The following is a 44,685-nucleotide window of genomic DNA, read 5'->3' on the forward strand; positions in this document are numbered from 1 at the left end:
TAGCTGACTTTCTCAGACAACGAGGCGATGTCCTTCAACAGCGACTCGAGCTCTCGCGAAGGTTCGCCCTCATCCAGCGAAGCGATGAGCTGGATCGGCAGCTGGAGTTTTTCCAGGTAGGCGGACAGCTGGGGCTTGAGGTCGGCGTCGAGCATGGCGTGGGGCTCCACGAGGGAAGGAAGAGTAGAAAGAGGGTCCGGAGGACTGGACAGATGCGCGCCGCCGCCCCCTGGGATGGCCGGGCCGTGTACGGGAGCCGGAGGCTAAGGGCCTTGGCTGGCGCGTGCAGGCGATGGAGACGTCGCCGCGGCGAGCCGGGATGCTTGCAGGAGCGGCCGGGGCCGGGGAGGAAGCCGGGAGGGGTGTGGCCGGCGAGCCCAGGCCGCTGATGCAAGCAGCCGCAGGGATGACCCGGGCGGCGGACCGCCCGGGCTTCCGCAACCGCGGTGGCCTTAGATCTTGCCGACCAGGTCAAGCGACGGCTTGAGGGTCTTCTCGCCATCCTTCCACTTGGCCGGGCAGACCTCGCCGGGGTGGTTGGCGACGTAGCGCGCGGCCTTGAGCTTGCGCAGTGCTTCCTTCATGTCGCGTGCGATCGCGTTGTCGTGCACCTCGTAGGCCTTGATCATGCCCTCGGGGTTGACGATGAAGGTGCCGCGCAGGGCCAGGCCCTCCTCATCGATATGGACGCCGAACGCCTTGGTCAGCGCGTGGGTCGGGTCACCGACCAGCGGGAACTTCGCCTTGCCGACCGCCGGTGAGGTCTCGTGCCACACCTTGTGCGAGAAGTGGGTGTCGGTGGTGACGATGTAGACCTCGGCGCCGGCCTTCTGGAACTCGTCGTAGTTGTCGGCCGCGTCCTCGACTTCGGTCGGGCAGTTGAAGGTGAAGGCGGCCGGCATGAACACGATGACCGACCACTCGCCCTTCAGGGTCTCGTTGGTGACCTCGACGAACTTGCCGTTGTGGAACGCCTGGGCCTTGAACGGCGGTACCTGGGTGTTGATCAAAGACATTCGCAATGACTCCTTGCATATGTGGGGGCAGGTGAAAGCTGCGGAGATGATAGGCGGGGACAATCAATCATTCAAATCGATTGATTGTATTGATTCGATAGACTGAATCTATCAAAGGCGCCCTTCCGCACTCCTTAGCTGGCGCCACGGCCGTCCGGATACAAGGTCGAGCTGAGGACGGACGGGGCGCCCAGGCGGGCTCACTGCGCCGGCGGCGGCGGTGTCCGGGCCACGAATCCGACGATTGCATCGAGCACCTGCGGCAGGCGCCCAGGGTCGTACAACGCCAGCAGGGGCGCGCTGTGGCCGGCGTCGGCCAGCATGAGCAACTCCGAGCGCACGCCCGCGCCGGTCAGCTTGTCGTCCATCTGCCGGCTGTCGCGCGCTTCCACCACGCGGTCGCCGGTGCCGTGGATCAGCAGGAACGGAGGCGAACGGCCGTCGACGAAATTGATCGCCTGGGCCTGCGGCCACTGCGCGATGGGGCCGAACACCTGGCGGTACTGGCCGGTGATCTCGAAGTCGTAGGGCCCCGCCAGCCCGATGACGCCGGCAAGGTCGCCTGGCTTCATGCCTTGGCGCTCCAGGTAACGCGCGTCCGTCCCCACCAGCGCAGCGATCTGCGCACCCGCCGAATGCCCGGCGACGAACAGCCGGCCCGGATCGCCGCCATGCTCGTGGGCATTGTCACGGGTCCAGGCGACGGCGCGCGCGGCATCGTCCACGAATGCGGGGAAGCCTGCGGTCGGGAACGTCCGGTAGTCGGCGACGATCGCAAGGATGCCGTTCTGCGCAAGACGCCGTCCGATGAACCGGTACTGCGCGCGCTCGCCGCGTTGCCAGCCACCCCCGTAGAAGAACACCACGGTGGGTGCGGGTGCGTTGCCCGGCTGCGGGCCCTGGGGCCGGTAGACATCCAGGGCGAGGCCGAGGTCGGGCGCATACGTGACCGAGACTTCCGGCGGTGCGACGTTGCGGTTGGCGAACGCGAACAGCGCGCTTTCGCAGCCGGTCGTGAGCAGGGCGGTGAGCGCCAGTGCCGAGTGGGTCAGGACATTGCGAACGGAAGACATGCGGGAGGGGTACCAGGGAGGGATGGGACGCCTGCGTGCCGCGTACGATGCGCGCTGGCAAGGCGAGGCGTTGGAAGTGGCTGAAAGGGGATACGGCACGATGGCCCGTATAGATGCGACGTTGCGTGATGCGCGCCAGCGTATCGACAGTGCCGATGCCGAAGTGCTGCTCGCGCATGCGCTGGGCCGGTCCCGCGCCTGGCTGTACGCGCATGCCGACGACGAGCTGGACGACGACGCACTGCAGCGGTTCCGGGGCTGGCTTGCGCGGCGCCAGGCCGGCGAACCGGTGGCCTACCTCATCGGTCACCGCGGGTTCTGGCGCTTCGACCTGAAGGTGTCGCCCGCCACGTTGATTCCGCGGGCGGACACCGAATGCCTTGTCGAGCTCGCGTTGGCGCGGCTCTCCACCGACACCCCAACGCGCGTGCTGGACCTGGGCACCGGCAGTGGTGCCATTGCCCTGTCCATCGCGACTGAACGGCCGGCCGCCCGCGTCTTGGCGACCGATGCCAGCGGCGACGCGCTGTCGGTTGCGCGTGCCAATGCGAAGGCGCTGGGCGTGGCCAACGTGGCCTTCCGCCAGGGCGACTGGCTCTGCGCGGTGGCCGGCGGGCGGTTCGACCTGATCGCAAGCAACCCGCCCTACATCGCCGACGGTGACGCACACCTGGTCCAGGGCGACCTGCGCCACGAGCCGCGCAGCGCACTGGCTTCGGGCGTGGACGGACTGGATGCGATCCGCACGATCAGCCGGGACGCCCCGGCGTTCCTCGAGCCGGGTGGCTGGCTGTTGATCGAGCACGGCTGGGAGCAGGGCGAGGCGGTGCGCAGCCTTCTGACGGGTGCCGGACTGGTCGATGTCCATACCGCGCAGGACCTGGAGCAGCGTGATCGCGTGACCCTGGGTCGCCGTCCGGGCTGAGGCTGCCGGCGCACGAAGGCGTCGTTACACTGGCGCGCCAGCTTTCCCCGCGAGATCCCCATGCGCAGCCTCTATCCCGAGATCCAGCCTTACGACATCGGCACGCTGGAGGTCGACGACCGCCACACCCTGTACTACGAGCAGTGCGGCAACCCCGAGGGCAAGCCGGTGGTGCTGCTGCACGGCGGGCCGGGCGGCGGCTGCAGCGACAAGATGCGTCGCTTCCACGACCCGGCCAAGTACCGGATCGTGCTGTTCGACCAGCGCGGCAGCGGGCGCTCGGTCCCCCACGCCGACCTGGTCGACAACACCACCTGGGACCTGGTCGAGGACATCGAGCGGCTGCGCCGCCACCTTGAAGTCGGGCGCTGGCAGGTATTCGGCGGGTCATGGGGCTCGACGCTTGCGCTGGCCTATGCCCAGGCGCACCCGGACAAGGTGAGCGAACTGGTGCTGCGCGGTATCTTCATGCTGCGCCGCTGGGAACTGGAATGGTTCTACCAGGAAGGGGCTTCACGCCTGTTCCCCGATGCCTGGGAGCATTACCTGGCGCCGATCCCCGAGGTGGAGCGCAAGGACCTGATCGGGGCCTACCATCGCCGACTCACCTCCGCGGAGGAGTCCGTGCGGCTCGAGGCTGCGAAGGCCTGGAGCGTGTGGGAAGGCGCAACCAGTTTCCTGCACATCGATGCTGACTTCGCCAGCAGCCACGAGGACCCGCACTTCGCATTGGCATTCGCGCGCATCGAAAACCACTACTTCGTCAATGGCGGCTTCTTCGAGTGCGACGACCAGTTGCTTCGCGACGCCGGCCGGATCGCCGAAATCCCGGGCGTGATCGTGCATGGGCGCTATGACGTGGTGTGCCCGGTCGCCAATGCCTGGGACCTGCACAAGGCGTGGCCCAGGGCGGAACTCGTGATCACGCCCGCGTCCGGGCATTCGGCATTCGAGGCGGAGAACGTCGACGCGCTGGTGCGGGCGACGGATCGATTCGCGTAGGCGCGTGCCGTGCCGTCCCGCACTGCAGGTGCGGCTTCAGCCGCGATTGCCGCAGGGCGCCTGCAGGAGCGAGGTAACGTGGCGGATGCCCAGCAGGGAGGCCATGTAGCTGCGGCGCCCTGGAGCCCGGAACCCGGGAACCGCGCAATCGCGACTCGCGTCGCTCCTGCAGGACCGGTGGCGAAGCCGGGCAAGCGGGAAGGCGGGCCGCAACGGCACCCGGCCGGGGCCTACGCTGGCCCTGCCCGTGACCCGTCCGGGTTGTGTTCGATCATCCACAAGCCCGCCCACAGTTTCAGGTCCAGCTCGAACCCTTCGGCCTGCTTGCCCATGAGCCACGCCGGGGCCTGCGCCCGCGGCACTTCGTGAACGGTGATGTCCTCGCTGCCCACTCCGCCACCTTCGCCGACGCGGGTCAGGCCACGGGCACGGACGAAGGCGATGCGCTCGTTGCTCATGCCCGAGGACGTGGGTCCCACCAGCAGCACGTCCACGTGCGCGGGATGCCAGCCGGTCTCCTCGACCAGTTCGCGGCGGGCGGCATCGGCCAGTGTGTCGTGGGCATGGTCATCGCCGACCAGGCCTGCGGGCATCTCGATGGTGCGTGCCCCCAGCGGTATGCGGTACTGCTCGACGAACAGCACGGTGTCGGCCGGGGTCACCGCGATCACGATCACCGCCATGCCGTTGCCATGGGTGCGCTCGGCGTATTCCCACTGGCCCCGCCGCAGCATGCGCAGCCAGGCGCCTTCGTAGAGAAGCTCGGGGTTGGAGTCGGATGGGTCGTGGGTCATGCGTCGATGCTAGCGGCTTGCGGGCGGGTTCGTCGTCATGCGTCCAACACCGCCGCACCCGGTGGGGTGAACGCCAGGCCCGCGGTCTGGTAAAGCCGGCGCCGGGTCATCGGCCCGAACCGGAGGTGCTCGCATAGCCTTCCCAGCGCGTCGGCATCGGCATGGCGGCGGCCAAACGTCGGGTCGCCTTCCGGCACCGGGGCATCCAACGCGATGGTCGCCAACTGCCGGCACAGCAGGGCCTGGTCGCGGTGCAGGCGCAGGCGTTCGGCGCACGCCTTGGCGCCGCGCAGGCGCAGGTAGGGGACTTCGTCCACACGCAGCAACAGGGCATCCAGCGTGCCGAAATGGGCAAGCAGGGCCGCGGCGGTCTTGGCGCCGATGCCGGGGACGCCCGGGATGTTGTCGATCGCATCACCGGTAAGGGCGAGGTAGTCGGCGATCTGGTGTGCGTGTACCCCATGGCGCGCATGCACGCCGTCCGCGGACCAGCGCTGGTTGCGGGCGAAGTCCCATTGCTCGTCACCCTCGCCCAGCAGTTGCGAGAGGTCCTTGTCGGCCGACACGATCACTGACCGCATACCGCGACGCCGTGCGCCGTGCACAGCCGTACCGATCAGGTCGTCGGCCTCGTATTCGGGATGGGAGAGCACGGCCAGCCCCAGCGACGCCACCAGTGCCTGGCAGTGGGCGAACTGGCGCTTCAAGGCCTCGGGCGCGGGTTCGCGGTTGGCCTTGTAGGCGGGGTAGAGCGCATTGCGGAAGCACGAGTCGAGCGCTTCGTCGAACGCCACCGCCACATGCTGCGGCCTGGCCCGGTCCAGCAGTTCCATCAGGAACCGGGCGAAGCCCTGGACCGCGTTGCAGGGCCAGCCGTCGGCGTCGCTGAACTCGTCCGGCATCGAGTGCCAGGCGCGAAAGACGTAGAGGCTCGCGTCAACCAGGTAGAGCGCCGGCGCGCCGCTCATGTGCCGGTCCACGGCGTGAGCAGCGTCCGTGGATCCGGGCGGTCGCGCTCCGGCGCATCCAGGCGGGGGGTCCCGATATGGATGAAGCCGGCGACGTGCTCGTCCGCCTCCAGCCCCAGCAAGGCCAGCACGTCCCGATCGTAGGCGGGCCAACCGGTCAGCCAGGTGGCTCCGAAGCCCAGCCCCTGGGCCGCCTGGAGCAGAGCGAAGCAGACGCAGCCGGCGGTCAGCAGGCGCTCCTGTTCGGGGATCTTCGCGTCCGGTCCCAGCCGCGCGACCACCACCAGCACCACGGGGGCATGGCAGAAACGCGCGCGTTCCTTCTCCAGCGCCGAGGCGGCTGCGTCCGGGTCCCGGGCCAGGGCAAGCCCCGCCAGCCGTTCACCCAGCGCGTGGCGCGCCTCGCCCTGGATGGACAGGAACCGGAACGGCACACGCTTGCCATGGTCGGGAACGCGCACGGCCGAGCGCAGCATCCGCAACACCGTGGCGGAGTCCGGGCCGGGACTCGACAGCTGTTTGGCCGGTACGGACCGGCGGGCGTCCAGGGCGAGGAGCAAGGGGCCCTCGAAGGCGCCACCGGCGCGGGTCTCGGCGTCGGTATCAGGGAGTTTTGGGGACATCAGTCACATAATCGTCAAGCGGCCTGCTGGCTGACCCATCTTGCCACTATGCTGCAGCGTGTGTCGTAGGCGACGCCCAGCGTCACCCAGTCCGCGTCGCCTCAGCTTCACCGGGGGATCCATCGTGTCCAATAGCCCGCTTGGCGTGGTCAATGCATCTCCAATGGAGCCTCTGCGCGTCCTGGAGGAGGTCAAACGCCTGGCGCTGGAGCAGCTTGGCGGCCTTCCGGCGATGGTCTTCCGCGGTGTCGAACAGTCGCTCAACAACGCGGTGCCCAACGGGATGGCCGGCCCCGGCCACTTCGAGGACCTGGGATCGCTGCGGTTGCTGCGGCAGCAGAATGCCACGCTCGCCATGCGCTTCCGGCAGCAGTTGGGCCAGGGCTTCGACGACTTCCGCGGCCTGCGCGTGCGCAACCGCGGTGAACTGCCGCTTGGCCTGATCGACGACGAGCAGCTTGAGTTCCAGTTGCAGGGCCAGCGCCTGTCCGAGGCACTACAGGGCCGCTACCAGCGACCGTTGGAGATGTTGCGGGGTCGCCTGACGACGCTGAGTGCCGCGTTGGGCACCACCTGCGAGATGAATCCGATCGGCCCCGACCGCCTGGCCGCGGCGTTCGTGGAGACCTTCCGCGAAGCCGAGCCGTCGGCGTCGGTGCGTTCGCTGATGTTCCGCCAGTACGAGCAGGACCTGGCGATGTTGCTGGGTGATTTCTACGGGCGCATCAACACCCTGCTGGCCTCGGCCGGATACGGTGTCGCTAGTCCCGAACCCCACCACGCCACGCGTCCGTCGCAACCGTTCGTTGCCGACACCGTGGAGCCGCGCCAGCCGCAGGCGCAGCCACAGACGCAATCCCGGCCGCAACCCCAGCCGCAAGCGCATGCGGACCCGGGCGCGTTCTCCGTGCCCGGTCTGGAAAGCGTTCCCGGCCGTGAGCAGCCCCAGGCCCCGTCGCCGGCCGCGCCTGCCTCCCCGGGGGAGCTGCGCGAACATGTCGCCCAGGAGCTGGCCGACCTGCGTGCACTCCTGCAGACCTGGCGGGAGGGACTCAGGCAGCAGGGGGTCGGCTCGACCACGCCGGGCCACGCCTCGGCACCGGCCGCGGCGGCGGCAGCGGCCGCCAAGCGCGAAATGCGCGTCGAGGAGATGCTGAGCGTCGCCTCGATGATGCAGCACGAGCCGCCGGATGCCTTTGCCCGGGCGCTTGCGGGGTCCGGCCGCCTGGCCGACACCATCCGCGACCACCTCTCCGATGGCGCGCGCCGGATCGGCATCAACCCCGACCAGACACGCTTCAGCGCCCAGGAAGAGGACGCCATCGACCTGGTTGCGCTGTTGTTCGATTCGCTGTTCCGCAACCACTCGCTGCAGGATCGCGCCCGCCGCCTGTATGCCCGGCTGGTGCTGCCATACGTGAAGGTGGCGCTGACCGACGAGAGCGTCTTCGTTGCCCATGACCACCCGGCCCGGAAGCTGCTGGATGCGATCACCGAGGCATGCGAGGGCAACCAGGCCACTACGCCCCAGGACCGCGAGCTGCTGGATCGCGCGGCTGCCGCCTCGCAACGGGTCGTGGCCGAGTACAACGAGGACATGGCGGTGTTCGAGCTCGCACATGCCGAGTTGGATGCACTTCTGAACCAGCAGCGTCGCCGGGTCGACCTGCAGGAGCAGCGCGCGGTGAAGGCCTCGATGGGCCGCGAACGCCTGGGTTCGGCACGCGCCGCTGCCGACAGCGCCGTCGGTGACCGGCTCCGCGGCCAGCGCATGACGCGCGCCGTGGCCGATTTCCTGGCCGAGCCGTGGCGCCACCACGTGATCCAGACGGTACTGCGCGAGGGCGACGAGCCATCCCGCCAAGCCGAGGCCTTCAACCTGGGCGATGCACTGCTGGAAGCCGACCGGCTTGCCGCAGAGCACCGTGGCAAGGAACTGGCCGACCACCTGCTGGGCCTGGAGCCTGCGATCGTGCAGTGCCTGGCCAGTTCGGGACTGGACGACAGCGCCGCCCGCCACGCCCTGGCCGGCCTGGTGCACGCACTGGCGACGCCCGACCGTCCGCGCAACGTGCAGGCGCAGCCGGTTCGTACCGGCGAGGCCGAGGACGAGGGTTCCGAGGAGCGTCGCGTGTGGTTGTCCGGTGCCGCGGGCGCCGGTGAGCCGGACCCGGCGTTGGTCGCATCGTTGGCCGGTCTGGCCATCGGCGACTGGGTGCGACTGACCGACACCCAGGGCGAGGTCGTGCCTGCCAAGGTCGCGTGGGTCAGCCCGCTGACCGCGCGCCTGCTGCTGGTCAACCGTCGCGGCGTTCGCGTCCTGGCCGCTACCGCGCGGGAACTGGCGGTGCTGGCTGGCGCCGGCCGGCTGGTAACCGGGACCGAGAGCACCGCCTTCGACGAGGCCATGCGCCAGGTCCGCCACCGCCTGGACAAGGCGGTCGGCCAGCACTGAGCCCGTCCCGTCCGGGCAGCCGGCATCGCCCGGCTCGCGGCTGCACGACATCCTGCGATGGATCGCCGACGCTGACGCGCGTCGCGTCGGGCCCGTCCTTTCGTTAGGATTCGACCGCACGCCGTCCGGCGCCGGCCACGAAAGGACATCGAATGACCGAGGCACCGCTTGCCCTGACCGTCGGTGTGGTCGCCGAGACCGCGCCGGGCGAACGTCGCGTGGCGATGACCCCGGAAACCTGTCGCAAGCTGGTGGCCGCCGGCGCGCACGTACGCGTCCAACACGGCGCCGGCAGCCGCGCCGGGTTTGCCGACGAGGCCTACCGTGAAGCGGGGGCCGGGCTGGACGCGGCCGACGCGGTCCTGGCCTGTGACGTGCTGCTCTGCGTCAGGCCCCCCGTGCCGGAGCGCCTGCTGCAGCTGCGCGAAGGCGCGGCGATCGTCGGCCTGCTGGCACCGGAGGCCGATCCCGCGCGCGCCGACGCGATCCGCACGCGCGGCCTGCATGCGTTCCCGCTTGAGCGGTTGCCACGGACGACGCGCGCCCAATCGATGGACGTGCTCAGTTCCCAGGCCGGCATGGCGGGCTACAAGGCGACCCTGCTCGCAGCTCAACTGGTGCCGCGGTTCTTCCCGATGCTGACCACCGCCGCCGGCACGATCCGACCCTCGCGGGTACTGGTGATCGGCGCCGGCGTGGCCGGCCTGCAGGCCATCGCCACCGCGCGCCGCCTCGGGGCGCAGGTCGAAGGGTTCGACGTGCGGCCGGAAACCCGCGAGCAGATCGAATCGCTGGGCGCCCGCTTCCTTGACCTGGGCGTGTCGGCGGCGGGCGAGGGCGGTTACGCCCGCACGCTCACCGAGGAGGAGCGGGCCGAGCAGCAGAAGCGACTGGCCGCGCACCTCAAGCAGGTGGACGTGCTGATCTGCACCGCTGCCGTGCCCGGACGCCCGGCGCCCCGGATCGTGGGGGCGGACATGGTCGCGGGCATGAAGCCGGGCAGCGTCATCGTCGATTTGGCCGCCGAAAGCGGCGGCAACTGCGAGCTGACCCGGCCGGGCGAAACGGTCGACGTGGGCGGCGTGGTGATCGCCGGGCCGGTTGACCTGGCCAGCCAGGGCGCCCTGCATGCCAGCGAGATGTATGCGCGCAACGTCTTCAACTTCGTGTCGCTGTTCATCCGCGACGGGCGTCTGTCGTACGACTGGGACGACGAACTGCTGGCACGCACGGTGTGGCCCGATCGCGCCCCAGTCCCGGCCCCCCCGGTCCCCGCGGCACAAACAACGGGCGACTGAGCCCGGACCGGGCCAGGCCTCGGCGCCCCCACTTCAGTCGGCGTCGCGGGTGCGCTCCGGCGGCGGGTTGGAGCGCACCCATTCGCGTCTCTGCTCGCCCGTCATGGCCCGCCATTGCGCCTTCAGCGCCGCGCGCTCGCCTGGGGGCAGCGCACGCATCCGCGCATAGAGCGAGCGCATCTGTTCACGCTGTTCGTGGCTCATGTGGCGCCAGCGTTCCATCCCCGAGCGCGCCTGCCGGCGCTGGTCGGGGGTCATCTCCCGCCAGCGCCGGGCATGCTCGAGCATGCGTGGCCGGTTGGCGGGTTCGCTGTTCCAGCGCTCGCGCAACGGGGTGACCAGCAACTCGCGCTGTTGCGGCGTCAGCCGGTCCCAGTCGGGCAGTGGCGTGGCGGCCCCTGGCGTGGCGGGCCCGGCTGCGACGGTGCCCGCCGCCAGCAGCAGGGTTGCCGTGGCAGTGGCCAGCCACCGGCGTCGTGGCAGGTAAGGCAGGGACGGCATTTCAGGGCTCCCGTGTCGGGGGCAGGTCGTCGTTGACGGCCAGCCAGAGGTACATGTCGGGGTTCTCGTCCAGGGTGGCGACGATCTCTTCGATATCAGCGGCCGGACCGTCCGCGTCCATCGCGTCCGCCGCGGCCACCTGCGGGGCCATCGCGGTGGTGGCCGCCCCCGGTGCGACGAAGCGCAGTCCCAGTGCCAGCGCGGCCACGGCGGCGAAGGCGCCGGCCCACTGCCACGCCGGTGCCGTCCGCTTCCGCCGGGTGGCGGGGGCCAATGCCGTCCGGCGTGCCGCCCGCAGGGCGCCGGCGGTGGAGGGCGGCAGCGAGTGCAGGCCCTGCGCGTATCGCGCCCGCATGGCGCTGTCGAAGGCGTCGCCATCCCGTGCCTGCAGGTTCGGATCTCGTGTGCTCATCGCCAGGGTTCCAGGTGCCGTTGCAGCGCTTCGCGGGCGCGGAAAAGGTGGGTCTTGACTGCGCCTTCGCTGCAGCCCATGACACGTGAGGTGGTCGCTACGTCGAGCTCTTCCAGAATGCGAAGGGTGAACGCCTCGCGCTGCCTGCGCGGCAACTGTCGCAGCGCATCGGCCAGCTCCCGGTACGCCTCCTGCCCGTCGTGCGTCCGACCGGGTCCTGCAGCGCTGGGGTCCGCCCATTCCACCGGGTTGTCGCGCTCGTCGTCGGTGCTGGGCGCCAACCACCGCAGGCGCAGGCTGCGCCGACGCTGGATGTCGACGATCCGGCTGCGCAGGATGCTCCAGAACAGGGGCGTCCATTCCGTCGCCGGGCGGTCGGCGTAGGCGAGCATCTTCACCATCGCGTCCTGCACCGCGTCCAGCGCGTCATCGCGCTGGCGCAGCCCGATCTCGGCGAACCGGAATGCGCGGGTCTGGATGCCGGCCAGGAACGCTTCCAGCGTCCCCGGGATGGCGACGCCATCGCCGTCGCCGTCGGCGGATCGGATCGGGGCCGCCACGGGGGGCGGCCGGGTTTCGTCATGGACGGACACGAGCTGCAGCATAGCGATCGGTCGTCAGCAGGTGCATCGGTGCGGGTGGGCCGCCCACCGCTGCGCGGGGACGGTACACGGGCCGCGTATGGCGACGGTCGGTCATGGAATGCGGGCGTCATGTGTCCGGGGCGGGGCAGGTGCAGGGGCAGGCGGCTTGCAACCCACGGGCTGCACCCGGGGAGAACGCCGGCGGCCGCCCGGCGTTGACCGGCTGTCGGCACCATTCAGGCGCCGGTTATGATGCCGCCATGCGCCGCGGCACCCTGCGCATGCCGCGTTCCCACGGAGGCAAGATGATCGACGGCCTGGATGCGCTTTACATCTTCATGCTGGCCGGGGTGGCCGGCCACGTGATCATTTCGCGGGTGCCGGTGATCCTGCATACGCCGCTGATGTCGGGGTCCAACTTCATCCACGGGATCGTGCTGGTCGGCGCGATGGTGGTGCTCGGCCATGCCGACACGACCGCCGAGAAGGTGGTCGGCTTCATCGCCGTGCTGCTGGGCGCGGGCAACGCTGCCGGCGGCTACGTGGTGACCGAGCGGATGCTCGAGATGTTCAAGTCCAGCCGCAAACCCGCCCCGCGCCCCGGGGACCAGCCATGAGCGTCCCCGCGCTGCTGGCGGGCGCCAGCTACCTGGTCGCGGCGACCCTGTTCCTGCTCGGCCTGCAGCGCATGGCCTCGCCGGCCACCGCGCGCAGCGGCATCCAGTGGGCGGGCTGGGGAATGTTGATCGCCACTGCCGCCACCTTCTTCCTGCCCGGTCTGCACAACCTGGAGTTGATCGTCATCGCGCTGGTGCTGGGCACGGTGCTGGCCTGGGTGTCGGGCAAGCGCGTGGCGATCACCGACATGCCGCAGATGGTCGCGCTCTACAACGGCATGGGCGGCGGCTCGGCGGCGGCGATCGGCGCGGTCGAGTTGCTGCGCTGGTCTGCCGCCCGGCAGGACGACGGCACCCTGCGCGGGCTGCAGGCATCGCTGGATGCCGCCCCGCCTTCGATGGTGACGGTGGTCCTGGCCGTGCTGGGCGGGGCGATCGGTGCGGTGGCGCTTTCGGGCTCGGTGGTGGCATGGGCCAAGCTGGACGGTCGGCTCGACCGGCGGGTGGTGTTCCCGGCGCAGCAGTTGTTCAACGCCGCGGTGCTGGTGGCGATGGTGGTGGCCGGCGGCATTGCCGTACAGAGCCTGGACCTGACCGCGATCATCGTGTTCTTCGCCCTGGCGCTGGCGCTGGGCGTGCTGATGACACTGCCGATCGGCGGCGCCGACATGCCCGTGGTGATCTCGCTGTACAACGCGCTGACCGGCCTTGCGGTGGCCTTCGAAGGCTACGTGCTGGGCAACCCGGCACTGATCATCGCCGGCACCATGGTCGGGGCGGCGGGCATGCTGCTGACGCGGTTGATGGCCAAGGCGATGAACCGCTCGGTGCACAGCGTCCTGTTCTCGAATTTCGGCGGTGGCGGTACGGCCCAGGAGATCGCGGGCAGCCAGCGCTCGATCGATGCGGCCGATGTCGCGGCGATGATGGCCTATGCCGAGCGGGTGGTGATCGTCCCCGGCTACGGCCTGGCCGTGGCCCAGGCACAACACAAGATATGGGAGCTGACCCAGCGCCTGGTCGAGCGCGGGGTCAAGGTGAAGTTCGCGATCCACCCGGTCGCCGGTCGCATGCCCGGGCACATGAACGTACTTCTCGCCGAGGCCGGAGTGCCCTACGACCTCATCGCCGACATGGACGACATCAACCCGGAGTTCGCCACCACCGATGTCTCGCTTGTGATCGGCGCCAACGACGTGGTCAACCCGGTGGCCAAGACCGATCCGGCCAGCCCGATCTACGGGATGCCGATCCTGGACGTTGTCGATTCGCGCAACACCATCGTCATCAAGCGCGGCAAGGGCACCGGGTTCGCCGGCATCGAGAACGCGCTGTTCTATGCCGACAACACCCGGATGCTATACGGCGACGGAGCCGAGATGGCCGCTGCGCTGGTGAGTGAGCTCAAGGCGCTGGACGGCGGGCACTGAAGCCGGGCCCGCCCCGGCTCAACGCGAAGCCACCGCGGCCAGCACCAACGCCGCGGCAATCCACGCCAGGTCCGCGGTCCCGTTGGCGAGCTGGGCCAGCGTCCAGGCGAGGTTGTGGCCCAGCTTGGACGCCGACTCCCACGGCTGCAGGCCGAGCATCGCGCCCAGGTGCGCCGCGATCAGCCACCAGTTGGCGACGACGATCGCCAGCCCGGTGCCGGTAACGCCCAGGGCGAGCCGGCCGACGCCCGGGCGCCAGCCACCAAGACGCAGCACCCAGGCCACGTCCAGCGCCGCCAGCAGGGCCATCCAGCTGTACTGGCGGCCGCTGTAGCTACCCAGCAGTACCCAGACCGCGGCAAAGCCGAACACCGCCACCGCCAGCAGCGCCCACGACATACCGCCCACGCCGTGCTTGGGGCGGCGGGTGCCGGTGGATCGGGTGAGGGAGGCGGGCATGGGTGGAGGCGACTCGCAGAAGGTGGCAGCCCGACAGGATAGCCGGCCCGGCCCCGGCCGCGCCGGTACAATGGCAGGTCTCGTGCCAGCCTCCGGCACCCTGAACTGATCCGGCATGTATTCCCGCAGCAGCGAACCCGTCCGCTTCGAACGCGATTGCCCCGCCGTCCTCGTCCCCCAGGGGGACGAGGTCAACCTGCCCGCGGGCAGCGTGGGCTACATCACCCAGGCGTTGGGAGGCAGCTACACCGTCTTCGTGGAAGGCAACCTGTTCCGCATCGCCGGGTCCGATGCCGACGCGCTGGGCAAGGAGCCCCCCGAACCGTTGCGACTGCCGGAAGGCGCGGACGACGAGGCCGTCGAGCAACTGGTGTGGAAGCAGTTGCGGACCTGCTTCGATCCGGAGATCCCGGTCAACATCGTCGACCTGGGGCTGATCTACGAGGTCCACCTGCTGCCTGCCGATGCCGGCCAGCGGATGATCGAGGTCAAGATGACCCTGACCGCGCCGGCGTGCGGCATGGGCGACATCCTGGTCGATGACGTCCGCAGCAAGCTGGAGATGATCCCCACCGTCGCCGAGGCCGACGTGGAGCTGGTCTTCGACCCGCCGTGGAACCGCACGATGATGTCTGAAGTGGCGCGGCTCGAGACGGGCATGCTCTGACGACGGCTACCGCCCCGGCCCGTTCACCGCCACGCCTCGTCGAAATCCCTGAATCTGCCGTCTGGTCGCGTTCGTGCGAGGCCCGTGCGCGGGCGCCGTCTGCAAGCGGCGTGCCGTGTGCCCGGTGCCGCACTTGCGTGGCCGGATCATGACTTTTGGCAGGGCGATCGCGGGATATGTGATGTGGGTCGCACTTTGAAGCGTGAAATTGCTGCGCCTGCAACTTGAACTTCACGTAAACGGTCACGTAGCGTCAATGTTCTGACGTTCAGCGTCAGGCCATGCCGCCATGCCGCCGGCCGAAGAGCCGGTTCAGTCCATGGCGGTTTCGTCGCATTTTGCGGCACACATCACGAAAGTCTTCGGGGGTTTCACTGATGTCTCAGCACTACTCGGGCCTGCGCGTACGCGCGCTGGTCGCTGCCACTACGCTCGCTCTCGCCTCGTCTACGGCCTTTGCCGCCGACCGGGTCAACATGGCCGGCCTGCAATCGGCGCCCACCCACGACCGTTTCATCGTCAAGTACCGTCCCGGCAGCGCGCCGCAGACGAGCGCCGCTTCGTTGAAGACCGCGCTCAACCGCGCCGCCACCGCCGCGCGCGGCGGCAAGGCCCTGGGCCTGCAGCGCCTGCGCCGCATCTCCACCGGTGCCGACGTCGTCACCACCAATCGCAAGCTCGACCGCGTCGAGGCCGCCACGCTGATGCGCCAGCTGGCCGCCGATCCGAACGTCGAGTACGTCGAGGTCGACCAGCTGCTGCAGCCGCTGTTGACGCCCAACGACCCGCGCTACAGCCAGCAGTGGGGCTACTTCAACGCCACCGGCGGCATCCGTGCCGACCAGGCGTGGGACGTGAGCACCGGCCAGGGCATCGTGGTCGCCGTGCTCGACACCGGCAGCACCAGCCACAGCGACCTCAACGGCAACACCATCGCCGGCTACGACATGATCAGCGACGCCACCGTGGGTGGCGACGGCAACGGCCGTGACAGCAACCCGGCTGATCCCGGCGACTACTCCGGTGGCCAGAACTCCAGCTGGCACGGCACCCACGTGGCCGGCACCGTCGCGGCCCTGACCAACAACAACAACGGCGTCGCCGGCACCGCGTTCGGTGCCAAGGTGCAGCACGTGCGCGTGCTGGGCAGGGGGGGCGGTTACACCTCCGACATCGCCGACGGCATCACCTGGGCGTCGGGCGGCAGCGTCAGCGGCGCGCCCGCCAATGCCACCCCGGCCGAAGTGATCAACATGAGCCTGGGCGGCAGCGGTTCGTGCGGTTCCACCACGCAGAACGCCATCAATGGCGCCATCGCGCGTGGCACGACCGTGGTCGTCGCCGCCGGCAACAGCAACGCCAACGTATCGGGCTTCACCCCCGGTAACTGCAACGGCGTGATCTCCGTGGCCGCCACCGACATCAACGGCTCGCGCGCCAGCTTCTCCAACTACGGCACGCTCATCGACGTGTCCGCCCCGGGCGTGAACATCCAGTCCACCCTCAACAGCGGCAGCACCACGCCGGGTTCGGAAAGCTATGCCAGCTACAACGGCACCTCCATGGCCGCGCCGCACGTGGCGGGCGTGGTGGCGCTGATGCAGGCCGCTGCATCGTCGCCGCTAACCCCGGCGCAGGTCGAGCAGGTCCTGAAGGACACCGCACGTGCACTGCCGGGCAGCTGCTCGGGCGGCTGCGGCGCGGGCATCATCAACGCCAAGGCGGCGGTGGATGCCGTGTCGGGTGGTGGAACGGATCCGGATCCCGTCCCCGGCGACAGCGTGTTGACCAAGGGCGTTGCCAAGACGGGCCTGGCCGCCAGCACCGGCAACTCGCTCAACTTCACGATGGCCGTGCCGTCGGGCGCCAGCAACCTGACGTTCAACATGTCCGGTGGCACCGGTGATGCGGATCTCTACGTCCGCTTCGGCAGCGCACCGACCGATACCACCTACACCTGCCGTCCGTACCTCAACGGCAACAACGAGACCTGCACCATCGCAGCACCCAGCGCGGGTACCTACCACGTCCGGGTGAAGGCCTACTCGACCTTCTCCGGCGTCAGCCTGGTCGGCAACTACGACACCAGCAGTGGCGGTGGCGAGCCGCAGACCTATACCAACAGCGGCAACTACTCGATCTATGACAACGCCACCGTGGAAAGCCCCATCTCGGTGTCGGGCCGCAGCGGCAATGCCCCCAGCAGCGTGCCGGTGGCCGTGGACATCCGCCACACCTACAAGGGTGACCTGCGGGTGGACGTGGTCGCGCCGGATGGCTCGGTCTACAACATCCACAACCGCTCCGGGGGCAGCGCCGACAACGTCATCGGTACCGCCACGCTCAACCTGTCCAGCGAAGCCCTCAACGGCACCTGGAAGCTGCGCGTGAACGACAACTACCGCGGCGATACCGGCTACATCAACAGCTGGAGCATCACGTTCTGATCGTGGTCTGAAGATCGAACGGACTCTATCCGAGTCATTGCGACATCTTGGACCCCGGCTTCGGCCGGGGTCTTCTTTTATGTGACGAAGGCGAATGCGAGGCCGCTCGAAGAAGCCGCTGCCGCAAGCGCGCTTCGGCCGACGAGGTCCCCGGGGTGCGGCTGGCGCTGCGCCTGCGGGCGGGAGGTCAGCCCAGGGCTTCGAACCGGTTGGCGTCGACGTTCTTGCGGACCCGGGCGGGGTCCCAGATGCGACCGTTCATGGCGATGTACACGCCGGCCGGGAGCGACTGCACCGCACCGACCGCGGTACCGATGTTGAACTCCGCGTCGGAGCCGCGGAACCGGGCCGGGTTGAGCGCACCGGTCAGCACGATGGTCTTGCCCGGGATCGCCGCCAGCACCTTGGCGGTCTCGACCATGCTGTCGGTGCCATGGGTCACCAGCACGTGGCGCGTCGCTTGCGCGGCGATGGTGGCGCGCAACAGCTCGCGGTCCGCATCGTCCAGGTGCAGCGAGTCCTTGCGAAGGATCGGGATCACGTCGTAGCGGAATGCCACCCCGAGCTCGTCCAGGATGCGGCCGATCTGTGGCGCCCCGACCTGGAAATCCGACTTGTCGTCGAAGTAGATCTTGTCGATCGTGCCGCCGGTGGTGACGATGCAGAGCTGGTCCATGGGGTCGGGCGGCGGGGTGCGAATGGGGCGTGGATTATAGGCCCGTGACCCCGGCGGCGCGGTGGATCAACCCCTTTTGCGGCCGAAGCGCGCGGCCAGGCCCGGCCAGCTCGCCGCGAAAACGATCACTACAGCCAACACGGTTTCCAGCAGCGCCAACAGGCGCGCGTCGGGGCTGGACCAGGCCACCATCACGCCGTGGCTGAACCACGCAAGGGCCAGCACCGCGGCCATGAATCCGGCGGTACGCAGTCCCACTGCCACCCCGACCGCCAGCAGCAACGGCGGCAACGCAGTGAACGCGAGCACGGAGACACGGGCGTCATGCAGCGCGAACCAGGCCAGGTACAACCCCGCCAGCGCCAGCAGCGCGACGACCAGCGCCACGCGTGCACCACGATGGGGTGAACCGGTTGCCGGGCCCGTCATGCCAGCTGCATCGCAAGCCGGGCCACCCGGCGGCCCAGCGCGCGCGCCAGTTCCGCCTCGTCGTCGGTGGGCTGCGGGTCGTCCTCGGCGCCGGCGACGTGGCTGGCGCCATAGGGAGTGCCGCCGCCCCGGGTGCGGTGCAACGCGGCCTCGGTGTAGGGGATGCCGACGATCACGCAGCCGTGGTGCAGCAACGGCACGTGCATGCCCAGCAGCGTGGCCTCCTGCCCGCCGTGCTGGCTCGCCGTCGAGGTGAACACGCCGGCGGGCTTGCCCACCAGCGTACCGCTGGCCCATTGCGCCCCCAGGCCATCGAGCCAGTGCTTGAGCGGTGCGGCCATGTTGCCGAACCGGGTCGGGCTGCCGAGCAGCAGGCCGGCGCACTCGTCCAGGTCGCGCGGCTCCACGTAGGGCGCCCCGTCTTCGGGCACCGGGGGAGCGGCCGACTGGGTGACGGCGGCCACCGGCGGCACGCTGCGCAGCCGCGCGGTCGCGCCGGAGACCTCGCCGACGCCGCGGGCGACCTGGCGTGCCAGCCGCGCCACCGAGCCACCGCGGCTGTAATAGAGCACCAGGACCTCGACCGTATCGGCCATGACGACCTCCGCATTGGGCCGGCAAGGATACCGTCCGCTGACGACGGTACGCGGTGGAGCGATCGGTTAACCTCGGCGCGATGACAGGCCGCTACAGCATTGAATCCCTGCGTGACCGGCTGCGCGACCGGGCACGGCTGAGCACGTTCTACCGGTTCGTCGCGCGCCGCGTGCTGGACGACAACCTGTTCCAGGCCGCCGGTGCGCTGTCGTACACCACGGTGTTCGCGCTGGTGCCGCTGTCGATGGTGGTGTTCGGCGTGCTCGCGGCGTTCCCCGGTTTCGCCGACTGGAGCGACCGCCTCAGCGACTACATCTTCTCCAACTTCGTGCCCACCTCGGCGCGGTCGGTGGAGGGCGTGCTCAAGCAGTTCTCCGCCAACGCGGACAAGCTGACCGCCGCCGGCGTCATCGCGCTTCTGGTCTCCCTGCTGATCACCCTCAACGGGGTGGAAACCACCTTCAACCGCATCTGGCGGGTCAAGGCCGCACGGCCCCGGCTCGGCCGCTTCCTGGTGTACTGGACGGTGCTGACGCTGGGTGCATTGATTGCCGCGGCCAGCCTGGCGGTGTCGGCACGGTTCTTCGCAATGGCCGTGTTCGAAACCCAGGTCGGCGACATGCTGGAGAGCACCGTGCTGCGGCTCACGCCGATGGTGCTGGAATGGCTGGCGTTCGCTGCGATCTACCGTGTCGTGCCGCACCGCACGGTCAAGTGGCGGCATGCCCTGGTGGGCGCGCTGCTGGCCACGGTGCTGTTCGAACTCGTCAAGTGGGCCTTGGGCATGTACCTGGGCACGTTCGGCAACTACTCGCGGATCTATGGGGGCCTGGCGTTCGTGCCGATCTTCCTGTTGTGGGTGTTCCTGAGCTGGGTGGCGGTGTTGTTGGGCGCATCGATGGCCTCGGCGATGTCGGCCTTCCGATACCAGCCGATCAACATGCGGCTGCCGCTGGGTTACGAGATGTACGGCCTGTTGCGCCTGCTTGCGCGGTTCCGCGAGGCGCGGCGCACGGGGCAGGGGCTGCACACCGACCGCATCCAGCAGATGGAGCCGATCCTCACCGATGCCCTGGTGCAGGACATGCTGGCCCAGCTGGAGGAAATAGACGTGGTGCGCCGGGCCGAGGACGGGCAATGGCTGCTCTCGCGCGACCTGGACGAACTGACCATGGCCGAGCTGTACGAGGCGTGCCAGCTGCGTGTGCCGGTGGCGGAGGCGCACCTGCCCTGCCGCGACGACCCGCTGGGCCGCGCGGCGATCGAGGCGCTGGACGAACTGCGCATCCCGCTGCGCGCGCTGCTCAAACGACGCGTGGGCACCATCCACGCCAATGAAGGGGAATGACGATGCCGCTCCGCACCCGGGCTGTTGCCCGACCTGCCTTTACCTTCCTGCTGGCGTTCGCCCTCGCCGCCTGCGACCGGGGCGGCGACGCGCCCGGCCCCACGGCAACCGACGACGCGGCGGCTAAGGCAACGGCTGAAGCGACGGAGGCCGATGCCCCCCCGGCTGGCGACACCACCCCCAGCGAACCGGTCACGCCGCGTCTGTCGTTGCCGACGCTGGGCGGCGCGACCTACGACCTCGCCGACCACCGTGGCAAGTGGGTGGTGGTCAATTTCTGGGCCACGTGGTGCGCGCCGTGCCTGAAGGAAATGCCCGAGCTGTCGGCGCTGGATGCGATGAACGAACACATCGAGGTGGTCGGCCTGGCGTATGAGGAGATCGACGAGGCCGCCATGCGGGCGTTCCTTGAAAAGCACCCCGTGGTGTACCCGATCGCGATCCTCGACGTGACCGCACCGCCCGAGGACTTCGAGACACCGCGCGGCTTGCCGATGACCTACCTGATCGCACCGGACGGCCGGGTTGCCGACCGCTTCCTCGGGCCGGTCACCGCGCACGAGCTGGAGGCCGCCATCGCCGCGGCCGGTGGACCGGCGGCCGGCCCCGGCGATGCCGCGGACCCGCCCCCGGCGTAATCCCGGTGAGCGCGGCCCGCTTCATCGTCAGTGGCAAGGTCCAGGGGGTGTGGTTCCGCGCCTCCACGCGCGAGCAGGCGATCGCCCTGGGCCTGCGCGGGCACGCACGCAACCTGGCCGACGGCACCGTGGAGGTGCTTGCGGTGGGCGAGCCCGCGGCAATAGACGCGTTGGCCGACTGGCTCGGACGCGGCCCACCGCAGGCGCGGGTCGATGGACTGCGGCGGGGCCAGGCCGATGGCGGATCCGCGCCGCCGGGTTTCCTGATCGGCTGACTTGCCCGGCAGGCGCGACGCCACCTAGCGGGGTGCCTGCCCGGGTGGCCGCGCCACCCAGGCATCCACCGCATGCACCGCCCGGTCATCCTGCAACGGGATCGCCATGCCCGGCTGTTGTTCGCCGTCCACCGCCAGGCGTGGCGCCTCCCCGGCATCGACCTGCCGCACGTGGATCCGGTACACGGTGTCCCTGAAGCGATAGCGCAGCCGGTACTCCGGCCAGTCGTGGGGGATGCAGGGTGCCAGCCGCAGGGTGTCGCCCTCGCGTTGCAGCCCCAGCAGCGATTCGACCATGAGCCGATACATCCAGCCGGCCGAACCGGTGTACCAGGTCCAGCCGCCGCGGCCGACGTGTGGCGCCACGGCGTAGACATCAGCGGCCACGACATACGGCTCGACCTTGTAGGTGGCCGTGCTTTCCGGGTCGCTGCCGTGGTTGACCGGATTGATCATCCGCAGCAGGTCCCATGCGCGCGCGCTGTCGCCCATGTGCGCGAAGGCCATCGTTGCCCAGATGGCGGCATGGGTGTACTGGCCGCCGTTCTCGCGCACGCCCGGCACGTAGCCGCGGATGTAGCCCGGGTCCTGCGGGGTCTTGTCGAACGGCGGGTCCAGCAGCTGGACCAGGCCCGCATCGCGACGAACCAGGTGCTGGTCGAGCGAGGCCATCGCCTGGCGCGTGCGGTCGCGATCGCCGGCGCCCGACAGCACCGACCAGCTCTGTGCGATCGAGTCGATCCGGCACTCGTCGCTCTCGGTCGACCCCAGCGGCGCGCCATTGTCGAACCACGCCCGCCGGTACCAGGCGCCATCCCAGGCATGCTTCTCCAGGTTCGCTCGAAGCGAATCCGCCGCGGTCAGGCAGTGTTCGGCGAAGGCGCGGTCACCGCGCGATCGCGCCAACGCGCTGAATCGCGTCAGCGCGTCGAACAGGAAGAAGCCCAGCCAGACGCTCTCGCCCTGGCCGCGCTCGCCGACCCGGTTCATGCCGTCGTTCCAGTCGCCGGTGGCGATCAGCGGCAGGCCACGCTCGCCCAGGAGCTCCAGCCCGCGCCGCAGTGACCTGACGCAGTGCTGGTACAGGCTCTCGCGCAGGGTCGAGGGCAAGGGAAGGTCGTAGTACGACTCCTCGTCGGCATTGACAGGCCGGCCCTCGATGTAGGCAACGGGCTCGTCCAGCACGCCGGTGTCGCCCGTTGCAGCCACGTAGCGGCATGCCGCCAGCGGCAACCACAGGTAGTCGTCGGAGCAGCGGGTGCGCACGCCACGATCCTGCGGCGGGTGCCACCAGTGCAGCACGTCGCCCTGCGGGAACTGGTGGGCGGCGCTGAGCAGCAGGTGCGCCCGGGCTCGCTGGGGCTCGGCATGGACCATCGCCATGGTGTCCTGCAGCTGGTCGCGGAAACCGAACGCGCCGCCGGACTGGTAGTAGCCGCTGCGCGCCAGGAAGCGGCAACCGATGGTCTGGTACAGCAGCCAGCCGTTGGCCAGCACGTCCACGCTGGGTTCGGGCGTTTCCACCTGGATCGTGCCCAGGGTGCGCAGCCAGTACAGGCGGACCGCGTCCAGCGCATCGTAGGCGGCGTCCAGGCCACGCGTGCGACGGGCCAGCGCCACCGCCTCGCCCCAGTCGCTGCCCATGCCGAGCCGGAACACGGTTTCGCTCTCCTGCCCGGGATCAAGGTCGATGCCCACCTGGATCGCCGCGCACGGGTCCAGGCCCGCACCGATCCTGCCCGACAAGCGCTGGCGCAGCAGTGCCGCCGGATGTCGCAGGTTGCCGTTGCGGCCGAGGAACTCGGCGCGGTCGCCGGTGAGGCTCCGCTCGCCGCCGCCCGGGTCGATGTCGAAGAACGCGACCCGGCCTTCGAATTCGGTGTTGTAGGGATTGCGGGCGGTCAATACGCCGCTGTCCCCGTCTATCTCGGTGAGCACGTGCATCTGTGTCTTGGCGTGCAAGTCGCCCAGGATCCACTCGACGTAGCCGGTGGCGCTCAACCGGCGCGGGCGGTCGGAGCGGTTGCGCAGCTTGAGCAAGCTGAACTTGACCGCATGTTCCACGTCCACGTACACCCACAGCTCGCTGGCGATTCCGTCCTCGACATGCTCGTACACGCTGTAGCCGAAGCCATGGCGCGTGCGGTAATGGCCGGTACCGCGGCGCGGCAACGGCATCGGTGACCAGACCTTGCCGGAGTCTTCGTCGCGCAGGTAGAAGGCTTCGCCGGCGCTGTCGCTCACCGGGTCGTTGTGCCAGGGCGTCAGCCGGAACTCGTGCGCGTTCTCGGCCCACGTGTAGCCGGGCGAGCTCTCGCTGACCACGCAGCCGAACTGCGCGTTGGCCAGGACGTTGGACCACGGCGCAGGCGTGGTCTGGCCCTCGGCGAGGTCGATGATGTATTCGCGGCCGTCCGGCGAAAAGCCACCTAGGCCGTTGCCGAGGATGCGCCCCTCGGCCACCGGGTCGAACGGCCATGGGTCCTCGGCCGGCGGTACCGCGTCCTCCTGCGTGTCGTCTCCGCCGGCGTGCGAAAGGTCGCTGGGTACGTACGCCGGGGCATCCCCGCCGGCTCCCGCCGCCGGTCCAGACAGGGTGAGCGGCGCCCCCTCGGCGACCAGGCTCAGTTGCACCGGCGCCGGCTCCAGCAGGGGCACCGGCGGCGCGACCGGCGCGCGCCGGCCGATCTGCTCGGACAGGCTGCCGCGCGCATCGCTGATGATCACCCGTGCCACCGTCTGCACCAGCACGCGGTCCTCGTGGGAAATCTGCTGGGTCGGGCGCACGAAGATGCCGCCGGGGCGATCGATCACGTGGGCTTCGATGCCGGCCGCGATCAGGCCCATGATCTGGTCCTGCAGCTGCTGCCGGTAACCGGCCTGGTCCTCGTTCCAGATCACCAGGTCGACCGCCAGGCCCTTGAGCCGCCAGTACGCGTGGGCCTGCACCAGCTGCCGCACCAGTTCGATGTTGGCGGCGTCGGCGATCTTCAGCAGGACCACCGGGTAGTCGCCCGAAATCGCCTGGCCCCAGAGCCCGGACTGGCCACGCCGGTTCTGCAGCAGCACCGCCGGATCGGCGCGCAGCGCGGGGTCGGCGTACAGCACCAGGCCGGCCATCCGCTCGTACAACTGCGCGTCGCGCTGGCTGGCGTTGATCTGGTGGCGCACCACCTGGCTGTGGGTCCACGCCAGGTCGAACACGCGGTCGGCCAGCCGCCGGTCGCGGTACTTGTCGATGAGGTCGGTGCAGGCTTCGCGAATGGCGCCGACGCCGGTGACCATGTCGACGGTCGCGGTCTGCCCGGGCAGCAGGGTGATGCGCCCGCGGATCGATACGATGGGGTCGAGCACGGATCCCTCGGAATCCGAAAGTTCCCCCGCGATGGTCAGGGCATCCGGGTTCTGCAGCGTGTTGCCGCGACCGAGGAAGCGGGCGCGATCGGTCTCGTAGGAAATGGCATCGATGTGGGCGTCGTGCACTGCCAGCAGGTGGAACATCCACGGCGGCGTTTCGTCATGGCCCCGCGGGCGCCGCGTGCAGACGATGGCCTGCTTCCCGCGGACCAGGTCGGTCTGCACGAACAGGTTGCTGAAGGCCGGATGCAGTTCATCGGAGATCGCTGGCGCCAGCACCACCTCGGCGTAGCTGGTGACCTCGATGGTGCGGGTGGCACCGGACCGGTTGGTGATGCGCAGGCGCCGCAGCTCGATGTCGTCCTCGGGCGAAACCGCGATCTCGGTGTGCGTCTCGAAGCCGTTCCGGCGGCCGCGGAACTCGGCCTTGGCATCGGAGAAGATCGCCTCGCAGCCATCGATGGCGGCCATGCAGGGCTGCTGGGTGGTCGACCAGAAGTCGCCGTTGGCGGCGTCGCGCAGGAAGCAGAAGCTGCCCCAGTGGTCACGGGTCGCGTCCTCGCGCCAACGCGTCACGGCCATGTCGCGTACACGGCTGTAGCCGCCACCGGCGCTGCTGACCATCACGTGGTAGCGGCCGTTGGAGAGGATCTGCACCGCCGGGCGCGCCAGTTCGGTGCCGCGGAAGATCCGCAGCTCGGTCTCGGCGACCTCCGACCGCGGCGAGGCGCCGGCCACTTCCGCGGCATGCGGGTGGAACGCGCCGGTGCGGGGGATGCGCTCCTGCAACAGCAGCAGGGTGGCCTGGAACTCGGGATCGGCCACGAAGCGCTGCTGCATCGGCTGGTCGCACAACAGGTACGCCAGCGACAGCAGGCCCATGCCCTGGTGGTGGACCATGAATGAACGGATCACCGCGTAGTCCTGGCCGCGCGGCAGGCGGGCGGCGGTGTAGTCGATCGCCTCGTAGAGCCCGAATCGGCCGGTGAACCCCTCGTCGGTCAGGCGCTGCAGGTTTTCGCACGCGGCTTCAGGCGCGACCATCAGCGCCATCATGCTGGCGTAGGGCGCGATGACCAGGTCCTGCGCGAGTCCCCGCTTCAGGCCCAGGCCCGGCACGCCGAAGGCGCGGTACTGGTAGTTCATGCGGGTGTCGACCAGGTTGTAGCCGGACTCGGAGATGCCCCACGGCACGTCCCGCTGGCGGCCGTAGTCGATCTGCCGCTGCACGCTGTTGCGCGAGGTCTGGTCGAGCAGTGCGCCTTCGTAGCTGGGCATCACCAGCTGCGGCATCAGGTACTCGAACATCGAGCCGCTCCACGACAGCAGCGTCGCGTCGCCATCCACCTCGGTCAGCAATCGCCCGAGTGCGAACCAGCTCTCCTGCGGCAGGCGTCCCTGCGCAATGGTGACGAAACTGCACAGCCGGGCCTCCGACGCCAGCAGGTCGTAGAAGCCCTGGTCGCGGCGCTGTTCATCGACGTTGTAGCCGATCGCCAGCAAGTGGCGCGCCGGGTCGTAGAGGAAGTCGTAGTCCTGCTGCGCGAACTGCCCGGCGACATGGGCCAGGCGCTCGAGTTCGGTGATCCGCTCGCGTGCGCGCGACGCGGCCGTGAACGCCGCCGAGGCCGGATCGGCATCCGTGCCCGCCGCGTCGACAAGCTGGCCGAGCGAGGGGATTCCGGCCACGTGCGTCGCCGCACCTTCGTCCTCCGGCCCGGTCAACCACGGCGAAAGCCACAGCAGGTCGTCATGCACCGCCATGCACTGCACCAGCAGCGCCCGCGCCCAGTGGGCCGCTTCGGCGGCAGCCTCGGCGCGCGGGTCGGTCCTGGGGCGTGGCGGGTCGTCCATGGCGGGCGTGTCTTCGACCACGATGTCGTACGGCGGCGATCCACCCTCGACCACGTCGTAGGCCAGGCCCCTCAGGGTGGTCAGCAGGAGGGAGGCGTCGCGCAGCGTGGAGGGCGGCGACTCGCGCGCTGCAAGCACGGCATTGCGCAAGGCCACCAGCGCACCATCCGCGGGTGTGCCGCCGCGCGACTCCAGCAGCACGTCGAGGGTGTCGTACAGCCCCTGCCACGTGGCCGGCGCGAGTACCGGCGCATCGCGCAGGGCCAGCAGGCCCTGGCGCAGGGTCAGCAGGTGCCCGGCCAGGTTGCCGCTGTCGACCGTCGATATGTAGCGCGGCGGCAGCGGCGCCAGCGTCTCGGTGTCGTACCAGTTGTAGAAGTGACCACGATGCCGGGGCAGGGATTCGAGCGTGCGCAGCGTGCTGGCGTTGCGCTCCATCAGCGTGCCCAGCGGCACGTAGCCGAAGTCGTACGCCGACAGGTCCGCCAGCAGCGAAAGCCCGATGTTGGTCGGCGAGGTGCGCCGGGCGACCACCAGCGACGGGTGCTCCTGCACGTTGTCGGGTGGCAGCCAATGGTCCTCGTCGGTGACGTGGCTTTCGAAGAACCCCCAGGTGCGGCGCGACAGCCGCCGCAGGAACTGCAGCTGGTCCGACGACAGGCGGGGGTCCCGGCGGACGCGCGGGCGGCCCAGCCACCACATCAGCACGGGCGATGACAGCCACGCTGCCAGTACCGGCAGGGCGACCGGCAACGCGGCCGGTTGCACCAGCGCGATGGCCATGCCCACGCCGACCGCGAAGGCCGGGCCGAACCACATCGTGCGCAGCGACCCGGCCAGGCTGTCGCCCAGCGTGCGCTCCACTTCGCTGGACGGCGCCCACTGCAGCAGGCGGCGCCTGGAAACCGCCGTGCGCCACAGCGTGCGGCCGATGGCGTCGAGGCTGAAATGCGCTTCGAACGGCAGGCAGGCCAGGGCCAGCGGGGCACGGGCGAAGTTGTGGACGGTGGCCGCAAGGGCCTGGTGCAGGTGGGGGCGCAGCGGCAGGTCCGGTGGCCGGTTGGCCAGGTCGATCATCGATGCGAGCAACGGCGGCAATACCAGGATCGACAGCACCCACAGCGTCCATCGCAGCGCGTCCACGGGCAACAGCCAGCCGAGCACCAGCAATGCGGTCATCGCCGCGGGCACCAGGCTGCGGCGCAGGTTGTCGACCAGCTTGCCGCGCGACAGCATCGACAGCGGGTTGCGCACCCGGCGGCCGTCTGCCCGGCGCGCCCATGGCCAGATCCACGGAAGCAGCTGCCAGTCGCCGCGTATCCAGCGGTGGCGCCGCCTCACGTCGACCGCATAGCGCGAGGGATGGTCCTCGTAGAGCTGCACGTCGCTGACCAGGCCGGCGCGGGCGTAGCAACCCTCCAGCAGGTCGTGGCTGAGCACGCGGTTGTCGGGCAGCGTGCCCGCCAGCGCCGCGTCGAACGCGTCGATGTCGTAGATACCCTTGCCGACGAAGGACCCCTCGCTGAAGAGGTCCTGGTACACGTCGGAGATGGCGCGCGTGTAAGGGTCGATGCCCGGCTCGCTGCCGTACAGGCGCGCGTACCACGACCGCGCCTGGCCACTCATGCTGATCCCCACGCGCGGCTGCAGGATGCCGTAGCCGCGGGTGACCACGCCGCGCCCGGGATCGAACCGGGCCTGGTTGAGTGGATGCGCCAGCGTGCCCACCAGCTCGCGCGCCGCATCGCGCGGCAGCTGGGTGTCGGTGTCGAGCGTGATCACGTAGCGCACGTTGCCCAGTGCCGCGGTGTTGCCGACGATGCACGAGAACGCATCGCGCTCGCCCGAGCGGAGCATCGCGTTCAGTGCCGCCAGCTTCCCGCGCTTGCGCTCCGGCCCGATCCAGCTCGCCTCGCCGGCGTTCCACTCGCGCGCACGATGGAACAGGAAGAAGATGTCGCCGCGACCGCCCGCCTCCGGTCCGCGGGCATAGCGTGTGTTGAGCGACTCGATGGCGCGCCGGGCGGCGTCCAGCAGCGCCTCGTCGCCGGGCAGCGTTGGCTGGTCGGCGTCGAGGAAATCGCTGAGCAGGGCGAAGTGCAGGTTGCCGTCGCGGTTGGCCAGGAACCGCACTTCCAATGCCTCGGCAAGCTCCTGTACGCCCTGCACGCTGCCCAGCATCGTCGGCACGACCACCAGTGTCCGCGCCGAGGTCGGGATGCCATCGGTGTAGTCAAGCCGGGGCAGTGCCCGGGGCGTCGCCAGCAGGGTCGCGGCCCAGTTGACCACCGCCACGCCGAGTTCGCTGAAGGCGATCACGCACAGCACGCCGATTGCCCAGAGCACGGCCAGCCCTCCGGCGGCGGGTTGCGCCTGCAGGATGAGGCCCTGGGTGAAGAAGGTGACGATCAGCGCGATCGGCGCGGTGTACGCAAGCAGCGGGATGCGCCGCGCGGTCTTGCGCATCGACACGCCAACGCCGTAGCGGGGCGACAGTGCGTCCTCGAGCGCGGGGCGACCGTCGTCGATGAGGTAGTAGCCGACATGCGCGGCGATATCATCGGTGCCGTGGGTGCGGGCGCCGGTGCGGGCCAGCTCCAGTGCCGCTTCGGCAACCTCCGATTCCTGCAGGCCACCCCGGCGCGCCAGTTGCTCGGCGGCATGCCGATAGCTGTCGCGGGTGGCGAAGTCCATCACCCCGTAGGTGCCGTTGGGATCCTGCAGCAGGGTCCGCTCGACCACGCTCATGGTCTCGACGAACTCGCGCCAGTCCATCATCGCCAGGAACCGCAGGCTGCCGATGCTGTTGCTGACCGAGACCTGGTCGGCGGCCTGCTGCTGGTTCTCCGCCTGCACCATCTGCTCGATGCTCAGGTGGCGGTCGCCCAGCCATTGCTCGACCCAGGTCAGCGGCAGTGCCAGCGCGGAGCTCTGCCCCTGCAGCCGCCGCGCCAGCTCGGCGACGAACGCGCTGGCCACCGGAGGATCGGAGCGCGCCATGTCGGCGGCCACCATCACCAGGCACTTGGGATCGGTTTCGGCCACCGCGGTCAGGCGGTCGGCCCACAGGTCCGCCAGGTTGCGGTCCACGCGGTCGGCGATGATCCGTGCACTGACCCGGCGCAGGTTCTCGATCAGCGCAAGCCGGAGCATGATCGGGATGGCCCACAGCTCGCCCAGTCTGAGCGGTGTCACCGTCTGGTAGGCCGCCACGAATCGGCTGAGGCTCTCGGCATCGACGCGGCCGTCGCCATGCGAGATCGCATTGAGGGCGATGTCGTACACGCGAGGCAGGCCCTCGGAGTTGCCATCGACCAGGCGCGGCAGTTCCCGGCTGTAGCCCTTGGGCAAGTGGCGCCGCGCGATCGAGACCTGCTCCTCGATCAGATAGATGTTGTCCAGCAGCCATTCGCCCGCCGGGGTCAACGCACGATGGGCCAGGGCCGCCTCGGTCAACATGCCGCAAGCGCGGTCGAGCACCAGCTGGTTGTCGCGCAACCGCTCCAGCAAGAGGTCGGGCGCAGGCTTGTCGTGGACCCGGTGGGCACTGGCCAGGGCCTTGCCGTGCAGGCCCATCTGCTCGGCACTGAACAGCGGCGCACGCAGCGGGGGTTCGCTCTCGAGGTCGGCGCGGCGTGGCGAAGGGTCGGACGCCGAGCGCATGTGCCTGCGCCAGCCACGCAGCAATCGCCGGCTGCCAGCGGAAATCCAGCTCGTCGTCCTATTCGTCATCTGCAACAGTGCCTGCGGGTCGCCCGCGCCGGTTCGGCGCGCGTCACCTTCGCACTCCGGAAATACCCGCGACGTGAATCGGCCCCGCGGCCGGCCTTGGGCGTGGCTTTCCGGCCGGGGCGCGTCGAGTCCCTCCAGCCTCGTCCGGTGGCCGGGCGCTAGCCTTGCGGGTACGGGTCGATCGGCTCGAGCACGTCGTATTGCTCCTTGAGCAACGGCCCCGGCAGCGGTGCCAGGTCCACGATGGAGGCGGGAACCTGCATGTCGGGCAGGCGTTGCAGCAGGTCGTGGATCAGGGTCAGGCGGCCGCGCTTCTGGTCATTGAAGTCCACCAGGGTCCAGGGCGCGTGCGGGGTGTGGGTGGCGGCCAGCATGGTTTCCCGGGCGCGGGTGTAGTCGTCGTAGCGAAGCCGCGCCTGCAGGTCCACCGGCGAGAGCTTCCACTGCTTGAGCGGATCCGCGGCGCGTTCGGCGAAGCGCTCTTCCTGCCGGGCCTGGTCGCAGCACAGCCAGTACTTGAACAGCAGCACGCCGTCGTCGACCAGCAGCTGCTCGAACCGGGGCGCCTGCACCAGGAAATCCGCGACCTGCTGATCGGTGGCGTAGTCCATCACCTGCTCGACGCCTGCGCGGTTGTACCAGCTGCGGTCGAACAGCACGATCTCGCCCGCCGCCGGCAGGTACGGCACGTAGCGCTGGAAGTACCACTGCGTGCTTTCGCGGTCGCTGGGCTTGGGCAGGGCGATGACGTGGCACTGGCGCGGATTGAGCCGGTGGGCGATCGCATCGATCACGCCGCCCTTGCCGGCGGTGTCGCGCCCCTCGACCACCACCACGACGCGCCGGCCGCAGTGCCTGAGCCAGCGCGCCATCGCCACCAGCTCCAGCTGCAGGGGCTCGAGCGCCTCCTTGTAGGCCTTCTTCTTGATCTTCTTCATTCCATCAGCATCCGGTCAGCACCCGTCATCGGCGATCAGGACGCCTCGCGCAGCCGTGGACGCAGCGTGGCGAGGTTGCATGGCCGCGTGCGCGCGTCCAGCTGGGTGCGGATGATCCGCTCCCAGGCGGTGCGGCAGGCCGAGTTCGAACCCGGCAGGCAGAACACGAACGTGCCGTTGGCCAGCCCGGCGAATGCGCGCGACTGCAGGCTGGAGGTGCCGATCTCATCGAAACTGATCGACCGGAACAGCTCGCCGAAGCCGGGCATGGTCTTGTCCAGCAGCGGCAGCAGCGCCTCGGGCGTGGAGTCGCGGCCGGTGAAGCCGGTGCCGCCGGTCACCAGGATGCCGTCGACGGCAGCGTCGGCGATCCACTGCGACACCTGCGCGCGCAATGCATAGCGGTCGTCGGGCAGGAGCGCGCGGCCGGCCAGCCGGTGGCCTTCAGCCTCCAGCGCCTGCACCAGGTAATCGCCCGAACTGTCCTGGGCCAGGGTGCGGCTGTCGGACACCGTCAGCACGCACAGCCCGAGGGAAATGAAATCGCGGTCTGCAGTCATGCCGCCCAGTGTACGGCGCCGGCCCACGGCTGCCGGGTTGGCTGCTTCAGGCGGCATCCCCGCCTGAGCTCACGTCGGCCGGTGGCGCGGCCATCGCATGGATGGCCTGCGAGAAATCCCGTGCGAAGCCGTCCATGTCGAACAGCCCGCTGTCGCGACGGCGCGCGGCCAGTTCCGCGCGCGCGCCGGCCAATGCATCGGCGTCGCCGGCCAACGCCACCGCGCGGGCCACGAACTGCGCATCGTCGGCCACGTTCATGGAGGGCATGCCCAGGTGGTGGTTGAGGCTGCCGGCCACGCGAGCGGCAAAGGTGTCACCGGGCCGGGTCAGCACCGGGCACCCCGCCCACAGCGCGTCCGACGCGGTGGTGTGGGCGTTGTAGGGCCCGGTGTCCAGGAACAGGTCTGCCTGTTGCAGGCGGGCCAGGTACTGCGCGTGTGGCTGTTTGGCCATGAACACCAGGCGCGAGGCGTCGATGCCGTTGTCCTGCGCATGCGCCCGCAGGCGGCTGTCGGCCTGGCCGGGCCCCGACAGCAGCCACAGCACGCTGTCGTGCACCTGCCGCAGCACCGCCAACGCACGATCGAAGCTGGCCGGGTTGAGCTTGTAGCTGTTGTTGAAGCAGCACAGGACCACGCCGCCCGGCGGCAGGCCGCACGCATCGCGTGCTGCCGGCGGCGGCAGTTCGCGCCCGGTGTCGGAAGGTTGGAAGCAGCGCGGCAGGCGCGCGACGCGTTCGCTGAAGTGAGGCTCCATCCCGGCGGGCAGCACGAAGTCATCTGCCAGCACCCAGTCGATCCATGGCGCCCCGGAGGTGCCCGGGTACGCCAGCCAGTTCACCTGCACGGGGGCTGGACGCATGGCCAGCACTTCGGGGGCGCCGCCGCCGCCCCAGCCGCGCAGGTCCACCAGCACGTCGATGCCGGCGGCGCGGATCGCTTCGGCCACCCGCGCATGCGGCAGCGCGGCGACCTCGACCAGGCGTGTGGCCGATTGCAGCCGGCGGCGGATGCTGCTGCCGTCGTCGGGGTTGAGCGCGAACAGGTGTGACTCGATCCCACCTTGCGCTTGCAGTGACTCGAACAGCGCCGCCGTCAGCAGCCCGGTGGGATGCGCGCCGAACCCGTTGGACAGGAAGCCCACGCGCAGGCGCCCCGGCGCCCGTGCGGGCGCAGGCGGCATCGGGCGGACCTGCCGGCCCACCGCCGACGCGCGCAGCCGCGCACACTGGAGCTGCTCGACGGCGGGGGCATCCTCGCTGAGGAATGCGAACGGCTCCACCGCCGCAACGCCCTCGCGCACCGCCCCACGCACCTGCGCCGACAGGCGGTCCAGCTCGCGCCAGTCGCAGAGCTTGCGCCGCCAGGCCAGCAGGTACGCCGCGATCGCCGGCTCGTCCGGCGCCAGCGCATGCGCCCGCGCGTAGGCGTCGGCGGCGGCCTCGGCCTCGCCGACGTCCTCGAGCACGTGGCCGAGCCAGACCGCGATCCCCGCATGGCCGGGCGCGTTGGCCGCCGCCAGGCGCAGGCTCTCGGCGGCCTTCGCGCGCCGGCCCTGCATCCACTGCGCGCGTCCCAACCGGGCCAGCGCTTCGGGATGGCCGGGTTGCAGGGCCAGGGCCCGCTGGCATGCGGCCTCGCCGGCCGCCGCATCGCCGGCATCCAGTTCGTGCTCGGCCAGCACGATCCATGCGATCGCGTCGCCCGGGTTGCGCTGCAGCCGCGCGCGCATGTCGGAGCGCGGATCGCCGGGCGGCAACCGCGCGCTCACGCGCGACCCAGCGCGCGGCGGAACCGGCGCGTGCCGTCGAACGGCGTCCAGCCCATCGCCCGGTAGAGGGCCTGCGCGGCGCGGTTGTCGGCGTCGGTTTCCAGCTCCAGCCGGATGGCCCCGTCGGCGCGGCCCACGGCCTCGGCGGCCTGCAACAGCCCGCGTGCAACGCCGCGCCGGCGCGCGAGGGGCGAGACGAACAGGTCGTTGAGCACCCACACCCGCGCCGCGCGCACCGACGAGAACATGGGGTAGAGCTGGGCGAAGCCGAGCGCGCCCCCGGCGTCCTCGGCCAGCAGCAGCACCGAGTCGGCCCGCTCCAGCCGCGCGGCGATGAAATCACGCGATGGCCCGGGCTCGGGCCCGCCGTTGTAGAAGGCGCGGTAGCTGTCGAACAGCGGGGCGAGGGCGTCAAGGTCGCCGGGGCCGGCGCGGCGTACGGTGGTGTCCATCCGCGCAGCTTAAACGCCGTACTTGCCGGCTTCAGGCATCGCCGGTGAGGCGGGCGAGCTCGTCGGCCTGGTGTTCCTGCTGCAGCCGCATTACCAGCGCGTCCAGCTCGCCGGTGAGCACGTTGGGGAGGTCGTACAGCGTGAGTCCGTCCACGCGATGGTCGGTGATGCGCCCCTGCGGGAAGTTGTAGGTGCGGATGCGCTGGCTGCGGTCGCCGCTACCGACCTGCAGTTTGCGGCACTCGGCCTGCGCGGCCGCGGCCTTGGCCGCCTGGGCGTCGGCCAGCATCGCCGCCAGCCGTTTCATCGCCTTGTCGCGGTTGGCGTGCTGGCTGCGCTCGGTCTGGCTCTCCACCACCATCCCGCTGGGCAAGTGGGTGATGCGGATCGCCGAGTCGGTCTTGTTGACGTGCTGGCCGCCCGCGCCGGACGAGCGGAACGTGTCGACCTTCAGGTCGGCCGCATTGAGCTCGATCGGCTCGCCTTCGGCTTCGACCGGGATGATGGCCACGGTGGCGGCCGAGGTGTGGATGCGGCCCTGCGATTCGGTTTCCGGCACGCGCTGCACCCGATGGGTGCCGGATTCGAACTTCAGGCGGGAATACGCGCCGCGCCCTTCCACCCGCGCGATCACCTCCCTGAAGCCACCGTGCTCGCCGGGGCTGGACGATTCGACCTCCACCCGCCAACCCTGGCGCTCGGCGTAGCGCGCGTACATGCGGAACAGGTCGCCGGCGAAGATCGCCGCCTCGTCGCCGCCGGTGCCGGCACGCACCTCCAGGTAGATGTCGCCTTCATCGCGCGCGTCCTTGGGCACCAGCTGCGCCATGAGTTGGCGGTCCAGGTCCTCCAGGCGGAGGGTCGCCGCGGCGATTTCCTCCTCGGCCAGCTCACGCAGTTCGGGGTCGCCACGCATCGCCTGCGCCGCGGCCAGGTCGTTGCGCGCGCGCGCCTCGTCGCCCAGCGCGGTGGCAAGCGGCTCAAGCTGGGCGAACTCGCGCGACAGGCTGCGGAAGCGCGCCGCGTTGCTGGCGACCCCGGGGTCGGCGAGCAGGCGCTCCAGCTCCTCGCGACGTTCGGCGAGGGCTTCGAGCTTTCGGCGCAGGGAAGGGTTCATGGCAAGAAGGATCCGGGTGCGGGGTCGGGCGGCGCGATCAAGTCGGGCTGCGCCCGCTAACGCCTGCGACCCGACGCCGGTGCGCCGGCCGCGCCGGCTCCCGGGTCCGCATTGCCGGTTCCCACGCCTGGCGCCGGAAACAGCCGGTCCGCCGCGCGCGCCAGTTCCGCATTGCCACTCAAGGCAGCCTCGCGCAAGGCCACGGTCGGCGCATGCAACAGGCGGTTGGTGAGCGTATGCGCGAGGTAGTCCAGCACCGCTTCGGGCGACTCGCCAGCCGCCAGCTGCAGCCGCGCCTTGGCCAGCGTCTCGGCACGCGCCAGTTCGCCATGCGCCCGCAGGCGCTTGAGCGGCTCGGTGCGGCTGCCGGCCGCGAGCGACTCCACGAAACGCGCCACCTGCAGTTCGATGATCGCCTCGGCCGCGGCGGCCGCTTCGCGCCGGCTGCGGCGGTTGTCCTCGATGGCGCGCTCCAGGTCGTCCACGGTGTAGACGAACACGTCCTTGAGCCCGGCCACGTCGGCGGCGATGTCGCGGGGCACGGCCAGGTCCAGCAGCAGCATCGGACGGTGGCGGCGCGCCGCGAGCGCGGCGGCGACCTGCGCGCGCAGCAGGATCGGCTCGCGGCTTGCGGTGGCCGTCAACACGATGTCGGCCTCGTGCAGGTGCTTGTCCAGCTCCGACAGCGGCAGTGCCACGCCACCGTGGCGGGTGGCCAGGTCCTGCGCGTGGGCCAGCGTGCGGTTGGCCACCAGCAGGCGCCGGGGCCGCGCCTGCACCAGGTGCCGGGCAGCCAGTTCAATGGTTTCACCGGCGCCGACCAGCAACACGGTGGAGTCTTCCAGCCGCGCGAACGACTCCTGCGCCAGCCGCACCGCGGCCGAGGCCACCGACACCGGGTTGGCGCCGATGCGGGTATCGGTGCGCGCACGCTTGGCCGTGGCGAAGGCCTGCTGGAACAGCCGGTCCAGGCGCCCGCCCAGGGTCCCGGCGCTGCGGGCGATTGCCCAGGCATCCTTCACCTGACCGAGGATCTGCGGTTCGCCCAGGACCAGCGAGTCCAGCCCGGTGGCGACCCGGAACAGGTGGCGTACGGCGTCGGCGTCGCGGTGGCGGTACAGGTAGGCATGCAGGCCATTGCCGTCGTCCACGCCCACGCTGCCGTCAGGGTGGGTGGCCAGCCAGTGCGCGAGTGCCTGCCCGTCGTCCTCGGCCAGCGCGTAGATCTCGGTGCGGTTGCAGGTCGACAGCAGCGCGGCTTCCCGCACAGGGGGCAGCGCCCGCAACGACGCCAGCGCCGCCGGCACCGCGTCGGCGGAGAACGCCACGCGCTCGCGCAGGCTGACCGGCGCGGTCTGGTGGTTGATGCCGAGTACGAACAGGGTCACGGGCAGGGCGAATTCCGTTCAGGCGCTTGCGATAAGCTGCTGGCCGCCAAAGCCCACATTCTACCGGCCCGCCCGCCCGCACCGAGCGGGTTGCGCACGGTCCCCGTCCCTGGTGATGTCGATGCCCCTGATCCGAACCCGGGCCGCCGTGCTGGCGGCGACCCTGCTTGCAGCAGCCTGGCTGCCGCCGGCAAGCGCAAGCGATCCCACCGTCCGCGCCCTGGAGCCTTTGCTCGCCGCGGAGTTCGCGCTGCAGGCCGGGCGCCTGGAAGAGGCCGCCCGCGGCTACCTGGAGGCGGCCGAGGCCGGCGAGGACCCGCTGCTGTCGGAGCGCGCGACGCGCATCGCCCTGCTGGCCAAGGATGACGACCGCGCCGAGCGCGCGTTGGAACTGTGGCGGCGACAGGGCGGCGAAGGCGCCGAGCTGCTGGCCGCCGAGGCGACGCTGGCGATGCGCCGCGGCCAGGAGCGCGCCGCGCGGCGCCACCTGCTGGGCCTGATGGCCACCCCGGACGGCTGGCGCCAGGCCCTGGGCGTGCTGGGGGTGGGCGCCCGCGACCCCGAGCAGGCGGCGGGGCTGCTGGGCTACCTGCTCGATCGCGACGCCATCCCCCCGCAGCTGCAGGCGTGGCTGGCGTTCGGCGGCCTGGCGCAGCGCGTCGACGCACCCGAGCTGGCCGAGCGCATCGTCGGCGAGGTGGTCGAGCGCTTCCCCGGCGAGCCCCGCGTGGCGCTGTTGCGGGCCAGCCAGCTGCGCGAAGCGGGCGATAAGGACGGTGCACTGGCTGCCCTGGCGGTGATCGACGCCCGGGCCGCCCACGATGCCGACCTGCGCCTGTCGCTGGCCAGCGAATACGACGCGCTCGGGGAACTGGGCCGGGCGGAGCGCACCCTGGCCCTCGGCCCGCAGGACGACCAGACCTATGCATTGCGCGCGTCGCTGCTGGCGCGCGCCGACGACAAGGCCGCGCTGGAAGCGTTGTACCGGGAGTTGGCACGCGACGCGGCCCGCCCCGACCCCCAGCGCCGGCTGCTGCTGGGGCAGGTCGCTGAATTCCTCGACCTGCACGAGGAGGCGCTGGAGTGGTACCGGGGCGTTCCCGGCGGCCCGCAACGCTGGCAGGCGCAACTGCGCGAGGCCAACGTGCTGCACGAACTGGACCGGTCCGTGGATGCCTACACGGCGCTGTCCACCATCCAGGACAATGCCGATGCGCCGGAGATGGTGCGGCGAGATGCCTACCTGCTGGAAGCCACGCTGCGCGACAAGGACAGCGAGCCGGAGGCCGAGATGGACGCCTATGCCCGTGCGCTGGCCGCCTTCCCGGATGAGCCGGAGGTGCTGTATGCCCGGGCGCTGAGCTGGGAGCGACGCGACGACATCGCGCGCGCTGAAGCCGACTTCCGCCGCATCCTGGTGGCCGAGCCCGACAGCGTCGCCGCGCTCAATGCGCTGGGTTACACGCTGGCCGACCGCACGGACCGCTACCAGGAGGCGCTCGAGCTGATCAATCGCGCCCGCGCCGCCGCGCCCGACAACGCGGCGATCATCGACAGCTACGGCTGGGTGCTGTTCCGGCTGGGCCGCAACAAGGAGGCCCTGGTCGAGCTGCGCCGCGCGTATGCGCTGCAGAAGGATGCCGAAATCGCCGCACACGTGGCCGAAGTGCTGTGGGAGATGGGCCGCCGCGACGAGGCGCGCCGCTACTTCGAAGAGGCCCGCGGCATCGACGCCGACAACCGCGCCCTCAAGCGCGCACTGGAGAAGACCGGCGCATGACGCCCAGACGCACCCCCTCCCGTTTCTTCATCGTGGCCATCGCGGCCGCCCTGCTGGCGTCGAGTTGCGCGGTACAGCCCACGCGCACCGCCCTTCCCCCTGCCGAGGAGGCTGCCGCGCAGGCCCGCCAGGCCGCGCGTGAAGCCGCGTTGCGGCCGCAGGATGCATGGTCGCTGGAAGGCCGCATCGCGGTGTCCAACGACGGCAAGGGCGGCAGCGGCCGGATCGACTGGACCCAGCGCGGACAGGCGTACGAGATTTCGCTGAGTGCGCCGGTGACCCGGCAGAGCTGGCGGCTCAGCGCCGACGCCGGGGGTGCACGGCTGGAAGGCGTCGAGGGTGGCCCCCGCGCCGGCCCCGACGCGCAGCAGTTGCTGCTCGAAGCCACCGGCTGGGCGATTCCGGTGGGGGCGCTTTCGGACTGGGTGCGCGGGATGCGTGCGCAGTCCGCAGGGCCGGCGCGACTGGAGTTCGACGCCAGCGGTCGCCTGGCGCGCCTGCACCAGGGCGGCTGGGTGATCGATTACCTGTGGCCCGACGCCGTTGGCGCGGGGTCCGGCCTGGCACTGCCGCGCCGGCTAGACGCCAGCCGGGGCGAGGCCCGGGTGCGCCTGCTCGTCGACGCATGGTCGGGCAACCCGCCCGCGGACGACGGCACGGCGGACCCGTCGGTGCGATGAAGCCGGGGCAGGGCGCGGGCAACGCCGGTCTGGACCACGTCGCCGGCAGCGATGCCTGGTCGTGGTGGCCGGCACCGGCCAAGCTCAACCTGTTCCTGCGCATCACCGGCAGGCGCGAGGACGGCTACCACGCCCTGCAGACGGTGTTCCGGATGCTGGACTGGGGCGACCGGGTGGGCCTGCGTGTTCGCCCGGACGGACAGGTGGCGCGGCAGGCACCCCCGTTGCCCGGCCTGCCTGCTGAGCACGACCTGACGGTTCGTGCCGCCAAACTCCTGCAATCACACGCGAAAGTCAGCGAAGGCGTGGACATCGTCATCGAAAAGAGGATTCCGGCCGGCGGCGGCTTCGGTGGTGGGTCGTCCGATGCCGCGACCGTGCTGGTGGCGTTGGACCGACTGTGGCGCTGTGACCTGGGCGCCGGCCACCTCGCCCGCTTGGGATTGCAGCTCGGGGCGGACCTGCCGGTCTTCGTCCATGGCGACAATGCCTGGGCCGAGGGGATCGGCGAGCGGCTGGCTCCCATCGACCTGCCGCCGGCGTGGTACCTGCTGGTCGACCCCGGCGTGCACGTGCCGACCGCAGCCCTGTTCCAAGCCCCTGAATTGACGCGGGATGCGGCGCCCGCGACAATGGCCGACTTCGTTTCGGGCGTGCCCCTCGGGAACGCGTTCGAGCCGGTGCTGCGCAGGCGCGAGCCCGCCGTGGACGCCGCCCTGACCGCCCTGTCGCAGGTCGGCCAGGCGCGCCTGACCGGTTCGGGCAGCGGGTGCTTCGTGGAGTTCGCCACGCGTGAGGCGGCGCTGGCCGCCCTGGCGGAGCTGCCGTCCGGCCCCAGGGCCTGGGTGGCGCGCGGCGCGGACCGCTCCCCACTGCATCGCGCGTGCGCTGCGTGGGATCGCAGTCGTTTGCAGGCCTCCTGACCACCGGAGGCGGCCGCGGCAGCCAGGTTAGAGGGTCCGATGCTGGCCGCCATGGGCGCCGCTGGAGGCCTCCCAAGTAGCTCGCTTTACAACACAGGGGCGTCGCCAAGAGGCCTAAGGCACCAGGTTTTGATCCTGGCATTCGCAGGTTCGAATCCTGCCGCCCCTGCCACATCACGCCGGCGCTGCGCCGGTCCACCCGCCACGGTCAGAGCGAAGCGGAGATCCACACGTGCAGAACGATCGCAGCCTGCTGGTGTTCAGCGGCAATGCCAACCGGCCGCTGGCCGACGCGGTGTGCAAGGAACTGGGCATCCGCCTGGGCAAGGCGCTGGTCGGGCGGTTCTCCGATGGCGAGGTACAGGTCGAGATCGAGGAGAACGTGCGCCGCCAGGAGGCGTTCGTGATCCAGCCGACCTGCGCGCCGAGCGCCGAAAACCTCGTCGAGCTGCTGGTGCTGGTGGACGCGCTCAAGCGCGCCTCGGTCAGCAACGTGACGGCGGTGGTGCCGTATTTCGGCTACGCCCGCCAGGACCGCCGGCCGCGGTCCTCGCGCGTGCCGATCACCGCCAAGGTCGCGGCCAAGATGTTCGGCGCGGTCGGCTGCGACCGGGTGCTGACGGTGGACCTGCACGCCGACCAGATCCAGGGTTTCTTCGATTTGCCGGTCGACAACGTCTACGCGTCGCCGCTGCTGCTGGCCGACATCTGGCGCGCGCACGGCACCGACAACCTGATCGTGGTCAGCCCCGACGTGGGTGGCGTGGTGCGCGCCCGTGCGATCGCCAAGCGGCTGGACGACGCGGACCTGGCGATCATCGACAAGCGCCGCCCGCGCGCCAACGTGGCCACGGTGATGAACATCATCGGCGATGTCGCAGGCAAGACCTGCGTTCTGGTTGACGACATCGTCGACACCGCCGGCACCCTGTGCGCCGCGGCGGCCGCGCTGAAGGCGCAGGGCGCCCAGAAGGTCGTGGCCTACTGCACCCACCCGGTGCTGTCGGGTGCGGCGATGGACAACATCGGCAAGTCGCAGCTCGACGAGCTGGTGGTCACCGACACCATCCCGCTGACCGAAGCGGCCCGCGCCTGCTCCAAGATCCGCCAGCTCAGCGTCGCCGAGCTGCTGGCCGAGACCATCCGCCGCATCGCATTCGGCGAGTCGGTCAGTTCGCTCTACGTGGACTGACCGGGTCCCGGCAACGGTTGGCAACGAATTCGACTCACCTGGTCGCGGGTGAGTCACCCCACCGCCGCGAGGCGGAACATCGAAGTAAAAGTGAGTAATTGAAATGTCGGAACACACCATCAAGGCCACGAGCCGCAATGTCGAGGGGAAGGGTGCGAGCCGCCGCCTGCGCCATGCCGCTTCGATCCCGGCCATCGTTTACGGCGGCAAGTCCGAGCCGATGCCGATCCAGCTCGACCACGAGAAGATCTGGCTGGCCAGCCAGCACGAGTGGTTCTACGCCTCCATCCTTGACCTGGACATCGAGGGCAAGGTCGAGAAGGTGCTGCTGCGTGACATGCAGCGCCACCCGTACAAGCAGCTGATCCTGCACCTGGACTTCCAGCGCGTTGACGCCAAGCAGGCCATCCGCGTGGCGGTGCCGCTGCACTTCCTCAACGAGGACGCTTCGCCGGCCGGCAAGGCTGCCGACGTCGTGGTCACCCACGAGCTCAACGAGGTCCAGATCAGCTGCCTGCCCAAGGACCTGCCGGAGTTCATCGAGGTCGACCTGGCCGACCTGACCCTGGGCCAGACCATCCACCTGTCCGAGATCAAGCTGCCCAAGGGCGTGGAAGTGCCGGAGCTCAAGCTGGGCAAGGAGCACGACGTCGCCGTCGTGGTCGCACGCGCCGGCCGCGTCGAGATCGAGGAAACCGCGGTGGCCGCGGACGAGCCGGCCGAAGTGCCGGCGGCCAAGGTCGAGAAGGACGACGAGTAAGCCGATGCGGTCCGGGCACCCTTGCCGGGTGCCCGGCCGCCGGCTCTGCTTCGTCTTCGATGGCAGGCTTGCGCCTCATCGTCGGGCTCGGCAACCCCGGGCCCGAACACGCCAGAACCCGGCACAACGCCGGGTTCTGGTTTGTTGACGCCCTGGCCGGACAGCTGGGCGGGCGTTTCGGTCTGGATTCAAAACTGTTCGGTGAGACCTGCAAGGTGCAGATCGCCGGCGAGGCGGTGTGGTTGCTCAAGCCCGCCACGTTCATGAACCTCTCGGGCAAGTCGGTCATGGCCGCATTGAGGTACTGGAAGATCGAGCCCGACCAGGCATTGCTGGCACACGACGACCTGGACCTGCCGCCCGGCGCGGCGCGGCTCAAGTTCGACGGTGGCCACGGGGGCCAGAACGGCCTGCGCGACACCATCCGGTTGCTGGGACATGCGGGCTTCCACCGGCTCCGCCTGGGTATCGGCCATCCCGGCCACAAGGACCGTGTCACCCCGTGGGTGCTGGGCCGGCCGGGGCAGGACGACGAGGCGTGCATCCTGCGTGCCATCGACGAGGCCATCCAGGTCATGCCGCTGGCGGTGGCCGGCGACTTCAACGAGGCGATGAAGCGGTTGCATACCAGCAGGGCCTAGGGAATAGGGAATGGGGATTGGCGGCGCGGAGCCTCCAATCCCCATTCCCGATTCTCCGTTCCCGGAATTTGCGTCCATGGGCATCAAATGCGGCATCGTCGGCCTGCCGAACGTCGGCAAGTCCACACTCTTCAATGCGCTGACCAAGGCGGGTATCGCCGCGGCCAACTTTCCGTTCTGCACCATCGAGCCAAACGTGGGCGTGGTGCCCGTGCCGGACCCGCGGCTGAACGCGCTGGCCGATATCGTCAAGCCACAGAAGGTCATCCCGACCGCGGTGGAGTTCGTCGACATCGCCGGCCTGGTGGCCGGTGCGGCCAGCGGCGAAGGACTGGGGAACAAGTTCCTGGCCCACATCCGCGAGGTCGACGCGATCACCCACGTGGTGCGCTGCTTCGAGAACCCCGACGTCATCCACGTCAACAACAAGGTCGATCCGATCGCCGATATCGAAACGATCGATACCGAGCTGGCGCTGGCCGACCTGGATTCGGTTGAAAAGGCGCTGCAGCGGGCCGAGCGCACCGCCAAGACCGGCGACAAGGACGCCAAGGTGCGCGTCGAGGTGCTGGCCCGGCTGGCCAAGGGCCTGGGCGACGGCACGGCGGTGCGCGCGCTGGGACTCTCGGACGACGACAAGGTGGCCATCCGCGACCTGTTCCTGCTCACCGCGAAGCCGGTGATGTACGTGGCCAACGTGCTGGAGGACGGGTTCGAGGACAACCCGCACCTTGATGCGGTGCGCGCGCGTGCCGCCAGCGAAGGTGCCGAGGTGGTGCCGGTGTCGGCCGCGATCGAAGAGGAGCTGAGCCAGCTCGATGACGCCGACCGCGACACCTTCCTGGCCGACCTGGGCCTGGACGAGCCGGGCCTGAACCGGGTGATCCGCGCCGCGTACAAGCTTCTGGGCCTGCAGACGTACTTCACCGCCGGCGTGAAGGAAGTGCGCGCCTGGACCGTGAAGGGTGGCTCGACCGCCCCGCAGGCCGCGGCGGTCATCCACACCGACTTCGAGAAGGGCTTCATCCGCGCCGAGACGATCGGCTACGAAGACTTCATCCGCTACCGGGGCGAGGCCGGTGCCCGCGAGGCCGGCCGCCTGCGCCTGGAAGGCAAGGAATACCGCGTCCAGGAAGGCGACGTGCTGCATTTCCGGTTCAACGTCTAGCGCAGACCTGCGCCGCCGTGCCCTGGCGTTCGGGCCGGGGTGCCCTGTTCAGTCCGCCCCGCCGCCCGCGGCGGCCGTCAATGGGGCCGGCAAGCAAAAACGTTGACTTCCCATCGGCGCGGCGCCAGAATTGCGGGCTCTTTTGGAGGGATACCCAAGCGGCCAACGGGGGCAGACTGTAAATCTGCTGGCTTACGCCTTCGGTGGTTCGAATCCACCTCCCTCCACCAGATCAGGACGCGGTACCCCGGTCGCCTTACCAGCCTCCGGTTGCAGTAACCCAGCAGGTTTGTCCGGCGCGGGAGTAGTTCAACGGTAGAACCTCAGCCTTCCAAGCTGATGGTGCGGGTTCGATTCCCGTCTCCCGCTCCATTGAACGCCGCGACGATCCGCCTGTTGGACAGCTTCGCTCACGTAGCTCAGTCGGTAGAGCACCTCCTTGGTAAGGAGGAGGTCGCTGGTTCGATTCCAGTCGTGAGCACCATTCCAATGAAACGTACGCCTGCAGCGGTACGACCACCAACGAGAAGCAGCCATGGCCAAGGGTAAGTTCGAGCGCACCAAGCCGCACGTGAACGTCGGCACGATCGGTCACGTCGACCACGGCAAGACGACGCTGACGGCGGCGCTGACGAAGGTGGGCGCGGAGCGTTTCGGCGGCGAGTTCAAGGATTACTCCTCGATCGACGCGGCGCCGGAAGAGAAGGCGCGCGGCATCACGATCTCGACGGCGCACGTGGAATATGAATCCCCGAACCGCCATTACGCGCACGTGGATTGCCCGGGTCACGCCGACTACGTGAAGAACATGATCACCGGTGCCGCGCAGATGGACGGCGCGATCCTGGTGTGTTCGGCCGCTGACGGCCCGATGCCGCAGACGCGCGAGCACATCCTGCTGGCCCGCCAGGTGGGCGTGCCGTACATCGTGGTCTTCCTGAACAAGGCGGACATGGTGGACGACGCCGAGCTGCTGGAGCTGGTGGAGATGGAAGTCCGCGAGCTGCTGAGCAAGTATGACTTCCCGGGCGACGACACCCCGATCATCCACGGTTCGGCGCTGAAGGCGCTGGAAGGCGACCAGAGCGACATCGGCGTGCCGGCGATCATCAAGCTGGTGGAGGCGCTGGACACCTAC

General features: G+C 70.0%; 38 protein-coding genes, 4 tRNA genes and 2 pseudogenes (1 of these 44 running past the window's edge). 24 read left to right on the forward strand and 20 right to left on the reverse strand.

From position 1 onward, the window contains the following. The 3 genes from ahpF to ACJQWL_RS11875 all read right to left on the reverse strand — a co-directional run. Positions 1-155 carry the start of an alkyl hydroperoxide reductase subunit F gene (gene ahpF, locus ACJQWL_RS11865; RefSeq protein WP_330968750.1) on the reverse strand. Its footprint begins 1,474 nt before the window's first position, so only the first 155 of its 1,629 coding nucleotides appear in the window; the start codon lies at positions 153-155; the stop codon falls past the left edge of the window. A gap of 297 nt (positions 156-452) precedes the next feature. Further along, complete coding sequence (ahpC, locus tag ACJQWL_RS11870) at positions 453-1,016, reverse strand: alkyl hydroperoxide reductase subunit C (protein ID WP_330968751.1); 564 nt, start codon at positions 1,014-1,016, stop codon at positions 453-455. A 200-nt stretch (positions 1,017-1,216) separates the two neighbouring features. Further along, the gene (locus ACJQWL_RS11875; RefSeq protein WP_330968752.1) at positions 1,217-2,089 is read right to left on the reverse strand and encodes an alpha/beta hydrolase; all 873 of its coding nucleotides are present in this window, start codon (positions 2,087-2,089) and stop codon (positions 1,217-1,219) included. A 100-nt stretch (positions 2,090-2,189) separates the two neighbouring features. On the opposite strand from ACJQWL_RS11875, the gene prmC reads away from it, so the two are divergent. Further along, entirely contained in the window at positions 2,190-3,014 is an 825-nt protein-coding gene (gene prmC, locus ACJQWL_RS11880) for a peptide chain release factor N(5)-glutamine methyltransferase (RefSeq protein WP_330968753.1), read from the forward strand. 60 nt (positions 3,015-3,074) lie between these two features. Further along, the gene (gene pip, locus ACJQWL_RS11885) at positions 3,075-4,016 is read left to right on the forward strand and encodes a prolyl aminopeptidase (protein WP_330968754.1); all 942 of its coding nucleotides are present in this window, start codon (positions 3,075-3,077) and stop codon (positions 4,014-4,016) included. Between the two features lie 230 nt (positions 4,017-4,246). On the opposite strand, the gene ACJQWL_RS11890 is transcribed toward pip, so the two are convergent. Genes ACJQWL_RS11890 through ACJQWL_RS11900 form a run of 3 tightly spaced genes read right to left on the reverse strand, consistent with a single transcriptional unit; the run spans position 4,247 to position 6,401 of the window. Beyond that, the gene (locus tag ACJQWL_RS11890; RefSeq protein WP_330968755.1) at positions 4,247-4,810 is read right to left on the reverse strand and encodes an NUDIX hydrolase; all 564 of its coding nucleotides are present in this window, start codon (positions 4,808-4,810) and stop codon (positions 4,247-4,249) included. A 35-nt stretch (positions 4,811-4,845) separates the two neighbouring features. Continuing rightward, entirely contained in the window at positions 4,846-5,778 is a 933-nt protein-coding gene (locus tag ACJQWL_RS11895; protein ID WP_330968756.1) for a 5'-3' exonuclease, read from the reverse strand. Continuing rightward, complete coding sequence (locus ACJQWL_RS11900) at positions 5,775-6,401, reverse strand: nitroreductase family protein (RefSeq protein ID WP_330968757.1); 627 nt, start codon at positions 6,399-6,401, stop codon at positions 5,775-5,777. The genes ACJQWL_RS11895 and ACJQWL_RS11900 overlap by 4 nt, the downstream gene beginning before the upstream one ends. Before the next feature lie 163 nt (positions 6,402-6,564). On the opposite strand from ACJQWL_RS11900, the gene ACJQWL_RS11905 reads away from it, so the two are divergent. Beyond that, the gene (locus tag ACJQWL_RS11905) at positions 6,565-8,856 is read left to right on the forward strand and encodes a DUF1631 family protein (RefSeq protein ID WP_411300918.1); all 2,292 of its coding nucleotides are present in this window, start codon (positions 6,565-6,567) and stop codon (positions 8,854-8,856) included. A gap of 152 nt (positions 8,857-9,008) precedes the next feature. After that, positions 9,009-10,154: an NAD(P) transhydrogenase subunit alpha gene (locus tag ACJQWL_RS11910; RefSeq protein WP_330968759.1), complete on the forward strand. Its 1,146-nt coding sequence runs from the start codon at positions 9,009-9,011 to the stop codon at positions 10,152-10,154. 33 nt (positions 10,155-10,187) lie between these two features. On the opposite strand, the gene ACJQWL_RS11915 is transcribed toward ACJQWL_RS11910, so the two are convergent. From ACJQWL_RS11915 to ACJQWL_RS11925, 3 genes are read right to left on the reverse strand one after another with little or no spacing between them, the layout of a single operon-like run. Further along, a complete protein-coding gene (locus ACJQWL_RS11915) occupies positions 10,188-10,655 on the reverse strand; it encodes a DUF3106 domain-containing protein (RefSeq protein ID WP_330968760.1) in 468 nt (155 codons plus the stop codon). A 1-nt stretch (position 10,656) separates the two neighbouring features. Continuing rightward, entirely contained in the window at positions 10,657-11,067 is a 411-nt protein-coding gene (locus ACJQWL_RS11920) for a hypothetical protein (RefSeq protein ID WP_330968761.1), read from the reverse strand. Next, on the reverse strand, positions 11,064-11,672 hold the full coding sequence (locus ACJQWL_RS11925; RefSeq protein ID WP_330968762.1) for an RNA polymerase sigma factor: 609 nt from the start codon (positions 11,670-11,672) through the stop codon (positions 11,064-11,066). The genes ACJQWL_RS11920 and ACJQWL_RS11925 overlap by 4 nt, the downstream gene beginning before the upstream one ends. 284 nt (positions 11,673-11,956) lie before the next feature. Between ACJQWL_RS11925 and ACJQWL_RS11930 the strand changes: the two genes are divergently transcribed. Beyond that, a complete protein-coding gene (locus tag ACJQWL_RS11930; RefSeq protein ID WP_330968781.1) occupies positions 11,957-12,268 on the forward strand; it encodes an NAD(P) transhydrogenase subunit alpha part 2 in 312 nt (103 codons plus the stop codon). After that, on the forward strand, positions 12,265-13,698 hold the full coding sequence (locus ACJQWL_RS11935) for an NAD(P)(+) transhydrogenase (Re/Si-specific) subunit beta (protein WP_330968763.1): 1,434 nt from the start codon (positions 12,265-12,267) through the stop codon (positions 13,696-13,698). Before ACJQWL_RS11930 ends, ACJQWL_RS11935 begins: the two co-directional genes overlap by 4 nt. Positions 13,699-13,716: 18 nt before the next feature. Here the strand turns inward: ACJQWL_RS11935 and ACJQWL_RS11940 are convergent, their stop codons facing one another. Continuing rightward, positions 13,717-14,157 (reverse strand): hypothetical protein, encoded by a 441-nt coding sequence (locus tag ACJQWL_RS11940; RefSeq protein WP_330968764.1) that lies wholly within the window; start codon positions 14,155-14,157, stop codon positions 13,717-13,719. 115 nt (positions 14,158-14,272) lie between these two features. Here ACJQWL_RS11940 and sufT point away from each other — a divergent pair, with 115 nt between their 5' ends. The 3 genes and pseudogenes from sufT to ACJQWL_RS11955 form a co-directional block, all read left to right on the forward strand. Further along, positions 14,273-14,824, forward strand: a complete 552-nt coding sequence (gene sufT / locus ACJQWL_RS11945; protein WP_330968765.1) for a putative Fe-S cluster assembly protein SufT — start codon at positions 14,273-14,275, stop codon at positions 14,822-14,824. A gap of 377 nt (positions 14,825-15,201) precedes the next feature. Further along, positions 15,202-16,905 (forward strand): annotated as a pseudogene (locus tag ACJQWL_RS11950) (S8 family peptidase); the annotation flags it as partial. A 135-nt stretch (positions 16,906-17,040) separates the two neighbouring features. Beyond that, positions 17,041-17,271, forward strand: a pseudogene (locus tag ACJQWL_RS11955) (proprotein convertase P-domain-containing protein); the annotation flags it as partial. A 187-nt stretch (positions 17,272-17,458) separates the two neighbouring features. On the opposite strand, the gene ACJQWL_RS11960 reads toward ACJQWL_RS11955, so the two are convergent. The 3 genes from ACJQWL_RS11960 to wrbA all read right to left on the reverse strand — a co-directional run bounded on the left by ACJQWL_RS11960 (position 17,459) and on the right by wrbA (position 18,972). Continuing rightward, positions 17,459-17,947 (reverse strand): asparaginase domain-containing protein, encoded by a 489-nt coding sequence (locus ACJQWL_RS11960; RefSeq protein ID WP_330968766.1) that lies wholly within the window; start codon positions 17,945-17,947, stop codon positions 17,459-17,461. A 66-nt stretch (positions 17,948-18,013) separates the two neighbouring features. Beyond that, a complete protein-coding gene (locus ACJQWL_RS11965) occupies positions 18,014-18,376 on the reverse strand; it encodes a DUF2069 domain-containing protein (RefSeq protein WP_411300919.1) in 363 nt (120 codons plus the stop codon). After that, on the reverse strand, positions 18,373-18,972 hold the full coding sequence (gene wrbA, locus ACJQWL_RS11970) for an NAD(P)H:quinone oxidoreductase (protein ID WP_330968768.1): 600 nt from the start codon (positions 18,970-18,972) through the stop codon (positions 18,373-18,375). Before wrbA ends, ACJQWL_RS11965 begins: the two co-directional genes overlap by 4 nt. 80 nt (positions 18,973-19,052) lie before the next feature. On the opposite strand from wrbA, the gene ACJQWL_RS11975 reads away from it, so the two are divergent. The 3 genes from ACJQWL_RS11975 to ACJQWL_RS11985 are packed head-to-tail and all read left to right on the forward strand — an operon-like array spanning position 19,053 to position 21,234. Then, a complete protein-coding gene (locus tag ACJQWL_RS11975) occupies positions 19,053-20,321 on the forward strand; it encodes a YihY family inner membrane protein (RefSeq protein ID WP_330968769.1) in 1,269 nt (422 codons plus the stop codon). Between the two features lie 2 nt (positions 20,322-20,323). Next, positions 20,324-20,959 (forward strand): TlpA family protein disulfide reductase, encoded by a 636-nt coding sequence (locus tag ACJQWL_RS11980; protein WP_330968770.1) that lies wholly within the window; start codon positions 20,324-20,326, stop codon positions 20,957-20,959. A 5-nt stretch (positions 20,960-20,964) separates the two neighbouring features. Beyond that, positions 20,965-21,234 carry an acylphosphatase gene (locus ACJQWL_RS11985; protein ID WP_330968771.1) on the forward strand — a complete coding sequence of 90 codons (270 nt, stop codon included), beginning with the start codon at positions 20,965-20,967 and terminating at the stop codon, positions 21,232-21,234. 24 nt (positions 21,235-21,258) lie between these two features. On the opposite strand, the gene ACJQWL_RS11990 is transcribed toward ACJQWL_RS11985, so the two are convergent. The 7 genes from ACJQWL_RS11990 to hemA form a co-directional block, all read right to left on the reverse strand. Further along, a complete protein-coding gene (locus ACJQWL_RS11990; protein WP_330968772.1) occupies positions 21,259-30,108 on the reverse strand; it encodes a glycoside hydrolase family 94 protein in 8,850 nt (2,949 codons plus the stop codon). 227 nt (positions 30,109-30,335) lie between these two features. Continuing rightward, the gene (ppk2, locus tag ACJQWL_RS11995) at positions 30,336-31,115 is read right to left on the reverse strand and encodes a polyphosphate kinase 2 (protein WP_330968773.1); all 780 of its coding nucleotides are present in this window, start codon (positions 31,113-31,115) and stop codon (positions 30,336-30,338) included. 35 nt (positions 31,116-31,150) lie between these two features. After that, the gene (gene moaB, locus ACJQWL_RS12000; RefSeq protein WP_330968774.1) at positions 31,151-31,675 is read right to left on the reverse strand and encodes a molybdenum cofactor biosynthesis protein B; all 525 of its coding nucleotides are present in this window, start codon (positions 31,673-31,675) and stop codon (positions 31,151-31,153) included. Between the two features lie 46 nt (positions 31,676-31,721). Next, positions 31,722-33,407 (reverse strand): O-linked N-acetylglucosamine transferase, SPINDLY family protein, encoded by a 1,686-nt coding sequence (locus ACJQWL_RS12005; RefSeq protein WP_411300924.1) that lies wholly within the window; start codon positions 33,405-33,407, stop codon positions 31,722-31,724. Between the two features lie 35 nt (positions 33,408-33,442). Beyond that, complete coding sequence (locus tag ACJQWL_RS12010) at positions 33,443-33,898, reverse strand: GNAT family N-acetyltransferase (protein WP_411300920.1); 456 nt, start codon at positions 33,896-33,898, stop codon at positions 33,443-33,445. Between the two features lie 31 nt (positions 33,899-33,929). After that, positions 33,930-35,015 carry a peptide chain release factor 1 gene (prfA, locus tag ACJQWL_RS12015; RefSeq protein WP_330969985.1) on the reverse strand — a complete coding sequence of 362 codons (1,086 nt, stop codon included), beginning with the start codon at positions 35,013-35,015 and terminating at the stop codon, positions 33,930-33,932. Positions 35,016-35,071: 56 nt separating this feature from the next. After that, a complete protein-coding gene (hemA, locus tag ACJQWL_RS12020) occupies positions 35,072-36,403 on the reverse strand; it encodes a glutamyl-tRNA reductase (protein WP_330969984.1) in 1,332 nt (443 codons plus the stop codon). Between the two features lie 121 nt (positions 36,404-36,524). On the opposite strand from hemA, the gene ACJQWL_RS12025 reads away from it, so the two are divergent. The 12 genes from ACJQWL_RS12025 to ACJQWL_RS12080 all read left to right on the forward strand — a co-directional run. After that, positions 36,525-38,183, forward strand: coding sequence for a tetratricopeptide repeat protein (locus ACJQWL_RS12025; RefSeq protein WP_411300921.1), 1,659 nt, complete (start codon positions 36,525-36,527; stop codon positions 38,181-38,183). Then, positions 38,180-38,863, forward strand: coding sequence for a lipoprotein insertase outer membrane protein LolB (lolB, locus tag ACJQWL_RS12030; protein ID WP_330969920.1), 684 nt, complete (start codon positions 38,180-38,182; stop codon positions 38,861-38,863). The genes ACJQWL_RS12025 and lolB overlap by 4 nt, the downstream gene beginning before the upstream one ends. Beyond that, positions 38,860-39,786, forward strand: a complete 927-nt coding sequence (ispE, locus tag ACJQWL_RS12035) for a 4-(cytidine 5'-diphospho)-2-C-methyl-D-erythritol kinase (protein WP_411300922.1) — start codon at positions 38,860-38,862, stop codon at positions 39,784-39,786. Before lolB ends, ispE begins: the two co-directional genes overlap by 4 nt. A gap of 95 nt (positions 39,787-39,881) precedes the next feature. Continuing rightward, positions 39,882-39,958: transfer RNA gene (locus ACJQWL_RS12040), tRNA-Gln, on the forward strand. A 60-nt stretch (positions 39,959-40,018) separates the two neighbouring features. After that, positions 40,019-40,978, forward strand: coding sequence for a ribose-phosphate diphosphokinase (locus tag ACJQWL_RS12045; RefSeq protein WP_330969919.1), 960 nt, complete (start codon positions 40,019-40,021; stop codon positions 40,976-40,978). 103 nt (positions 40,979-41,081) lie between these two features. After that, positions 41,082-41,738: a 50S ribosomal protein L25/general stress protein Ctc gene (locus ACJQWL_RS12050; RefSeq protein WP_330969918.1), complete on the forward strand. Its 657-nt coding sequence runs from the start codon at positions 41,082-41,084 to the stop codon at positions 41,736-41,738. Positions 41,739-41,797: 59 nt separating this feature from the next. After that, positions 41,798-42,379: an aminoacyl-tRNA hydrolase gene (pth, locus tag ACJQWL_RS12055; RefSeq protein ID WP_330969917.1), complete on the forward strand. Its 582-nt coding sequence runs from the start codon at positions 41,798-41,800 to the stop codon at positions 42,377-42,379. Between the two features lie 76 nt (positions 42,380-42,455). Further along, a complete protein-coding gene (gene ychF, locus ACJQWL_RS12060; protein ID WP_330969916.1) occupies positions 42,456-43,547 on the forward strand; it encodes a redox-regulated ATPase YchF in 1,092 nt (363 codons plus the stop codon). Positions 43,548-43,691: 144 nt separating this feature from the next. Then, a tRNA-Tyr gene (locus tag ACJQWL_RS12065) sits at positions 43,692-43,777 on the forward strand. Positions 43,778-43,845: 68 nt separating this feature from the next. After that, positions 43,846-43,919 (forward strand) — tRNA-Gly (locus ACJQWL_RS12070). 36 nt (positions 43,920-43,955) lie between these two features. After that, positions 43,956-44,031, forward strand: a tRNA-Thr gene (locus tag ACJQWL_RS12075). Positions 44,032-44,082: 51 nt separating this feature from the next. Further along, on the forward strand, positions 44,083-44,685 hold a 603-nt coding region (locus ACJQWL_RS12080), incomplete at its 3' end, for a GTP-binding protein (protein ID WP_411300923.1).

It is taken from the genome of Novilysobacter viscosus (assembly GCF_046600715.1).
Classification (GTDB): Bacteria; Pseudomonadota; Gammaproteobacteria; order Xanthomonadales; family Xanthomonadaceae; genus Lysobacter_C; species Lysobacter_C viscosus.

Bases quoted from the DNA above. Each gene is read 5' to 3' on its own strand.
- ahpC (WP_330968751.1), bottom strand. From the start codon at position 1,016: ATGTCTTTGATCAACACCCAGGTACCGCCGTTCAAGGCCCAGGCGTTC.
- ACJQWL_RS11875 (WP_330968752.1), bottom strand. From the start codon at position 2,089: ATGTCTTCCGTTCGCAATGTCCTGACCCACTCGGCACTGGCGCTCACC.
- prmC (WP_330968753.1), top strand. From the start codon at position 2,190: ATGGCCCGTATAGATGCGACGTTGCGTGATGCGCGCCAGCGTATCGAC.
- pip (WP_330968754.1), top strand. From the start codon at position 3,075: ATGCGCAGCCTCTATCCCGAGATCCAGCCTTACGACATCGGCACGCTG.
- ACJQWL_RS11890 (WP_330968755.1), bottom strand. From the start codon at position 4,810: ATGACCCACGACCCATCCGACTCCAACCCCGAGCTTCTCTACGAAGGC.
- ACJQWL_RS11895 (WP_330968756.1), bottom strand. From the start codon at position 5,778: ATGAGCGGCGCGCCGGCGCTCTACCTGGTTGACGCGAGCCTCTACGTC.
- ACJQWL_RS11900 (WP_330968757.1), bottom strand. From the start codon at position 6,401: ATGTCCCCAAAACTCCCTGATACCGACGCCGAGACCCGCGCCGGTGGC.
- ACJQWL_RS11905 (WP_411300918.1), top strand. From the start codon at position 6,565: ATGGAGCCTCTGCGCGTCCTGGAGGAGGTCAAACGCCTGGCGCTGGAG.
- ACJQWL_RS11910 (WP_330968759.1), top strand. From the start codon at position 9,009: ATGACCGAGGCACCGCTTGCCCTGACCGTCGGTGTGGTCGCCGAGACC.
- ACJQWL_RS11915 (WP_330968760.1), bottom strand. From the start codon at position 10,655: ATGCCGTCCCTGCCTTACCTGCCACGACGCCGGTGGCTGGCCACTGCC.
- ACJQWL_RS11920 (WP_330968761.1), bottom strand. From the start codon at position 11,067: ATGAGCACACGAGATCCGAACCTGCAGGCACGGGATGGCGACGCCTTC.
- ACJQWL_RS11925 (WP_330968762.1), bottom strand. From the start codon at position 11,672: ATGCTGCAGCTCGTGTCCGTCCATGACGAAACCCGGCCGCCCCCCGTG.
- ACJQWL_RS11930 (WP_330968781.1), top strand. From the start codon at position 11,957: ATGATCGACGGCCTGGATGCGCTTTACATCTTCATGCTGGCCGGGGTG.
- ACJQWL_RS11935 (WP_330968763.1), top strand. From the start codon at position 12,265: ATGAGCGTCCCCGCGCTGCTGGCGGGCGCCAGCTACCTGGTCGCGGCG.
- ACJQWL_RS11940 (WP_330968764.1), bottom strand. From the start codon at position 14,157: ATGCCCGCCTCCCTCACCCGATCCACCGGCACCCGCCGCCCCAAGCAC.
- sufT (WP_330968765.1), top strand. From the start codon at position 14,273: ATGTATTCCCGCAGCAGCGAACCCGTCCGCTTCGAACGCGATTGCCCC.
- ACJQWL_RS11960 (WP_330968766.1), bottom strand. From the start codon at position 17,947: ATGGACCAGCTCTGCATCGTCACCACCGGCGGCACGATCGACAAGATC.
- ACJQWL_RS11965 (WP_411300919.1), bottom strand. From the start codon at position 18,376: ATGACGGGCCCGGCAACCGGTTCACCCCATCGTGGTGCACGCGTGGCG.
- wrbA (WP_330968768.1), bottom strand. From the start codon at position 18,972: ATGGCCGATACGGTCGAGGTCCTGGTGCTCTATTACAGCCGCGGTGGC.
- ACJQWL_RS11975 (WP_330968769.1), top strand. From the start codon at position 19,053: ATGACAGGCCGCTACAGCATTGAATCCCTGCGTGACCGGCTGCGCGAC.
- ACJQWL_RS11980 (WP_330968770.1), top strand. From the start codon at position 20,324: ATGCCGCTCCGCACCCGGGCTGTTGCCCGACCTGCCTTTACCTTCCTG.
- ACJQWL_RS11990 (WP_330968772.1), bottom strand. From the start codon at position 30,108: ATGCGCTCGGCGTCCGACCCTTCGCCACGCCGCGCCGACCTCGAGAGC.
- ppk2 (WP_330968773.1), bottom strand. From the start codon at position 31,115: ATGAAGAAGATCAAGAAGAAGGCCTACAAGGAGGCGCTCGAGCCCCTG.
- moaB (WP_330968774.1), bottom strand. From the start codon at position 31,675: ATGACTGCAGACCGCGATTTCATTTCCCTCGGGCTGTGCGTGCTGACG.
- ACJQWL_RS12005 (WP_411300924.1), bottom strand. From the start codon at position 33,407: ATGCGCGCGCGGCTGCAGCGCAACCCGGGCGACGCGATCGCATGGATC.
- ACJQWL_RS12010 (WP_411300920.1), bottom strand. From the start codon at position 33,898: ATGGACACCACCGTACGCCGCGCCGGCCCCGGCGACCTTGACGCCCTC.
- prfA (WP_330969985.1), bottom strand. From the start codon at position 35,015: ATGAACCCTTCCCTGCGCCGAAAGCTCGAAGCCCTCGCCGAACGTCGC.
- ACJQWL_RS12025 (WP_411300921.1), top strand. From the start codon at position 36,525: ATGCCCCTGATCCGAACCCGGGCCGCCGTGCTGGCGGCGACCCTGCTT.
- lolB (WP_330969920.1), top strand. From the start codon at position 38,180: ATGACGCCCAGACGCACCCCCTCCCGTTTCTTCATCGTGGCCATCGCG.
- ispE (WP_411300922.1), top strand. From the start codon at position 38,860: ATGAAGCCGGGGCAGGGCGCGGGCAACGCCGGTCTGGACCACGTCGCC.
- ACJQWL_RS12050 (WP_330969918.1), top strand. From the start codon at position 41,082: ATGTCGGAACACACCATCAAGGCCACGAGCCGCAATGTCGAGGGGAAG.
- pth (WP_330969917.1), top strand. From the start codon at position 41,798: ATGGCAGGCTTGCGCCTCATCGTCGGGCTCGGCAACCCCGGGCCCGAA.
- ychF (WP_330969916.1), top strand. From the start codon at position 42,456: ATGGGCATCAAATGCGGCATCGTCGGCCTGCCGAACGTCGGCAAGTCC.